The following is a 55,514-nucleotide window of genomic DNA, read 5'->3' on the forward strand; positions in this document are numbered from 1 at the left end:
CTTCGCGGCGGTGCCGATCATGGCGGTGATGATGATCATCGCTACCCGGCGCAGCGTGATGGGCGATTTCCGCATTCGCGGGCCGTTGCTGTTCTTCGGCTGGGCGGCGACGCTGGTGATGGGCGCGGCAGCGGTGGCGATGCTGGTCTGGCAATAAGGCCCCAAGCCGCTAAACTCGGCGGAAAATGGGGGGACGATGATGGCAGAGGGCGCGGGCGAGCCAACGGGCAAGGACATCCGGCTGGTGATCGGCGCATCGTCGCTGGGCACGATCTTCGAATGGTATGACTTCTTCATCTGGGGCACGCTGACCGCCACCGGCATCCTGCAGCATACTTTCTTCCCGGCGGGCAACGACGTGCTCGCCAGCCTGCTCGCCTGGGCCGCGTTCGCAGTGGGGTTCGGCTTCCGGCCACTGGGCGCGGTGCTGTTCGGGTATCTCGGCGACAAGATGGGGCGGAAATACACGTTCCTGGTCACGATCACGGTGATGGGCCTGGCCACCGCCGGCATCGGCCTGGTGCCGAGCTATGCCGCGATCGGCATCGCGGCGCCGGTGCTGATCCTGATCATGCGCGTCGCGCAGGGCCTGGCACTTGGCGGCGAATATGGCGGCGCGGCGATCTATGTCGCCGAGCATTCGCCGGGCGGGCGCGCCGGCTTCCACACCAGCTTCATCCAGGCGAGCGTGGTCGGCGGGTTCATCCTGAGCCTGGCGGTGGTGCTCGCGTTCAAGGCGCCGATGCCCGCCGCAACCTGGGAGGCCTGGGGCTGGCGGCTGCCCTTCCTCTTCTCGATCCTGCTGCTCGCAGTGTCGCTCTACATGCGCCTCAAGCTCTCCGAGAGCCCGGTGTTCCAGGCGATCAAGGAAGCGGGTGAGACCGCGCACAATCCGTTCGTCGAGAGCTTCACCTATCCGGGCAACCTCCCGCGCCTGTTCGTCGCGCTGTTCGGCATCGCCGCGGGGCTGACGGTGATCTGGTACACCTCGATGTTCTCGGTGCTGTCGTTCCTGACCGGGCCGATGCGGATGGAGCCGACCGTGGCGCAGCTGATCTGCGGCGGATCGGCGCTGGTCGGCTGCGGCTTCTTCGTGCTGTTCGGCCATCTGTCCGACCGGATCGGGCGCAAGAAGCCGATCGTGATCGGCTATGCGCTGACCCTGGTGCTGCTCTTTCCGTTGTTCTGGACGATCGGCAGCGCAGCCAATCCGGGGCTGGCGGAATCGGCGAAGCATGCGCCGGTCGTGGTGCGCGGCCCCAACTGCAAATATGATCCGTTCGCGGCGAAGCAGGCCGATGCCTGTGGCCTGATCCTCGACCAGCTTTCCAAGAAGGGCATCGCGTTCAAGACGCTCAAGGCCGATGCGGTGGTGGTGACGATCGGCGGCGTGCCGGTGGAGGATATCGCCCCGGCCGGGCTCGACGCGGCGCTGACCCAGGCGGGCTATAATATCGGCAAGGTCGTGCCCTCGCCGCGCAACATCGCAGTGATCGTGCTGGCGATGCTCGGGCTGATGGCGCTGGCGGGCGCGACCTATGGCCCGGTGGCGGCATTGCTCAGCGAGATGTTCCCGAGCCGGATCCGCTACTCGTCGATGTCGATCCCCTATCATCTGGGCACCGGCTATTTCGGCGGCTTCCTGCCCTTCATCAGCCAGTACATCGTCGCGCGCACCGGCAATCCCTATGCCGGGCTGTGGTATACGATGGCAGTGGTGGCGATGGCGCTGCTGGTGACGGCGTTCGGGCTGCAGGAGACGGTGAAGCCTCCGCGCAAGGTCCATCGCCATCTTTGAATGGGTCGGGGCCATTGCGGCGCACGGGCGCACCCCGTAACCGCAAGGCATGACTGCTCCCCTGCGCCTGCGGCTGGATAGCGCCGCGCTCGTCTCGAACTGGCGGCACCTGGCGAAGCTCAGCGGCACCGCTGCATGCGGCGCGGCGATCAAGGCGAACGGCTATGGGCTGGGTTCGCGCGCGGTGGCGCACCATCTCGCCAAGGCGGGATGCCGCGACTTCTTCGTCGCGAGCTGGGGCGAGGCGGGCGCGCTGGCGGACCTCGGCCTCAACGTCTCGGTGCTGCACGGCCTGCGCCCCGAAGACTCGATCGCCGCGGACTATGCCCGGCCAGTGCTGAGCACGGCGGAGCAGGTGGCACGCTGGAAACCGACCGGGAAGCCGTGCGACGTGATGGTCGATACCGGCATGAACCGGCTTGGCGTTTCGGTCGCAGAAGTCGGCGCGGGGCTGCTCGAGGGCCTCGTGATCGAGACGCTGATGAGCCATCTCGTCTCGGCCGACGAGGATGTGCCGCTCAATGCGCGCCAGCTTGCCGATTTCGGCGCGCTCAAGGGGCGGACGCAGGCGAAGCGGATGAGCCTGGCCAATTCGGCGGGCATCGCGCTCGGCGCCGATTACGCCTTCGACCTCACCCGTCCGGGCATCGCGCTCTATGGCGGGTGGCAGCGTGCCGGGCATGACGCGATCCGCCAGGTCGCGACGCCCGAGGCCGAGATCCTCCAGCGCCGGACGGTGCGCGCGGGTGACACGGTGGGCTATAACGCCAGCTGGACCGCGCCCGCCGATACCGAAGTGGCGATCCTCAATCTCGGCTATGCCGATGGCTATCTGCGCTGCTTCACCGGCAAGGGGCTGGCGATGGCGCAGGGTGTGAAGCTCCCGCTGATCGGCCGTGTCTCGATGGACCTGACCGCGATCGACGTGACTGCGTTGCCGGGCTTGCGCGAAGGCGATTGGGTGGCGATGTCCTATGCGCTGCCCGAGACGGCGGCGCTGAGCGGGCTCTCGCAATATGAGCTGCTGACCGGGCTCGGCCCGCGCTACGATCGGATCTGGAACTAGGCGGAAGCCGCCCGCGCTTCGGCGGAGAGTGCCCAGGCACTGGTCGGCTCGGCGCGGATCCAGCGCGTCGCGATCCATTTGGTGCCGCCGATGATCGGCAGGCCGGCATGGCGGCTCCTGGGCTCGGGTGCGCCGGCCGCATCGACATTGTCGAACACCAGAAGGTCGCCCATCCGCGGCGCGATCTTGAGCCCGAGCAGCGGGAACTCGGTCTCGCCGCCGGTGAAATTGTGATTGATATAGAGGATCGCGGTGCGGATGCGCTGGTTGCCCGGGCCGGGCAGCGTATCGAGATGCGGGCGATATTGCTGGCCGGGGCCGTAGCGCAGCACCGTTAGCGGCTCGCCCTGCGCGAACACAGTATCCGTCGCGGCGGCGATGCGGCGATTGATCGCCTGCACGACCAGCGTTTCCTGCGTGGGGCCGATCGGAGCATTGTCCGAGGCGCGGATCGGATGCGCGATCATCCGCCCGCTGGCGGGATCGAACACCGTGGCCGGCTGGAGCGCGGGCGCCGCCACCGAGGCGATATAGGCGCACTCGATCGGCGTGCAGAAATCGGGGAGGCGCTGGATGCGCGGGCTGGGATGCAGCGTGATGGGCACGGGCAGGCTGGCGGGGGCGCCGTCGGCGGTCAGCGCCATCTTGCCGAGCAACTCGAGATGCTGCGCAGCGAGCGGATCGTTCGCGGCGGCGCGGCGGAGCAGGGCGAGGGCGCCCGGCCAGTCGGGCGCGGCGCCGCTGCCATTGGCAGTGAGCGCGACTTCGATCAGCGCGGCATCGACATGGCCGATCGTGGCGGCGCGGCGGAGCAGCGCGCGGGCGGCCGCGAGGTCGCGCGGGATATGATTGCCGTTGAGGTGCCAGATCGCCAGCTCGGCAAGCGCTTCGGCATTGCCGGCATCGCCCGCGCCGGCGAGCAAAGCGACGGCTTCGTCGGTACGGCCCTGGGCCAGCTTCGCCTCTGCCGCCTGTATCGGGTCCAAAACCAGCCTCGCTCGGCGCCGGGGAAGGGCGCCCATAAAAAAGGGGACGAGGGTTTCCCCCCGTCCCCGGATTAGCAGCAAATTCGAAGGATCAGAACCGAGCCTTGAAGCCTGCATAGAAGGTGCGGCCACGGAACGAGTAGATCGAGCTACCCGCGCCGGTTGCAGTCGAACCGAGCGGCGGCTGGGTGTCGAGCAGATTGTCGACGCCGCCGTAGAAGTTGAACTGATGGCCACGGCCGTCCTTGCCGATGTCGAAATCGAAGCGGACGGCATGGTAGAACACTTCCGGGTACCGGAGGGTGTCGGCATAGTCGATATTCGCCGGGGCGATACCGTTGATCTGATAGAGATCGCTATACGCGGTCACCAGCATCGGCCCGATATAGTGCATGTTGTAGCCGAAGGTGAACGGACCGGTCTCGACGTTCAGATCCCAACGGAACTCATCCTTCGGATCGCCGAGCTGGCCGAGATTGTTGGTTTCGAAGTTCGGGTTGGTCGGATCCTGATAGTTGCTGTTCTTCAGGACGTGCACGTAGATGACGCTCGTTCCGAGCTTCACGTCCGGGCCGAGATTGGTCCGGTACTCGAAGTTCACGTCGATGCCGCGGCGTTCGCGGGCTGCGAAGTTCAGCGGCGCCGAGATCAGCGTGTTGAACAGGATGCGGCCCGGGACTTCGCCGTTCGGCCCGTTGGTCGTGCCGCGGTTACGCTGGAACTGCCCGCAGAAGATGTTGTTCAGCGATGCCGAGTCATAGCAGCTGTTCACGATCGTCTGCGCGCTGAGCGAGGTGATGATGCCGTTGACCTTGATCTGGTAGTAATCGGCGGTGAGGCTGAGGCCGCGAATGAAGCGCGGCTGCAGCACGGCACCGACGGTCAGCGAGTTCGAAGTCTCGGCCTTGAGGGACGGATTCGAGCCGCTGATGATGCCGAGCGACTGGTTGATGTCGGTCAGGTTCGCCAGCAGGGTCGGGCTGAGATCGGCCATGCAGTTCGTGTTGCGAATGCCGGTGCCGCGGCTGGAGGTCTGGCACGGATCGACGAAGCCCGGCGCGAAGTTCGGAACCAGCGGGAAGGCGGTTTCCGAAACGTTCGGCGCACGCACCGAGTGACCATAGTTGGCGCGGAAGCGGATATCGGGGATCGGAGCCCAGACAGCGCCTGCGTTATAGGCCCAGACGGTGCCGACATCGCCCTGATAGCTGGCGACGCGGCCTGCACCCGTGAGGGTCAGCTCGTCGAAGAACGGCATGTTCTTGAGGAGCGGCACGTTAAGCTCGCCATAGGCTTCCTTCACCTGGAAGGCGGGCGCGACGAACGACGGGATCGACACGCCATTGGTGAAGCCGTCGGTGACGAACGGATCCTGGGTGTAGAAGGCGCGCTCCTGGCGATATTCGCCGCCGACCGCGAAGCCCACCGGGCCGCCGGGAAGCTCGAACAACTGGCTGAAGTCACCCGCAACGAAGCCCGACACGACCAGCTGCTGGAGACCAGAGCTGTTGTTGGCCGGACGGCTGAAATAGGAGACTGCTGCGCTGTTATCGAGCTGGCCGAACGGGTTGTAGGGCTTGCAGGCGGCGATGTCGGCGGCCAGGCGAGCCTGGTTGCGCGCGGCGATCGCGAGCGAGACGGCGTCGGTACGCTGGATGGCCACGGCCGAGGCCGGGTCATATTGCGAACGGCACTTGATCGTGTTGGTCACCGGATCGAGGCCGGCGTCCATCGCGAGCATGAAGCGCTGGCGATCGATATAGCCTTCGGTGGTGATCTTTTCGCGGAACTTGCCGTAGTTCAGCGACAGTTCGTAGTTCCAGTCGCCGTTGAAGTTGCCGCGGATGCCGCCGACGACGCGCCAGGTATCGCGCGAGAAATGCTCGTCGCGCAGACCCACGTCGAGCAGGTTGCGGGCGACCACGAAGCGATAGCTGCCGTTGCCGATCGCAGTGATGTCCGCTGCGGTCAGGTTGCCGGCGGCCGGGCAGGTGGTGGACAGGTCGGTGCGGCAGCCCGAAGCCAGGATGGCATTGGACAGCGTCGTGCGGTCGGCCGGGTTGAGGAACGGATTGTCGAGGCGGGTGCGCTCGCGGAAGTCGAACTGCGTCTGGGTGCCCTGGATGAACGACGGACCGGCATTGTTGCCGACGGTGTTCACGCGGTTCCACTTGGCTTCGACGAACAGCTCGAGCTCGGGCGCCACTTCGTAGTGCGCGAGCAGGTTGCCGTTATAATGCTCGTTGAACGGCAGCACCGAGACGGTGTGGCCCTCGCGGCCGGTCTGGCCGTTGCCGCCGATGACCGAGCTGTTGATGCCGGTGCCGAAGCGGGTGCCGGTCTGCTGCACGAGACGGCCTGCATCGGTGAAGATGTAGGTGCAGCTGAAGGCCGCGCCCAGGCTGTTCGGGCCGCCATTGTTGGCGGTGGTGGCGTTGCCGCACGCGCCGCCGACGGCGTTGCGCTGGTTGACCGGGACGAGGCCGTTATAGTGGATCGTCGAGCCACGGAAATCGCGGAAGAAGGCGCGATCGGGATAGCCGTCGCCGCCGTTCACGATGCCGGTGCCGCCATCCGAATCGATGACGCCGAAGCCGTCGCTGCTGCGGAAGGCCGGGACGTCCGATGCGAAGACGCGGTCGGCACGCGAATAGTCGGCCTGAACGGTGATGTTGCCCTTACCGTCGGCGAAGTTCTTGCCGTACATGGCCGAGAGCAGCTGGTTGCCGCCATAGCCGTCCTGGACGACGCCGGCCTGGCCGCGGACCTGCAGGCCCTCGAAGTTCTGGCGCAGGATGAAGTTGACGACGCCGGCGATGGCGTCCGAACCGTAGATGGCCGAGTTGCCGCCGGTGACGATCTCGACGCGCTCGATCAGGTCGCTCGAGATCGAGCTGACGTCGGGCGAAACGGCGTTGTTCAAGATGTCCGCGGGAACGTGGCGGCGGCCGTTGACCAGCACCAGGGTGCGCTGCGTGCCGAGGCCGCGCAGATCGAGCAGGCTGAGGCCGGCGATGCCGATGCCCAGGCCCGGATTCTGCTGGGCGAAGGTGCTGCGCAGCTGCGGCAGATCGTTCAGCGTGTCGCCGATGCTGTTCTGGCCCTGCTGGAAGAACTGCTCACCGGCGATCGAAGTGACCGGCACGGGCGAGTCGATGTTCGGGCGACGGATGCGCGAGCCCGTGACGACGATCGATTCGTCCTTGGTGACGCATTCGGCGAGCCCTGCGTTCTGCGGATCGGTACAATCCGGAGCGGTGCTGGCGGTTTGCGCCCAGGCGGCGGGGGCCGCGAACAGCGACCCTGCGAGCGCCGTCGCGCTCAACAGACGAGAGATTTTCATTATTTGCCCCTCTCGGACGGGATGCCCGAAGAGTGCAATGAGCCGGACATATTTCCGTACTGCAAGATACAGAAATATTGCACCGCGCAATTAACCCGGCAGTGTTGCAGAAAAGCGACTGCGGGGACCGGTAAATTTCACACGTGCCGCGGTTAACGTAACATTCAGAATGTGGTTTACCGGCCTAAGACACTAGACACTTACGCGCCAGAAACATTTCGCAACAGATCGAGAGCGGTGAAACGCGCCATCGCGCGGCGAGTCTTGCGCCCGGGTGCCTAGGCTGGCCGCGCCCGGCAAGGCGCGGCCGCTGCGGGGTGAGGAGGCTAGCTCAGCGCTCCAGGCACATGGCGATGCCCATGCCGCCGCCGATGCAGAGCGTGGCGAGGCCCTTCTTCGCGTCGCGCTTGCCCATCTCGTAGATCAGCGTGGTCAGCACGCGGGCGCCCGAGGCGCCGATCGGGTGGCCGATGGCGATTGCGCCGCCGTTGACGTTGACCTTGCTCGCATCCCAGCCGAGCTCCTTGCCGACCGACAGCGCCTGGGCGGCGAAGGCCTCATTGGCTTCGATCAGGTCGAGATCGGCGATCGTCCAGCCGGCCTTTTCCAGCGCCTTCTTCGACGCCGGGACCGGGCCGATGCCCATGATCGACGGATCGACGCCGGCAGTGGCCCAGCTCCGAATCGTCGCGAGGATCGGGGCGCCGCGCTTCTCGGCCTCGGCGCGCGACATCACCACGAGCGCGGCGGCGCCGTCGTTGAGGCCCGATGCGTTGGCGGCGGTGACGGTGCCGTCCTTCTTGAAAGCCGGGCGCAGGCCCGCGACGCCCTCAACGGTGGCGCCGGCGCGGATATATTCGTCGTCCTCGACGATCGTATCGCCCTTGCGGCCCTTGATCGTGACCGGCGCGATCTCGTCCTTGAAGCGGCCCGAGGCGCGGGCGGCCTCGGCCTTGTTCTGGCTGGCGACGGCGAACTCGTCCTGCTCGGCGCGGGTGACCTGATATTGCTCGGCCAGATTCTCGGCGGTGATGCCCATGTGATAGCCGTTGAACACGTCGGTCAGGCCGTCCTTGATCATTGTGTCGACCAGAGTGACGTCGCCCATCTTCGCACCCGCACGCAGCGCCTGGGCGTGGTTGGCGAGCGACATGCTCTCCTGGCCGCCGGCGACGACGATCGTCGAATCGCCGGTCTGGATCGCCTGGGCGGCGAGGGCCACCGCACGAAGCCCCGAGCCGCAGACCTGCTGGACGCTCCACGCCGGCACTTCCTTGGGCACGCCGGCGGCCATCGAGGCCTGGCGGGCGGGGTTCTGCCCCTGCGCCGCGGTGAGCACCTGGCCGAGAATGACTTCGCTGACCTCTTCGCCCTTCACCCCGGCCTGCTCGAGCGCGGCCTCGATCGCGATGCGGCCCAGCTCATGCGCGGGCGTGCCGGCAAAGGCGCCGAGAAACGCGCCGACGGGGGTGCGCTTGGCGGCAGTGATGACGACGTCGGTCGGGTTAGCCATGGGAACGACTCCTGCGGGTGGTCTTGTTTGTTTGCGCGCTATCTAGTGTGCGCTGCGGCAAGAAACCAGTCGCGCAGTGGCTCCCAGACCATCGTTCGGGCGCGGCCGCCGACGATCATGCCGACATGGCCGAGCGCGAGGCTCTGGCGTTCGGGCAGGCCCGCGGCGGTGGCGGCGGGGACAATCCGGTCGGTGGTGGAGAGCAGCTCGGTCGCCGGGCAGGCAAGGCGGGAGGGGAGGATGCGCGTGCCGCCGACCCACCAGCGGCCCGAGCCCGGGCGATCGGCGCGGAAGAAACGCTCGAACATCTCCTCGCCCGCTGCATAGGTGAGCGGCGCGCCGGCATTGGCCCAGTCCTCGAGCGCGACAAAGGCGGCCGCCTGCGCGCTGCCCGGCTCGGCGCGCGCGAATCGCTCGAACTTCGCGATCGTCCGGGCGGGGTCGAGCTGCCAGAAGCCGGACTGGAGCACTTCCATCGGGACGAGTCCGAGCTGCTGGCAGGCCGGCTGGGCGGCTTCCCATTGCGCCGCAATGGCTGCGCGCGCGAGATCGCCATACAGGCGAAAGCGCCACGGCGCGGCGATCGTCACCAGTCCGCGGACCGGCCGCAACATCGCCGCGGCCATCGCCAGCGTGCCGCCCAGGCAATAGCCGGCGAGCAGGGGCGGCGCGTCCAATGCGTCGAGCAGCGGGAGCAGCAGCTCGGTGATATGGTGGTCGACGCCCTGGTCGCGATCCTCCGGTCCGGGCGTGCCCCAGTCGACGAGAAGCGGGCGAAGTCCTTGAGTCGCCAGCCATTCGAGCAGCGAATTGCCCGGCGCGAGATCGAGGATGAAGGGCGGGTTGATCAGCGACGGCACGAACACGACCGCCGGTCCGCTGCCGCCATAGTCGCGCAAACTGGCGCGGCCGGCGCTGGCGATGGCGGGCTTGGGCGCGCGTTCGAGCGGTCGCTGCGCCTCCTGATAGGCCTTTAGTCCGGCGAGCGCGGCGGCCCTGCGCTCCGGCGATGCTGCGGTTTCGCTGCGCAACAGCGAAAGGAACAGCGGCAGGGGGCGCGGTCCGTGTTGCGCCGCAGAATGAAACGATGATAGATATGTTTCACTCACTCGGGGGCCTTAAATGAAAAAGAGCGCTGCAGGCACTGGTCCGGTCATCATCAAGAAGTACGCGAACCGGCGTCTCTACAACACCGAAACCTCGTCCTACATCACGCTCGACCATCTGGCGGCGATGACGCGCGAGGGGCGCGATTTCAAGGTCGTCGATGCCAAGAGCGAGGAGGACATCACCCATAATGTCCTCACCCAGATCATCATGGAAGAAGAGCAGCGCGGCCAGACGATGCTGCCGGTCAACTTCCTGCGCCAGCTGATCGCGCTGTACGGCGACTCCATGCAGGCGATGGTGCCGGGCTATCTCGAAGCCTCGATGGAGAGCTTCCGCCGCAACCAGCAGCAGTTCAAGTCGGCGGTCGAAGGCGCATTCGCCAACTCGCCCTTCGCCGAGATGGCCAAGCGCAACATGGAAATCTTCGAGGCCGCGACCCAGGCGTTCAAGCAGGGCAATCCGGGCGCTCCCGGGGCTCCGGGCGCTGCGCCCGCGGCTCCGAGCGCCGCTCCGGCGGCGGAGGGCGACGATGTGTCGGCGCTGAAGGCCGAGCTGGCCCGGCTGCAGGACAAGATCGAGAAGCTGGCGAAGTGACGAAGCGGGCGCGCTAGCGCCGGTTCGTCATCCCGGCGAAAGCCGGGATCTCGTGCCGCAAGCGCGCGCTCAGTCGCCTGAGATCCCGGCTTTCGCCGGGATGACGGTTATGGCGAGGGATGACGGGCCGGGTCTAACCCCGCGCCCTGAGCACGCCCAGCGCCGCGCGGATTTCCTCCAGTGTCGGCATTTTCTGCTCGATCACGCAGCGCAGGCCCAGCCCGCCGAAACCGTGATAATCGGTGGCGCTGGCGAAGGCGATCGTGTTGTCGCCGCGCACTTCGGCGCCGCGCACCGCGTTGGGCGGCAGCGCGATATGCTCGCCATGGCGCTTGCCGGCAGAGCTGGCGATGATCCGGTCCTGCTCGTCAACGATCGAGATGCTGGTCCGCGCCCAGTCGCGCTCGCCGAACAGCGAGGCGTCCGAGATGATCGCGGGGATATGCCCCTCCCAGTCGAATTCGAGATAGAGCGCGCCGAGCGGACGGCCGTCCTGGCCGCGCGGGCGCACGCCGGTGACGAAGACGAGCACCGCCCTGTGGTCCGAATAGGGGTTGAGCCACACTTCGTCGGTGAACCACTCATCGCGGCGGTGGCTGCGCATCGCGTTCAGATATTGCGGCGCGCCCGACAGGTCGACGCCGCGCACGCGCGCATGCGGATGCGAAGCGGCGATCACCCGGCCCGCATCATTGGCGAGGAAGGCGTTGACGTAATAAGGCGAGGTCGCGGTCAGCAGCGCCAGCCGGGCATCGGCGGCGGCGATCGTCTCGGCGGTGGAGTCGGTGAGCGCGGCGATGATCTCGGCATCCGAGGCCATCAGGCGAAGATCGACGCTGCGGCCATAAAGATGGCGGGTAACGTTCTGGATCAGCGCCTGGGCGAGCTCGACCAGGCGGGTGCCCTCGATCTCGCTGACCATCTCGTCGGCAATGCCGGCGCCCATCGCCAGGCGCTCACGCACTTCGGAGCGGAATTCGATCGAGGCGCCGCGCGCCTGCTGGGCCAGCGCCTTCACTTCCTGTGCCACCACCGAGAAGCCGCGACCGGCTTCGCCCGACCTCGCGGCTTCGATCGCGGCGTTCAGCGCGAGCAAATTGGTGCGCGCAGCGATCTCCTCGCTGGTCGCGGCGTAGCTGTCTACTTCCTCGCGGAGGACCGACAATAGGGTTCGAATACGGCGTGGCACATGTCAGTGATAAGACTTGCGGGTTAATGCGCGGTTTAGCACGATAATTTCACGGCCGGCGGAATTTGAGCGTCATCCGGTCGCTCTCGCCGATCGCGGCATATTTGGCGCGGTCGACATCCTTGAGCCGGTAGGTCGGCGGCAGCGTCCACACGCCGTTCGGCCAATCGGCGGTATCGCGCGGATTGGCGTTGATCTCCGACGCGCCGACGAACTGGAAGCCGGCCTGTTCGGCGAGGCGGCGCACGGTCGAGACCTTCATATAGCCGCTGGTCTTTTCGCGCTCGGCGCTGGCGCTCTCGGGCAGGCGGTGATCCTCGATGCCGAGCGTGCCGCCCTTTTTGAGCATCGCGAACATCTGCTGGAAGGCTTCGAGCGAATAATCCTGGTTGTCGCGCTTATAGCCCATCCGCCAGTTATGGACGTTGCGGAAGGTGACGACGACGTCGGCGCTGCCGTCGGGCACCTTGGGCTGGCCGGCCTGGGCGGGGAAGGCGACGAGCTTGGCATGGCCGTAGAGCACGGCATCCTTGGCCTTCAGCGCTTCGACGGCCTTGCCGCCGTTCGGGAAATCGGGGCCGACCGCGGCATAGTAATGGCCCTTGGCGCGGGTGAGTGGCGCCAGGATCTCGGTGTACCAGCCCCCGCCCGGCCAGATCTCGACCACGGTGTTGCCGGGCTTCACCCCGAAGAAGTTGAGCGTATCGACCGGGTGGCGATATTGGTCGCGCTCGACATTGGCCGGGGTGCGGCTGGGCGAGGCGACGGCTTCGGCGAGGGCGGAGCGCTGCGTGCGCGGGGCGCCGGTGGCGACGCTGGCCACGGCGACGGCAGTGGTAAGCACGGCGATTATGGTCAGGGTCTGGCGCATGGGAATTCCCTCCCTAGATGTCGTCCGCGCATTTGGGGGGTTTTTGTGACGATGCAACTACAATTATGGCTCGGCGCGGCGGGCGCTGCGGTGCTCGCGGTGGTCAGCGGGCTGGGGCAGCATCGCCGCAGCAAGCGCAAGCGGATCGACGATGTCGGCTTCGTGCCGTGGCAGCTGATCCAGGTGCTGGCGATGATCGGCGCGGCGATCCTGGTGAGCCTGGCGCTGAATATGCGCTAAAGTGGCTGCCCGGGAATCGGAGGAGCGCGCGATGATCACCTTATGGGGCGAAGGCAGGGGCTTCCGGGTCGCCTGGCTGCTCGAGGAACTGGGGCTGCCTTATCGGCTGCGGCCGGTGGACATGCTGGCGGGCGTGGAGAACGACTCCGAATTCCTGGCGATAAACCCGGGAGGCTTCATCCCCGCGCTGCAGGACGGCGAGGTGGTGATGGTCGAATCGATCGCGATCCTCGAATATCTGCTCGGCCGCTACGGGCCTTCGCCGCTGGCGCCACAGCCGGCGGATCCGGCATTCCCGCTCTACCAGCAGTTCCTCCACCTCGGTGAAGCCGGGATGGCGACCTTCATGTTCGTTTTCGTCGCCACCAACATCCTCGCTCCGGAGGGGGAAAAGGACAATTGGAGCGCCCGCGCGAGCCTGGACTGGTTCGAGAGCCGGCGCGGGATCGTGGCGCGGCAGCTGGCGCGCGCACCGTATATGGCGGGCGAGAATTTCACCGCGGCCGACATTTCGATCACTTATGCGCTGCAATTTGCGGAGCGGACCAGGGGCGCGGTGCTGAACGCGGCCGAACACGCCTATCTGGCGCGCACGACGGCACGCGACGGCTACAAGCGGGCGATGGACGCCTGTGCGGATACGAAGGCCTGGGTCGAAGGGCTGGCGGAGGCCGACGCCTAGTAGAATTTCCGCAGCGTCAGGCGGCGTTCGGCGCCGTCGCACAGGGTGAGCGTTACGACGCGGCCGGGGGCACCCGCGCTCCATTCGATCGGGCGGCCCGCGACGGGCAGGCCATCGGCGGTGCAGATCGTCTCGCCTTCGCGCCAGCCGCCCTCGGCAGCAGGGGAGCCGCGCATGACGTGGAGGACGCGCAGGTGCGTGCCTTCGGCGCCCAGCAGCAGCCCGCTGGTCGAGCGCAGCACCGGCGGGATCGACGCGGCGGGCTGGAGGACCATGCGCCCGGCGCGCGGATCGAGCAGGACGCGGTAGCCGAGCAGCAGCCCGGTGCCGATCCGCCCGGCGGCGCCGGCGGCGGCAGAATAGCCGCCTTCGCCTTCGATGCGCAGCTCGGTCTCGGGCAGCGCGGTGCCGGCGAGAGTGAAGCCGTTCAGCACCGCCGCCTCGCTGACCAGCGCGCCGCCGATTCCCCAGCCGAGCGTGGTGGTGAGCGTGGCGCCGCGATAATTGGCCGAATTCCAGGCGGCGCGGCTGAGGGTGACCGAGGCGCCGTCGCCGGTATCTACGATCATCGGGCGCAGGCGCGCGCCGCCCAGGCGGATCTCGGTGACCGGCACCTCTGAATCGCGTTGCAACGCGAGCGGCGCAGTATGGCCGGTGAAGGGCATGCGCCCGCTCGGCAGGATACGGAAGCGGCGCACGGCATAGTCGATGTCGAGCGCGCAGCAGCTCAGCACATCGCTGCCGATCAGCAGGTCGGCGCCGAACCGCTCCTGGCCCGGGGCGTCGGGGATCGCGATCCGCCCGCCCCGCCGCGTGAGTCCGCCGATGACCAAAGTGCCGCCCGGCGCCCAGGCGACCTCGACGCCGCCGCCGATCGCCAGCGCCTGCTGGCGCTTGCCCGCGGCGAGACGCGCGCGCGTGGCGAATTCGGTAGTGGCGAGGGTGTTGGTCAGGCCGGTATCGAGCACGGCGCGCACGGGGCGCCCGTTGAGCACCGCTTCGAAGCGGATCTGGTTCGAGGGCGTCAGGTCAAAGGCGATCCAGCGCGCCTCGGTATCGGGCGCGAGCGTGATGCCGTCCGCCGGCGGATCGCCCGCGGCACCAGCAGCCAGGATGAGAGTCAGGAGAAAGGACAGCACGGCGACAGTCTAGCCGGTCAGGCGATCAGAGGCACGCCTCGAGCATCGCCTGGTCGAAGCCATACTGCCGCGCCTTGTCGAGCGTGTAGGGGCGCAGGCCCATCGAGCGATATTCGCCGATGATCTTGCCGTCGGCGCTCTCGTCGAGATATTCGAACTTGAACAGCTCCTGGGTGACGATCACCGGGCCTTCCATGCCGATCACCTCGGTGACGTTGGTCACGCGGCGCGAACCGTCGCGCAGGCGCTTCACCTGGACGATCAGGTCGATCGAATCGGCGATCTGGCGGCTGATCGCCTCCTTGGGCATCTTGATGTCGCCCATCATCACCATGTTCTCCATACGCGCCAGGCACTCACGCGGCGAGTTGGAGTGGAGCGTACACATCGAGCCGTCATGGCCGGTGTTCATTGCCGAGAGCAGATCGAAACACTCGGAGCCACGGATTTCGCCCAGGATGATCCGGTCCGGGCGCATACGCAGCGAGTTCTTCACGAGATCGCGGATGGTGATCTCGCCCTGGCCTTCAAGGTTCGGCGGGCGGGTTTCGAGCGGCAGCCAGTGCGGCTGCTGCAGGCGAAGTTCGGCCGCGTCCTCGATCGTCAGCACGCGCTCGCCCGGGTCGATCATCTTCGACAGGGCGTTGAGCATCGTCGTCTTGCCCGAGCCGGTGCCGCCCGAGATGACGATGTTGAAGCGGCTGGCGCCGGCGATCTTGAGTGCGGTCGCCATCTTCTGCGACATCGAGCCACCCTGGGCCATCATGTCGAGCGTGATCGGCTTGGCGGAGAATTTACGAATCGAGATCGCAGTGCCGCGCAAGCTCAGCGGCGGCACGATCACGTTGACGCGGCTGCCGTCCTTGAGGCGGGCGTCGGCCAGCGGCGTGGTCTGGTCGACGCGGCGGCCGACCGAGTTGCAGATGCGCTGCGCGATCTGGAACAGATGCTCCTCGTCGCGGAACTGGATGTTCGCGAGCTCCAGCTTGCCCTTGCGTTCGATGAAGGTCTGCTCGGGGCCGTTGACCATGATGTCCGAGATGGCCGGATCGGAAAGCAGCTCTTCGAGCGGCCCGAGGCCGAGCAGCTCGTCGACGAGCACCTTCTCGAGCGCGAACTGCTCGCGGCGGTTGAGCGTCAGCTTCAGCTCGGCGAGCACTTCGCCGATGATCGGGCGGAATTCCTCGGCCAGCTCGTCCTTGCTCAGCGTTGCGGCGGCCTCGGGGTCGACGCGCTCGAGCAGGCGGGGGAGGACCTGTTCCTTGATGCGGTGGATCGAAGCTTCAAAGCCTTCCATCCGCGAATTGCCGGCATCGCCCGAGGCGGCCTGGCGATCGGCGAGGCGCTGGAGCGCATCCCCGGTGGCGGCGCTGGCCCCATTGGGGTCGCGCTCGGCCATGGTGTCGGTGCCGGCGCTCTGGCCGGGCAGCGGAACCGAATTGATCGGCGGGAACTGGTCACCGCCCAGCGGGGCGGGATCGGTCGGGCGGGGCAGCGGCCCGCCGCCCTGCATCGGGCGTGCAACGCCGAACGCCGGCCTGCCGGCCTGGCCCCCACTCATCCCGCTGCGTCGTCCGAAAGCGCTCATCAGAACTCAATGTCCCCTCGAAAGGAGAGCCTTAATTGTGAAGGCTTGATATTTACCTAACCGGAGCGGCGATCGGGACAGGCCCGACGCGAGCGCAGCTGCTGTATATCGCCATGCGCTTCTCGCCATCGTGATCGTAAACGCCCAGGCGGCGCACCTGGCTGCATTGGCGGAGATAGTCGGCGAGCTGGGCGATATTGGCTTCGTTGCGCGGCGCGGCAGGGATTGGCTCCTGTACGACCACTGTCTCGGGCCCGGCGCGCAGCACGCGGGCCAGCTCGGCGACCTCGTCGATCCCGCTCGCGCCCGATTCGGCGCCTTCGTAGAAATGCGCCGGGAAGGCGAGGATGCTGGGCGGGCGGGCACCGATCTCGGCGTAGAGCCAGCTCGGCATGCCGAAGACCAGCAGGTGGCGGCCCGGTGTGACGGCGCGAACCTGTGCGACCAGCGCGGCGGCGGCCGGGCGTGCCTTGGCGCGGACCGGGAGCGCGAAAATATCGGAGGTCGTGAGGTTGAGCGCGATGAGCGCGATAAAGGCGATCGCGCCGATCCGGGGGCGGGCGAAGAGCGGGGCGGCGAGGATCATCAGCGGGCCGAGCAGCGGCAGCGCGTAATGGAGGTAGAGGCCGGGGAAGATCGCGACTCCGGCGATTGCGGCCAGCGCCCAACAGGCGAGGAAGTCGAGCGGGGCGGGGCGTGCGCTCCGCGCCTGCCAATATCCGGCGGCGGCGAGCGCGAACGGCAGCAGCAGCAACCCGGCGAGTGCGAGGCCGCGGGCGATGCGGCCGGGATCATAGGCGCGGCCGAAATTGGAAAGCACCAGCGCCTGCCAGAGCGCGGGGAAATGCCCCATCACGGCATAGGCGATGCCGATTATGACCATCGGCGCCGCGCCGATCGCCGCGAGCGCCAGCGCGCGCCAGCCCAAAGCTGCGCGGCCGAGCAGGATCAGCACGGCGATGCCGAAGAACACCGCCTCGAACGCCGCCGATTGCTTGAAGCCGATCGCGAGCCCGGCGCTGAGCATGCCGAGCAGCACGCGACGGGGGAGTTCGCCCGCCCGCAGTCGGTCGATGCTTGTGGCGATCGACCAGGCAGTGAACAGCATCAGCGGATTGTAGAAGACCGCGGCTTCGCCATTGCCGCCACCGAAGCGGGTCATCAGTGCGAGATAGGCGATTCCGGCCATCAAGGCGGCAGCGAAGGGCGCGATCAGCCGGGCGATCCGCGCGGTGCCCCAGGCGCCGAGCGCGGCAAAGCCGGTGGCGACGAGCTGATATGCCAGCGTCGAAGGGTTCAGCCAGGCGATCGCCGCGTAAGTGAGATAGAGCAGCGGCGGCTTGCGGTCCCAGATGTCGACATAGAGCAGGTCGCCGGCGAGGAGTCTGCGCCCGACCAGCGCGAAATACTGGTCGTCGACGGCGTAGTTCCACTCGCCGAATGCGGGCCAGCGCATGGCGAGCGCGGCGAGCAGGAACAGCGCGAACACCGCTCCGCGCCTGCGCTCCATGCCCTCCCCGATCGTCATCGCGTGAAATTCCCCTCGGTCCCGGTGCCGGCATAGAGCCGCAAAGTGCAGAGCCGGTAAATGGCGCTAGAGGAACGGTCCCCGCGCCCGGGCGCGGGCGCCGCTGGGCGGCACGCCGGCAAGGCTGCGGAAGTCGCGCGCCATATGCGCCTGATCGGCATAGCCGCGCGCGGCGGCGGTATCGGCCAGGCTGTCTGCGCTCGCCTGCACATCCTGCATTGCCGCGCGGAAGCGGAGCAGGCGCAGATAGGCGCGCGGCGCCAGCCCCAGCTCGCGCGCGAAGATGCGCTGGAGCCGGCGATGCGGCAGGCCGGTGCGCTGGGAAAGCTCGGCAACACTGGCCGAGGCGAGGATCGCGCAGCCGAGCGGTGGCGGGGTGATGCCGGCCAGGGCGCGCGTGAGATTGGCGACGGGCTCGCCGTGCATCAGCGCAGTCAGCGGCGCGTCGGGCGAGACCGGGATCCAGTCATCGGCGAAGCTTGGGCAAGGCGCGCCGCCCAGCGCGTGCCAGGCCCAGGGCCAGAGCTTGATCGCCGTGAAGCGCGCATCGCCGCTGAAGCCGAAGCGGATCGGGCGCTCTGACAGGCCGGTGACGAAATATTCGGGCTGGTCGCGCCGCCATGTCGAGCGGCCCGCGCTGCGGTGGATCAGCTCGATGCAGCCGTCGGGCGTCGCTTCATGCTCGACCCAGCCGGGCTGGTCGCCGGCCAGTGTCCACACGGCGGCGACAAGGCCGTCGAGCGCAGGCGGCAAGGGCAGCTCGGCATAGTCCATGCGCGCAGCCTCGCATGTCGTGTGGGTTCAAGCCAATATGCACGCCGCCGCATAGTCGGGACCGGCAACAGGGAGGTTGGGACAATGATCGCGAACATCATGCTGCTCGCCGGGCTGGGCCTTTCGCCGGAACCGCTCGACTGGCTGGTCGGCAAATGGTGCACCGAACCCAAGGACGGTCGGACGGTGTGCGAGACCTGGGAGCCACGGGGCGTGGACAAGGTGATGCGCGGCACCACGGTCACCATTTCAGCCAGGGGCGAACAGCGCGAACCGATGCGGATCAGCGGCGAGGGCGCGGCTCTGGTCTTCCACGCCGAGCCGATCGGGCAGGCGGCTGCCGATTTCCCGGTCAAGCCGGGCGGCCTTGGCGCGCAAAGCGTGGAGTTCGTCGATACCGCGCATGATTATCCGCAGCGCATCCGCTATTGGCGCGAGGGCACATTGCTGATGGCGGAGATTTCGCTGGCCGATGGCAGCAAGCCGATGCGCTGGGCCTATCGGCGGACCGGCAACTGATCGGTGAAAGCCGGGAACCGGGCCGCGAAAGCGGGACGAGAGCTTCCCGGAAGGATCCCGGCTTTCACCGGGATGACGGAGCCGGCGGGGCGAACCCGCCGGTCCTTTTTGGCGTTTTAGCCTTCGGCCTTTTCGGCCAGAACCGTCAGGCCCTTCTCGTTCACTTCGGCGAAACCGCCTTCGATGCGGATCGTCTCGGGGGTGGTGGCACCCGCCTTGTAGATTTCGAGATTGCCGTCGCGGATGGTCGACATCAGCGGGGCATGGCCTTCGAGCACGCCGAAATCGCCCTCGGTGCCGGGGACGACAACCATGTGCACTTCCTCCGAGCGGAGGAGCTTTTCGGGCGTGACGAGTTCGAAGTGCAGGGACATTTTCTTCTTCTTCCTGAGCCCCTCCCCCGAAGGAGAGGGGCTAGTAGTATTTACGCCTCGTCGGCGAGCTTCTTGGCCTTGGCGATCACGCCGTCGATGCCGCCGACCATGTAGAAGGCTGCTTCCGGCAGGTGATCATATTCGCCGTTCACGACTGCCTTGAACGACTTGATCGTGTCTTCGATCTGCACGAACTCGCCCGAGATGCCGGTGAAGACTTCGGCGACGTGGAACGGCTGCGAGAGGAAGCGCTGGATCTTGCGCGCGCGCGAGACGGTCAGCTTATCTTCTTCCGAAAGCTCGTCCATGCCGAGGATCGCGATGATGTCCTGCAGCGACTTGTACTTCTGGAGGATCGACTGGACCGCACGGGCGGTCTCATAGTGATCCTGGCCGACGACGCGCGGCTCGAGAACGCGGCTGGTCGAGTCCAGCGGATCCACCGCCGGGTAGATGCCGAGCTCGGAGATCGCGCGGTTGAGCACGGTCGTCGCGTCCAGGTGGGCGAACGAGGTTGCCGGCGCCGGATCGGTAAGATCGTCGGCGGGCACGTACACGGCCTGCACCGAGGTGATCGAGCCCTTGTTGGTCGAGGTGATGCGCTCCTGCAGCGCGCCCATGTCGGTCGACAGGGTCGGCTGGTAGCCCACGGCCGAAGGAATACGGCCGAGCAGTGCCGACACTTCGGCGCCCGCCTGGGTGAAGCGGAAGATGTTGTCGACGAAGAACAGCACGTCCTGGCCTTCGACGTCGCGGAAATATTCGGCGATCGTCAGGCCCGACAGCGCGACGCGGGCGCGGGCGCCCGGCGGCTCGTTCATCTGGCCATAAACCAGCGCGACCTTCGAACCCTCGGACTGGGCGTTGCCGTCCTTGTCCTTGGCGATGACGCCTGCGTCGAGGAACTCGTGATAGAGATCGTTGCCCTCACGGGTACGCTCGCCGACGCCGGCAAACACCGAGGTGCCGCCATGGCCCTTGGCGATGTTGTTGATCAGTTCCTGGATGAGCACGGTCTTGCCCACGCCGGCGCCGCCGAACAGGCCGATCTTGCCGCCCTTTGCATAGGGCGCGAGCAGATCGATGACCTTGATGCCGGTGACGAGGATCGCGCTCTCGGTCGACTGGTCGACGAACAGCGGGGCCTCGGCGTGGATCGGAGCGGTCTGCTCGGCATTGACCGGGCCACGCTCGTCGATCGGCTCGCCGATGACGTTGAGAATGCGGCCGAGCGTCTTCGGGCCGACGGGGACGCGGATCTGCGAACCGGTGTCGGTGACCGACTGGCCGCGGGTCAGGCCCTCGGTCGCGTCCATCGCGATCGTGCGGACGGTGTTCTCGCCGAGGTGCTGGGCAACCTCGAGGACGAGGCGGTTGCCGTTATTGTCGGTCTCGAGCGCCGAGAGAATGGCCGGCAGCACGCCGCCATCGAAGGCGACGTCGACGACGGCGCCGATGACCTGGCTGATGCGGCCGACATTGTTGGTCGTGGCCGGAACGGCGCCCGGGGCATCAGCCTTGGGCTTCGCGACGCGCGGCTTGCGCGCGGGCTTCTCTGCGGTCGGGGCTGCGGTGGCCATCTTACTTTCCTTGGGTCTGATTGGCGGGGGCACTAGCCCCGGTGCGGGTGAAAGTCACGGTGATGTGGCGATCCTTGGCGTCGCCGCCGGCGATCGGCTGGGCATCGACGACGATCGCGGTGCCGTGGAGCTCGGCCTTGGCCGATTCGCGGCGCCGCAACGCGCTGTTGATGATGTCCCCGGGGCCGACCTGGAAGCGGCCGAGGAAGCCGTTCACCAGCCGGATCGGATAGCGATAGATTTCGGCGGCAGCACGATCGACCGAGCCCTTGTGGAGCACGTCGAACGTGTAGCGCACCGTCTCGACCTTGTCGGCAGTAGCGCCGGTCGCGTCGAAGCTTGCCTTGATCGTGACGGCGCCCGGCTTTTCCGGGTAGGTGGCGGTGCCGCGCGCGGCGAAGCCGTTCTTCTCTGCCTTGTAGCCGTCGATCTTGAAGGGCGGGAAGTCGTTCGCCGCCGCGACGACTGCCGCGGGGTGGTCGAACAGCTGCGCCCAGCGGTCGGCCATCACCTTTTCGGGATCCGGCGCGCGCTGGTCGGCAGCGGCGGCCTGTTCCTCGTTGAGCGTGGCATCATGCGCACGCCCACAGCCCGCGAGCGGGGCCGCGGCCACGACCAGCAGGAGGGGCAGCGCAGCCTTCATCAGAGCGCCTCGGCACCCGAGATGATCTCGACCAGCTCGGTGGTGATCGCCGCCTGGCGCTGGCGGTTGTAGATCGTGTTGAGCCGCTTGATCAGGTCGCCCGCATTGCGCGTGGCATTGTCCATCGCGGTCATCTTCGAGCCCTGCTCCGACGCGGCGTTCTCGCGGATCGCGCGGTAGAGCTGGATCGCGACGTTGCGCGGCAGCAGGTCGGCGAGGATCGATTCCTCGTCGGGCTCATAGGTTACGGCAGCCGGCGCGGCCTGGCTCGGCTGGGTGTCTGCGGGAACCGAGGCCGGCGAGATCGGGACGATCTGCTGCGCGGTCGGCTCCTGGCTGAGGACCGACTTGAAGTGCGCGTAGAACAAGGTCGCGACGTCATATTCGCCGGCCTCGTAGCGCGCGATCAGGTCGTCGGCATAGCCGCGTGCATCGGCGAAGGTCAGCTTGCCGAGGTCGCCCGGCTCGATCCCGTGCACCATGTTCTTGGGGAACAGGCGGTTGAGCGGAGCGCGGCCCTTGCGGCCGATCGTGTAGATCTTCACCGTCTTGCCCTGCGCGATCAGCGCCTCCGCGTGGCGGCGGGCGAGGCGGGCGATATTGGTGTTGAACGCGCCGGCCAGGCCCTTGTCCGACGTGGCGACGACGAGCAGGTGCACGTCATCCTTGCCGGTGCCGGCGAGCAGCTTGGGCGAGCTCTCGCTCAGCGTCACCTTCGAGGCGAGGCTGGCGACGACGCTCTCGAGGCGCTGCGCATAGGGGCGCCCGGCCTCGGCCGCTTCCTGCGCACGGCGCAGCTTCGCGGCGGCGACCATCTTCATCGCCTTGGTGATCTTCTGCGTCGACTTCACCGAGCCGATGCGGATCTTGAGTGCCTTGAGGCTAGCCATTCTATTCCCTTATTCGTCACCCCGGCCTTGAGCCGGGGTCCCGCTACCCTGTCCCGCCGCAAGAAGCGGGACCCCGGCGCGAGGCCGGGGTGACGAGGTAGTTACGCGAAGGTCTTGGCGAACGCGGTGAGCGCGGCCTTGAGCTTGTCGCGCACGTCGTCCTTGAGATCCTTGCTGTCGCGGATCGCCTTCAGGATGTCGGCCTGGTTGGCGCGCATGTCGGCGAGCATCGCCGCCTCGTAGCGCACCACGTCCTGCACCGGCACGGTGTCCAGGAAGCCCTGGGTACCCGCGAAGATCGACACGGTCTGCTCTTCGAACGGCAGCGGCGAGAACTGCGGCTGCTTGAGCAGCTCGGTCAGGCGCGCGCCGCGGTTGAGCAGCTTCTGGGTCGAGGCGTCGAGATCCGAACCGAACTGCGCGAAGGCAGCCATTTCGCGATACTGGGCCAGCTCGAGCTTGATCGAGCCCGACACCTTCTTCATCGCCTTGGTCTGCGCTGCGGAACCCACGCGCGACACCGACAGACCCACGTTAATGGCGGGGCGGATGCCCGCGAAGAACAGGTCGGTCTCGAGGAAGATCTGGCCGTCGGTGATCGAGATCACGTTGGTCGGGATGTAGGCCGAAACGTCGCCCGCCTGCGTCTCGATGATCGGCAGTGCGGTCAGCGAGCCACCGCCGTTCGCGTCCGACATCTTGGCGGCGCGCTCGAGCAGGCGGCTGTGGAGATAGAAGACGTCGCCCGGATAGGCTTCGCGGCCCGGCGGACGGCGCAGCAGCAGCGACATCTGACGATAGGCGACGGCCTGCTTCGAAAGATCGTCGAACACGATCAGCGCGTGCATGCCGTTGTCACGGAAATACTCGCCCATCGCGGTGCCGGTATAGGGCGCGAGGAACTGCAGCGGGGCCGGCTCCGAAGCGGTCGCGGCGATGACGATGGAATATTCCATCGCGCCATTCTCTTCGAGCGTGCGGACGAGCTGCGCCACGGTCGAGCGCTTCTGGCCGACGGCGACATAGACGCAGTAGAGCTTCTTGCTCTCGTCGGTGCCGGCGTTGACCGTCTTCTGGTTGATGAAGGTGTCGATCGCGACGGCCGACTTGCCGGTCTGGCGATCGCCGATGATCAGCTCGCGCTGGCCACGGCCGACGGGAACGAGCGCGTCGATCGCCTTGAGGCCCGACTGCATCGGCTCCGAAACCGACTGGCGCGGGATGATGCCCGGTGCCTTGACTTCGACGCGGCTGCGCTTCTCGGCAACGATCGGGCCCTTGCCGTCGATCGGGTTGCCGAGGCCGTCCACGACGCGGCCGAGCAGGCCCTTGCCGACGGGAACGTCGACGATGGTGCCGGTACGCTTGACGACGTCGCCTTCCTTGATCTCGGCGTCCGAGCCGAAGATCACGACGCCGACATTGTCGGCCTCGAGGTTGAGCGCCATGCCCTGGATGCCGTTGGCGAACTCGACCATCTCGCCGGCCTGGACGTTATCCAGACCGTGGATGCGCGCGATGCCGTCACCGACGCTGAGCACCTGGCCGGTCTCGGAGACCTGGGCCTCGGAGCCGAAATTGGCGATCTGGTCCTTGATGACCTTCGAGATTTCTGCGGCGCGGATATCCATTGTCTTAGCCTTCAGCCTTTCATCGCGTGCGCGAGGGTGTTCAGTCGGGTCTTGATCGACGAATCGATCATCTGGCTGCCGATCTTCACGACCAGCCCGCCAAGGAGCGAGGGATCGACCGAAAGGTCGATGGCAACGTCACGGCCGATACGAGTGCGCAGCTGCTGCTTGAGCGCATCGACCTGTGCGGTGGAAAGCGGGTGCGCCGAGGTGACTTCGGCCGTCGTCTCGCCGCGGTGCGCGGCTGCGAGCTGGCGGAAGGCCTTGATGACCGCGGGAAGCTGGCTCAGCCGGCGGTTCTGGGCGAGCACGCCGAGGAAATTCGCGGTGGTGCCGTCGAGCTTGAGGCTCTTGGCGACCGAGGCGACGGCATTGGCGGCAGCGCCGCGTGCCACGAGCGGGCTGACGGTCAGCGCCTTGAAGTCGGCCGATTCGGCGAGTGCCTGGGCCACGGTGGCGAGGCTGGCCTCGACCTTGGCCAGGTCCTTCGAATCACGTGCGAGCTCGAACAGGGCGGTAGCGTAGCGTCCGCTTAGGCTTGCCTGGATACCGGCGGAATTCTCCACGCGTTTCGGTTCCTCTCGGAGGTTCGGGTTACGGCCCCATATGAATTGGGGGCCGAACTGCGCGGCCCCCTATGGGTTGGCGCGCGACTAGCATCGGTGTCACGGGGATGCAACCCGAGTCCCGTTTCCCCTCACGCGCGCGCTACACGCGCGTACGCGTTGCAAGGGTGTTGCGGCACTGTTGCGGGGGCATGTACCGAATCGTTTCATATGGTAAACGACCCGCCGTCATTTCTAATTGGGGGGAATGGGGGCATGAGGAAGCATATTCTCGGGGCGATCGCGATCGCCGCGCTGGCGGCGGGCATCGCCAATGCCGAAGTATTGGAGATCACCGGCGAGTTCGCCGCGCCGAACCGCGAGGCGAGCCTGCTCCGCTCGATCTCGATCGACCGGATCGACGGGCAGGACGGCGCCGCGCTCGAGCGCGCGATCGAACAGGGCCTGTCGGGCACGCATTTCGATCTGATGGGCGGGCGCACCGGGCGGAGCAACGCCGAGGGCTCGTTGAGCGGCGGCATCACCACCGGCGTCGATGAGCAGCCGTTCAAGCGGAAGGAGAAGCGCTGCGTCGAGAAGGACAGCGCCGACCAGAAGAAGTGCGTGCGCGAGGAATATGTCGAGCTGCGCTGCCGCCGCCGGACGATCAACGTGAAGGCTGACCTCCGGCTGGTGCGCAACCGCGACGGCCGCATCGTCTATTCGACGACCAAGCCGTTCACCCAGGACAATAGCTGGTGCGAGGGGCAGAGCGCGCCCGGTCCAGTCGAGGAAGTGATCGCCGGCGCCGTGCGCAGCCTGGGCTATTCGGTGCGCGCCGACATCGCGCCGACCATCTCGACCTACTCGATCCGCGTGCGCGAGAGCGACAAGGGCATGAGCAAGGACCAGTCGAAGCGCTTCAAGGATCTGGTCAAGCTGACCAAGCGCGACGAACGCGGTGCGTGCACCGGCTGGGCGGCGCTGAACGGCGAGCTGCCGAACAATCCGTCGCTCACCTTCAACCTCGGCCTCTGCGCCGAACAGTCGGGCGACTATGCCGGCGCGCTGCAATATTATCATGCGGCGCAGCGCGCGGGCGCGTCCGAAGGCGGGCAGGGCGCCGACCGCGCGATCCGGCTGATCGCCGGGCGCGAGGACGCGGCGATCCGGGCTCGGCGGCGCTGAACGCAATTCGGGCCGCCCCCAAGGGAGCGGCCCGAAGCTTGTTTCAGTCTGTCAGGACTTAGCGGCCGCGGCCGCCGCCCTGACCCTGTCCGCCCTGGCGCTGACCGCCGCCATTGGTCGGGCGGGGCTGCCACTTGCGCTTGGGGCGCGCATAGTTGCGGGGCTGTTCGCCCTGCGGCTGCGCGTCGAAGCGGCGCGGACGCGGCTCGCCGGCGGCGGCGCCCGCAGCCTCGGGACGCGGGGCCTGGCCGTCGCGGCGCGGCTGGTCGCCACGCGGGCGATCCTCACGACGCGGACCACCGGGGCGCTGGCGCTGCGGCTGGCCCGGACGGCGGCCGTCGCGCTGCATCTCGCGGCCGCGCTGGCCGTTCTGCTCGTCGCGGCTCGCGGGCACGTTGACGCGCGAACGCGACAGCGCTGCCGCCGTGGCGATAAAGCCCTCGGGCAGCGGCACGACGGTGAGCTTCTGGCGGATCAGCCGCTCGATGTCGCGCAGATAGGGGCGCTCGTCCTCGGCGCAGAAGCTGATCGCGATGCCTTCCTTGCCGTTGCGCGCGGTGCGGCCGATGCGGTGGACATACTGGTCCGCCACGTTCGGCAGCTCGAAGTTGAACACATGGCTGACGCCCGACACGTCGATGCCGCGCGCGGCGATGTCGGTCGCGACCAGGATCTTGACCTTGCCCGCGCGGAACTCGCCGAGCGCGCGCTCGCGCTGCGGCTGGCTCTTGTTGCCATGGATCGCGTTCGACGCGATGCCGTTGCCCGCGAGCAGGCGGACGATGCGGTCGGCGCCGTGCTTGGTGCGGCTGAACACCAGCGCGCGATCGATCTCGGTCTCCTTGAGCAGGATCGTGAGCAGCGCCTGCTTCTCGGACTGCTGGACGAAGGTGACGCTCTGCTCGACGCGCTCGGCAGTGGTCGCCTCGGGGGTGACCTTCACTTCGACCGGATCCTTGATGAACTGGCCGGCCAGCTCGCGGATCGTCTTCGGCATCGTCGCCGAGAAGAACAGGGTCTGGCGCTTCGACGGCAGCTCGCGGACGATCCGCTTGAGCGCGTGGATGAAGCCGAGGTCCATCATCTGGTCGGCTTCGTCGAGCACCAGGATCTCGAGACCCATCAGGATCGCGTAGCACTGGTCCATCAGGTCGACGAGACGGCCCGGGGTAGCGACGACGATGTCCACGCCCTTGGCGAGGTCGGTCTTGTTCTTGTGGATCGAGGTGCCGCCGAACACGGTGGCGACGCTCAGCTTGGTGCCCTTGGCATAATGGCGGGCATTGTCGGCGATCTGGCTGGCGAGCTCACGCGTCGGCGCGAGCACCAGCATGCGGCAGCCGCGCGGCTGGGCGCGCTTGCCGGATGCGACCAGGCGGTCGATCGAGGGGAGCATGAAAGCGGCGGTCTTGCCGGTGCCGGTCTGGGCGATGCCGAGCAGGTCGCGTCCTTCGAGGAGCGCCGGGATCGACTTGGCCTGGATCGGCGTCGCCTCGCTATAGCCCTTGACGGCAAGCGCGGCGAGAACGGTCTCCGAGAGACCGAGTTCTTTGAACTGCATTGAATATCCTGTGCATACGGCCGGGCGCACCGGACGGAATCCAGGCGCAAGGCGGGGTCAAAAATGACGACCCGCGTGACTAGGGAAGCCGGAAAAATAACCGAGGCGGAGCCTGGGCCCTTGGGGATTAACCCGCATGCCCGATCACGCTGCATTACGCCTCGATGGTGGCCATATGGCGATGAAATCGGTTTCCGTCAAGGAAGGGGCTTTCTCCCCTAGGGGTTTCCCTGCCGCCATCTCGGTTTTTTCGCTGCGAGGACAAGGCGATGCATGGCGAACCGGTGGTATGCTTGGCCGATCCGTGGCATGATTGCGTGCAGAGGTGTCGGGCCCGGAGCCGGCCATTGCGCACATGAAATTAATGCCAGCCGACTCCCACACAAAGCACTCGTTAACGAGTGGCTCGCTAGGCTCGGGGCGCCTTTACTGGAGCCTGTAACTTGCTCGTCGCCAAGCTTGAGATTCTCGGAGATATCGACCGCCGCGGCGCGATCCGTTTCGATGCGGATTCGCCGTCTACGGTGCGTGCGCCGGATGGCGCGCCGATCGATGTGCAGGTCGAGGATTTCTCGCGCACGGGCTTCCGCTTCGCCTCGGATCTCGACCTGCCGGTGGGTACTTTGGTCTCGCTCGGCCTGTCGGGTGCCGGATCGCGCGCCGCCAAGGTCGTGCGTCGCAACGGCAGCACCTATGGCTGTGCCTTTATGAAGGCGCTGACCGAGGAAGAGATCGCGCATGCCTTTAAGGGGCAGGAGCATATCCTGGCCGATCTCTCCGCCGCGCTCGCCGCGCGCTTCGGCACCGGCAAGCCCGGCCCCAAGCCGACGATCCCACCGCTGCGCCGGCTTATCCGGCGTCCGACGCGCGAGGACTGAAGTCCCGCTCGCGATAGTCGAACCAGTCGAAATCGGCGTGGAGCCCCGCGCCGGACAGGTCCTGGCACGCCATGCCGATGAACGCGCCGGTGAAATTGGGCAGGCCGGGCGCGCTGGCTTCGTCCGAGAGGATCGAGGCGTCGAACTGCTCCGCAAGCCATTGCCAGTCGCCGCCGGGCACGCGCCAGGCGAAGCGCAGCCGCTCGTAATCCACTTCGGCGCGTAGCTCGACCACGCCTTCGGGGATCGCGATCGGCGCAGTGAACGCATCGGCCTGGGGCGAATCGGGCAGCGCCGACATCACGCGGATATGGCGGCCGGTTTCCTCGTCATGGCTGACGTGGAGGTAATGGAACTTGGCGGCGTTATAATAAGAGACCAGTCCGGCGACCTGCTGGAAGTGGCGTGGGTCAAAATCCAGCGCACAGCTCGCGGAATAACAGAACGCCTGTTGCCGCCGGGCGACCAGCGCCTGGGTGAACAGGCTGCCGATTGTCTCGCGGCCATATAGACGCAGATGGCCGCGGCGCGCAGTGAGGCTGAAGATCGCCTCTGGCTCGGGCGTGCGTAGCCATTGGAAATCGATCGGTAGCGCCGGGTCGTCGAACTCGTCGCGGCTATGAACCGGCGCGCGGCCCTCGGGACCGGGCACCTCGAGCATCGGCATGCCGCGCTCGCCGGTCGTGTAGAGCCAGCCATCTTCCCAGCGCATCGGCTGGATCGCGGTCTCGCGCCCCAGCACGCAGCGCCCGCGATTGGGGAGGGGGCGGCCGCACAGATAGACCAGCCACGGCTCGCCCTCGGGCGTCTCGACCAGATCGGCATGGCCGGCACGCTGGAGCGGCGCGTCGGGGCGGGTACGGCTCGAGAGGATATAAGTGTCGGGGTGGAGCTCGTAGGGGCCGGTCAGGCTGCGCGATCGCGCCATCGTCACCGCGTGGTTCCAGCCGGTGCCGCCTTCGGCGGTGAGCAGATAGTACCAGCCGTCGCGCCGATAGAGATGCGGCGCCTCGGTGAGGCCGAGCGGGGTGCCGGGGAAGATGTTGACCCGCTCGCCGATCAGCCTTTGCTCCTCCGGCGAATATTCCTGCAGCACGATCCCGGCAAAGCGGTTGCGGCCCGGGCGATGGTCCCACAGCATGTTGAGCAGGTATTTCCGCCCGTCCTCGTCATGGAAGAGCGAGGGATCGAAGCCGCTCGAATTGAGGTGGATCGGATCGGACCAGTCGCCGTCGATCGTGTCGCAGCTCACCAGGTAGTTGTGGAAGTCGCGGAGACTCGCGCCCGATGCGCCGCCGGTGGTGGTGCGGCCATAGCGCTTCACATCGGTGTAGATCAGGTGGAAGCGTTCGCCGTCGTGGCTGAGGCACGGCGCCCACACCCCGCAACTGTCCGGATCGCCGCGCATGTCGAGCTGGCTCGCGCGGTTTAGCGGGCGCGCAATCAGCGCCCAGTTCGCAAGATCCCGGCTGTGGTGGATCTGCACGCCGGGGAACCACTCGAAGGTCGAGGTGGCGATATAATAATCGTCGCCCACGCGGGCGATCGACGGGTCGGGATTGAAGCCGGGCAGGATGGGATTGCGAGTCATGCGGGTTTGCGCACCAGGGTCCAGAGCACGGCCGCCGCGACCAGGTCGAGCAGTCCGAGGGCGATGAAGAAGGGGTTATAGCCGATCGAGGCGACCAGGCTGCCCATCAGCAGCGAGAAGATCAGGATCGAGGCATTGGCGCAGGTGCCCGCCAGCCCGGCGACGGTGCCGAGCTCGTCGCGGCGGAACAGGTCGCTGGCCATGGTGATGCAGGTGACCGACAGCGTCTGGTGCGCGAAGCCGCCGAGCGAGAGCAGCGCCACCGCCGCCCAGGCGCTCTCGACCGAACCGACGAACAGCATCCCGGTCATCAGCACCGCGCCCAGCGTGAAGGTCCAGCGGCGCGCATCGATCAGGTCGACGCCGCGGCGCTGCAGCCAGAGCACCACGGTCGGGCCGAACAGGCAGCCGAGATCGGCGGCGACGAAGGGGAGGAAGGCCGAGATGGCGATCTCGCCCAGGTCGAAATGGCGGACCTTCACCAGATAGAGCGGCAGCCAGAAGGTCAGCGTCCCCCAGGTCGGGTCGGCGAGGAAGCGCGGGATCGCGATGCCCCAGAAATTGCGCTGCCGGAGGATCGAGAGGACCGAGGGGCGTGCACCCGCCGCGAGCGTATGCGCCTCCTGCCCGGCGAGGATATAAGCGCGCTCCTCCTCGCTGATGTCGGGATGCTCGGCGGGCGAGCGATAGAAGCGCAGCCAGAGCAGCACCCAGAACAGCGCGAGGGCACCGGCGATCACGAACGCCGCGCGCCAGTTCCACATCCAGATCGACCAGGCTACCAAAGGCGCGGCGAGCGCCGATCCGGCGGAGGCGCCAAGATTGTAGATGCCGCCGGCCAGCCCGCGCTCCTTCGCCGGAAACCATTCCGAGACGACTTTCAGCCCGCCGGTGTGCGATGTCCCCTCGGCAAATCCCAGCGCCCCGCGCAGGCCGAACAGCATCTGCCAGCTGAAGGCGAGGCCATGTCCCATGGTCAGCACGCCCCAGCAGGTCGCGAAGATGGCGAGCCCCGTGCGCAGCCCGATCGTGTCGAGGATATACCCCACGATCGGCTGGAGCATCACACCGGCCTGAAAGGCAGCGGTGATCCAGCTATATTGGTGCTCGTCGATATGCAGGTCGGCCATGAAGGTCGGCGCCGCGACGGCCAGCGTCGAGCGGGTGAGATAGTTCACGATCGTGCCCAGCATCACGATCCCGATGATCCACCAGCGCAGGGCGCGCGTGCGTCGCCAGAAGGACATGGCCTCTCCATGGGCGTCGAAGTGCGCCCGTTAGCGCTAACAGTGGCGGTTTTGGGGGGGCGGGGCAAGGCCCTGCCTCCGTCATCCCGGCCTTGTGCCGGGATCCACTGCGCCGCACTTGCTTCCTTTGAGCCTCTCGCTTCGCCCTTGCCTCCCGGTGGACCCCGGCACGAGGCCGGGGTGACGATTTTGGTTTCCGGATGAGGCTTTGACCGCAATCGCCGGGATGTGGCCCGCGCGCGACACGCCTATATCCACCCCATGACGCACGAACTCTCTCTCCCCGAAGACGCGGCCTGGGCTGCCTTCGAGGCGCGCGACCGCGCCTTTGACGGGCGCCTGATCGTCGCGGTGACCACCACGCGCATCTATTGCAAGCCGACCTGCCCGGCGCGGCGGCCCAAGCGCGAGCATGTCGAATTCTACGATGACGCCGAAGCGGCGCGCGCCGCCGGCTATCGCGCATGTCTGCGCTGCAAGCCCGACGAAGTGGGGCGCGACCGGATCGCGGTGGCCAAAGCGGTAGCGCTGATCGAGGCGGCCGAGGAATCGGTCTCGCTCGACGAAGTCGCCGCCGCGGTCGGCTATGCGCCGCACCATTTCCACCGGCTGTTCAAGCGCGCCACCGGCGTGACCCCGGCCGCCTATGCCCGCAGCCTCAAGGCGAAGCGTGCCGCCGAGGCGCTGGGCGAGGGCAGCGTGACCGAGGCGATCTACGAGGCCGGCTATTCCGCGCCGAGCCGCTTCTACGAAACCGCCAATGCCCGGCTCGGCATGAGCCCCAGCGTGTGGAAGCGCGGCGGGGCAGGGGTGACGATCCGCTGGACGATCGCCGAGACCAGCCTTGGTCCGCTGCTGATCGCGGCGACCGACAAGGGGCTGTGTCGCGTCGCGTTCGACGAGAATGCGCTCGGCCTCGCCACGCGCTTCCCGGCGGCGGAGATCGTCCAGGGCGGCGCGGCGCTGTCGGCGCTCGCTGCGCGGGTGGTCGCCGAGGTCGAGAGCCCCGGGCGCGACACCGATCTGCCGCTCGACGTGCAGGGCACTGCTTTCCAGGAAGCGGTGTGGCAGGCACTGCGCGCAATTCCGCCGGGCGAGACGCGCAGCTATGCGCAGATCGCGACTGCGGCGGGCAGTCCCGGCGCGGTGCGCGCGGCGGGCACGGCCTGCGGGGCGAACCATGTGCCGGTGATCATCCCATGCCACCGTGCGCTGCGCTCGGACGGCAGCATGGGCGGCTACGCCTATGGCGTTGATCGCAAACAGGCGCTGCTCAAGCGCGAGGGCGCCGAGTAATGGCCTATGTAATCCAGGGAATCGACCCCGCGCCCTTCCGCCGTCTCTACGGTCTGTCCAACGCTGCGCTCGCCGCCGAGCAGGTGGTGCGCATGACGGTGGAGCGGAAGCCCGATGCGCCGTGCCGGGTCGAGCTGGCCGATGTCGAACCGGGCGAGCAGGTGCTGCTGATCAATTACGCGCATCTGCCCGTCGCCTCGCCCTATCGCAGTGCCCATGCGATCTTCGTGCGCGAAGGCGCCGAGGTGCCGGCGCGGTTCGAGGACAGGGTGCCCGAACCGCTGGCGATCCGCCTGCTCTCGGTCCGTGCGTTCGACGGCGCTGGCATGATGACCGATGCCGAAGTGGTCGAAGGCCGCGACCTCGAGCCGTTGATCACGCGGATGTTCGCGGATCCGGCGGTTGACTATCTTCATGTCCACAATGCCCGACGCGGCTGCTTCGCCGCGCGCGTGGATCGGGCGTAGCTACTTCGCCGCAGCCGCATCCGAAGCCGCGCAGCGATACACCAGCTTCTCGTTATATACCGACGGCAGCGCGGTGCGGATCGATTGCTGCTGCGTCGCCAGCTCGGCGCGCTTGGCCTGGTCGGTGCTGCATTCCTTGAGCGGCACCCCCTTTCGCAGCGCCCGCGCCTGCTTCATCTGCTCGGACGAGAGCAGATAGCGGGTGTTGGTGTAGGTGCCCGTCGCGGGGTCGAAATCGAGCACCGAGACGCTGGCTTCCTGGTCGGGGACGAGGATGCGCTGCCAATGCTTGCCGTTCTCGGCCTCGGCATATTGCGTGCGGCCGTTGATGCAGCCGTCATTGCCGACATCGAGGTCGACCTTGTCGGTGGCCGAGACGATCACGCGGCTGCGCTCGGGCACCAGCGTGCAGACCAGCTTGCCCTGCGCTTCGACCGGCGCCGCGCCGTCCGCCGCTACGGCCTTGGGCACCGCCAGCACCGAGGCTTCGTTGAAGCTCGGCCGGGTGAGGAACATCACGATCGCGGCGATCATCAGCAGCGCGCCGCCGGCCGCCACCCAGATCGCCTCGCGCTTGCGTTCGCGCGACAGCAGCAGCCCGCCGCCGCCCACGGTGAGCGCGCCGAGCACCAGCAGCAGCACTGCGCCGGCCATATAATTCTCGCGCGATGCCGCCGCCCGGCTGCGCGCCTGGGCGACCGCGTCCTCGCGCTCGGTCGCGGCCTTGGCGGCGCTGGCGCGCGAAAGCTCGTCGGCCTCCAGCCGCGCCTTTTCGTCGGCGTTGCGCTCCTGCGCCATCTGGTCCTCGACCGAGGTGCAGGGCATGTCGACCTTGGTGAAGGGCTGTTTCGCCTCGGTCAGGAAGGCGGCGAGCTCGCCCTCGGCAATCGCGAAGGCAAAGGTCGAATCGCCCTCGTCGTTATGCGTGATCGCCGAATTGACGCCGAGCACCCGGCCGCAGCGATCGAGCAGCGGGCCGCCCGAATTGCCGCGTGCGATGCTGGCGTTGTGGACCAGCACGCTCACGCCGCTCAACTGGCGGAAACCGGCAAAGCCGCCCTGCGAGCGAACCGGCGACTGCGGCTTGATGAAGTCCGCCGCCGAGCGCACCGTCGCGACATCGACATTGCCCGGATAACCAAGCGCGACGAGCGAATCGCCATCGGCGATCTTGCCGCCGAACAGCGTGAGCGGCGGCAGCCGCACGCCGGTGAACTCGATCAGCGCCAGGTCGCGCGCCTGGTCGATCTTGATGACCTTGCCCTGGTAGGACTTGTCGCCTTCCGAGGGCACGACGCCGATCACGACATTGTCGGGATAGCGCCCGGCAAGCTCGACGACATGCGCGTTGGTGACGACGCGGTTGGGGCCCACCGCGAAGCCGCTGCCATGGCCGAAGCCGACAACCTCGTCATCGACCACGGCGATGGTGACGATGCGCACCACGCCGCGGGCAGAGGCGGAGATGTCGTCGGCATAGGCCGGCCCCGCCCATGCAAAGAGCAGCGCCACTACCAACAGCAACCGACGCATCATCGAACCCGAACCCTTTGAAGCTGGCCGCCAGCTTTCGGGCAAAAGCGGCGCGGGTTCAAGCGGCTGGCGGTGGCGCGGGGCCTCAGCCGGCCTTCTTCTTGTTCTTCGCGTCCTCGGCGGCCTTTTTCGACTTGGCCTTTGCGTCGGCGATCACCTTGAGCGCGGCATCCTTGCCGCCCTCGTCCATAGCCTTGAGCACGTTGAGCGCGACATTGTTGCTGGCATCGGGGTGCGGGCCATAGGCGATCGTCTCGAATGCGATCCGCGCGCCGTTCAGATTGCCCTGCTCGAGCAGCACTTCGCCCACCTGCGCGCGCAGCCCGCTGTCGAACGGGGCATAGGTATAGGCGCCGACCAGCCCGTCCTGCGCCACCTTGGGCGCCGGCACGCCGGCTTCCTCGAAGCTCTGATAATAGAGGATCAGCGGCTGCGGATAGGTGGGGTCGAGCTTGTTCGCCTTGACGAACCAGCTGCGCGCCGCCTTCCAGCGGCCGACGTCGCTCGCCTTGTCGGCCTTGGCGAGCTCCTGCTGCGCCATGCCCTTGTAAAGCAGCGCGTGGATCGAGGTGGGATCGGCGGCGAGCGCGCGGTCGGCCGCGGCTTCGGAAGCGGCATAGTTCTTGCTGTCGAACTCGGCCTCGGCCAGCTCGTTCTGCGCGCCGGCGTCGTTCGGATAGGCGGCGGCGCCCTGGCGCGCCCATTCGACCACCATCTTGGCGCGCTCCTCGTCGACGCCGTTGGTCGACCAGATCCGCGCCTTCATCGTCGAAGCCTCGCCGGCGCTGAGCTTGCGCAGCGTGACTTCGCCCACCTGCACCTTGCCCGACGGCACGACGATCGTCGGCAGCGAAGCGCGTGCGCCATAGGCGTTGAGCTTGGCATCCAGCTGGCCGAGATTGCCGAACGCCTTGTTGGCCTCGTCGACCGACTTGCCCTCGTTGAGCGCCTGGATATAGCCGGCCAGCTCCTTAGAATGGCCGCCCAGGATCGCATAATGGGTGAGCAGCCAGCCGCGCCCGTAGAGCGTCTGGGTGTCGATCTCCTTGTCCTTGGGATCGAGCTGGAGCATCCGCTCCGCCGGCATCTGCGCGACACGGTCGATGCCGTAAGCGCGATATTCGGGCGCCTTGCCGATCACCAGCGTATCGTCGCCGCTGCGGTAAAAGGCCGTGCCGACGAACTCGGCGAACCCTTCGGCGAACCATTTGGGGAAGACGACGCCCGGCCAGCTCGAGAACATGAAGCTATGGGCATATTCATGCTGCAGGATGGTCTGCGCATTGAGCGAGCCGCTGCCGTCGTCCTTGGGCACGAATGCCACCGGTCCGACGGCGCGCCGCTGATAATAGCCGGCCACGCTGCTGTTGCCGGCAAGGCGCTGGACCTCCTTCACATTGGCGAGGACATAGACGTGCACCCGCATCATCGGGCTCAGCGGCTTGTCTGCCGTACCGGTGAGGAAGCGCAGCGTCTGGTCGAAGCGCTCGAGCCGGCTGGTATAGGCCTTGAGCTTCTCCGGATTGTCGTCCGAATAGACGACGAAATGCTTGGAGCTCGCCTCATACCAGTCGGCATGGGCGAGCGACGGCGCCAGCAGCATCGATGCGGCAAGCAGGAAGTGGCGAACCATATGTTTTCCCCCGAGAACGTGGGGGAAGTCTAGGAATTGCGCGCGAGTCGTCAATCGCCTGCGGCTGCGGGCTTTTCGGGCTTCCTCGACAGCATCGCGAGCGCGCCGGGAATGTCGCCCGCATCGATCTTTTCGATCATCGCCGCCGCCAGCGGACCGTGCGCGCCGCTGTGCGGATCGTTGACGAACGGGCGCAGCACCGTGCGCGCACCGGTCCCGTTGCGCTCGCCAAGATACATGGCGGCGGTGGTCATGCGCAGATTATAGTCATAGGGCGCGAGCAGGAAGGCGCTGTTCAGCCCGTCCTTGGCGATCTCGGGGGCGGCGACGCCCTGCTCACCATAGGTTCGATAATAGAGCCACAGCGGCAGCGGATCGCGCGGATCGAGCCGGTTGGCGTTGGAAAGGATTGCGCGCACCGCGTTCCAGGTTTCGGGGCGCATGTCCTTCGCCTTGCGCGCCTCGAGCATCCGCGCGGTCGCGTCGAAGGTGAGCGCGCGCACCAGCTTGGGATCGGTGGCGAGCGCCCGGTCGACTGCGGCCTCGGCCTCGGCATAATCGCCCGCGTCGATCGCCGCGCCGGCGAGCACCATCTGCGCGTCGACATCGTTCGGATAGGGCGCCGCCGCGCGCCTGGCATCGGCATAGATCGGCTGCACGGTCTCGGGGCTCACCGCGACCTTCGAGCGGATACGCACTTCCATCGTCGCCGCGGCGGCGGGGCTGAGCTTGCGCACGTTCACCGGCCCGATCGCCAGCTGCGCGCCGGTCAGCGTCGAGATCGACAGATGGCGCTTCTTGTAGACTTCCAGCTCGCCATCGAGTTTCTTCAGGTCGCCGAACACCTGCGCCGCCTCGCGCAGCGACTTGCCGGCCTTGAGCGCCGCGACATAGGCGGAGAGCTGGGTGCTGCGCTGCGGCGCGCCGAGCCGCAGATAATGAGTGAGCAGCCAGGAGCGCCCGTAAAACGCCTCCATCTGGCTGTCGTCGAGCGTCTTGGAATCGACCGTCAGCAGCTTGTCCATCGGCAGATAGACGTCGCCCATGATGCTGACCCCGCGATAGAGCGGGGGTTCGCCCAGCGTCACCGACCCGTCCTTGCCGAAGCGCGCGGTCGCGTTGAACTCGGCGAAGCCCTCGACCAGCCAGCTCGGATAGCCGGTATTGGGATCGAGGCTCCACATCAGGTGGTGCGCATATTCGTGGAGCAGGATCTGCAGCGGCTTGAGCGCAAGGTCGCCGCCGCCGCTCCCCTGCTCGGGCACGATCGCGACCGATCCGGAGGCGCGGGGAATGAAGAACCCCTCGACGCCCTGACGCCCGATGAGCCGCGCCACGGTCGGCACGTCATCGACCGTGAACACGGTGACGCGGCTCGCATTGCTCATCTCGGCACTGGCGCCGCCCACCATCAGGCGGATCGCCCGGTCCAGCCGCTCGAGATTGGTCGCGAACGCCTTCAGCTTGTCGGGATCGCGATCGGCATAGACGACGAAATGGGGCGTGCTTGCCTCATACCAGTCGGCATGTGCCGCCACCGGCATGACGAGCAGCAGCAACGCGAAAAGCCTGTACAACATCCTGTTTTCCCCGATTTCCCGAAAAGCCGTCGTGGCCGGATCAGCTATCGTCCCCGTCATCGACCTTACGGTCGGTATCCAGCGCGGCGATGGCGCCGTCGATGTCACCCGCGTCGATCTTGGCGACCAGCAACTGGGCGAACTCGGCAAGCCCCTTGCCGTGCGGCTGATAGGCAAGCGGCGCGAGCAGGCTGCGTGCCCGGGCGTCGCGGTCCTTGAGCAGCATCATCGCGGTGTTGAGCCGCAGCCCGCTGTCCTGCGGCGCGTAGATGAACGCATCATAGAGCGCGTCCTTCGCCATGTCGGGCACCGCTACGCCCTGCTCGATATAGCTGCGATAATAAAGGATCAGCGGTTCGGGATCCTGCGGATCGATGCGGTTGCCCGCGGCGATCAGCTTGCGGATGGGGTTCCATGTCTCCTTGCTGAAGTCCTTCGCCTTCTCGGCAAGCGCCATCCGGCACATCGCCTTGTAGACATAGCCGTCCACCGCCTTGGCATTGGCCGCGATCGCGCGGTCGGCAGCGGCTTCCGACACCGCATAGTCCTTCGCGTCATAGGCCGCTTCGGCGAGCACCAGCTGCGCGCCGGCATCGTTCGGATAGGGTGCGGCCGCCTTCTTGGCATCGGCATAGACGCCGGGCGCGGTCTTGGCGTTCACGCCGTTCTTCGAGCGGATGCGCACGTCCATCGTCGCCGCCTCGCCGGGGGTAAGCTGGCGGATCGCCACCTCGCCGACCTGCGTGATCTCCGCGCCGGCGCGGCGCGCGGTGAAGGAGCCGGTCTTGTACCGTTCGAGCTCACGATCGAGCTGCTTCAGGTCGCCGAACGCCGTCGCCGCTTCCTTGGCTGACTTGCCGTTGTTGAGCGCCTGCAGATAGGCCATGAGCTGGCCCTTCCGCTTGTCGCCGAACACCAGATAATGGTTGAGCAGCCAGCCGCGCCCATAAAGACCTTCGGTCTGGGTATCGTTGAGCTTGAGCGTGTCGGCGATCATCATCTTGTCGGCGGGCAGCCAGTTGCCGTCGAGCAGGCTGTAGCCGCGATATTGCGGAGGCAGGCCGATCACCATCGTCCCGTCCTTGTCGTAGCGGGTGGTGGCGAGCAGTTCCGCCGATCCCTCGATATACCAGGAGGGGAAAACCGTGCTGGGATACAGGCTCCACATCAGGTGATGGGCATATTCGTGGAGCAGGATCTGCTGCGGGCTCAGGTCATTGGCATCGCCATTGCCCGAACTGCGCGGCACGATGGCGAGCGAGCCGCCGGCGCGGGGCCGATAGAAGCCCGCGACCGAATCGGAGCCCGCCAGGCGCGCGACCTGGCTGGTAGTGTCGACGACATAGACGGTCAGGCGATTGGCCGGCCCGATCGGCTGGTCCTTCGCCGAATTGATGAAGCGCGCGAGCTTGTCGAACCGCTCCAGCTCGGTGGCGAACTTCTTGAGCTTTTCGGGCTTCTGCTCCGAATAGATCACGAAATGCCCGGTACTGGCTTCGTACCAGTCGGCCCGCGCCGCCGCCGGAACGGCGAGCAGCACTGCGGCAAGCAGCGTGCGCAACATCATGAGAATCCCCCTCTTTGTCGGGGATGCTATCGCGGGCGCGGCGGCCGGTACAGGCCCTGATTCCGCCGCTTCGGTTCAGACGAAGCTGTACGGATCGACGTCCACCGCCACGCGTACCTTCTGGCTCCAGCTCAGCCCGCCCAGCCAGTCGCGCAGCACCTGCTGGACGTCGAAGCTGCGCCGGGCATGGACGAGCAGCCGGTAGCGGTGGCGCCCGCGCAGCATCGCCAGCGGGGCGGGGGCGGGGCCGTAGACATGCATGTCCTCGCCGATCTCGGGCTTGGTGCGGCCGATCATCCGCGCGGTTTCCTCGGCGGCGGCGCGGTCCTCGCTGGAGACGATGATCGCTGCATAGCGGCCATAGGGCGGGGCGTCGGCGTCGCGGCGCGCCTCGGTCTCGGCAGCGTAGAAGCTTTCGGCATCGCCCGAGACCAAAGCCTGCATCACCGGGGCGTCGGGCGCATGCGTCTGGATATAGACGGTGCCCGGCTTCTCGCCGCGCCCGGCGCGCCCGGCGACCTGCATGATCTGCTGGAAGGTGCGTTCCGACGCGCGCAGGTCGCCGCCGTCGAGGCCGAGGTCCGCGTCGATCACGCCCACCAAAGTGAGGTTGGGAAAGTGATAGCCCTTGGTGACCAGCTGGGTGCCGACGACGATGTCGATCGCGCCATGTTCCATGCGGCTGACGAACTCGGCCGCCTTGGCCGGCGACCACAACGTGTCGGAGGTGACGATCGCGGTGCGCGCATCGGGCCACAAGGCCGCGACTTCGTCGGCGATACGCTCGACGCCCGGCCCGCAGGCGACGAGCGTGTCCTCGCTCTTGCACTCGGGGCACATGGTCGGCGCCGGCACGGTGTGCCCGCAATGATGGCAGGACAGGCGCTTGAGCAACCGGTGCTCGACCATCCACGCCGTGCAGTTCGGGCATTGGAAGCGGTGGCCGCAATGCCGGCACAGCGTCAGCGGCGCATAGCCGCGCCGGTTGAGGAACAGCAGCGACTGCTCGCCCCGCGCCAGCGTCTCCTCGATCGCCTTTACCAAAGGCGGCGCCAGCCAGCGGCCGCGCTCGGGCGGCGCCTGGATCAGGTCGATCGGAATGATCTCGGGCATCTCAGCCAGACCATAGCGACCGGGCAGCTTCAATTCCTCATAGCGGCCCAGCTCGACCTGATGCCGCGTCTCGATCGCCGGCGTGGCGGAGGCGAGGATCACCGGGCATTCCTCGAACCGCCCGCGCATCACCGCGACGTCGCGCGCGTGGTAGTGGACGCCGTCTTCCTGCTTGAAACTGGTCTCGTGCGCCTCGTCGACCACGATCAGGCCGAGATTGGGATAGGGCAGGAACAGCGCCGAGCGCGCGCCCACCGTCACCATCGCCTCGCCGCTGGCGATCGCGCGCCAGGCGCGGCGGCGCTGCGAGGCGCGCAGCCCCGAATGCCAGGCGATCGGCTCGCAGCCGAATCGCTTCTCGAAGCGGGTGAGGAACGGCTCGGTCAGCGCGATCTCGGGGAGCAGCACCAGCGTCTGCTTGCCCGATGCGATCGCCGCGGCGACCGCCTCGAAATAGACTTCGGTCTTGCCCGATCCGGTGACGCCGTCGAGCAGGAAGGGCTGGAAGCTCTCCGCGCCCACCGCCTGGCGCAGGATCGATGCGGCATCGGCCTGCAGCGCGTTGAGGTCGGGCGGCCCGAAATTGGGGTCGGGCATCGGATAGGGGCTGTCGGTATCGACCACCACCGCCTCGATCGCGCCGACCTTCACTAAGCCTCGGATCACCGCGTCGGAGACATCGGCGACCAGCGCCAGTTCCTTGACCAGCCCCTGACGCTCGCCGATCCGCTCGAGCGCCTGGGCGCGCTGCGGCGTGAGCCGCTCAGGCACCACGCCGGTCGCGCGATATTCGGTGATCGTCGGCGAACTCTCGAACGCCGCGGACGTACGCAGCGCCATCGCCAGCACGGCCGAGGGCGGGCTCAGATAATAGTCCGCGGTCCACTCGACGAGGCGGCGCACCGCTGCCGGGATCGGCGGCGCGTCGGCGACGGCCAGGATGTTGCGCAACCGGTTGTCGCCGATCTCCTCGGTCGGCAGCCGCTCGGGCTCCCAGACCACGCCGGCATATTGGCGCGGCCCGATCGGCACGACGACGATCGACCCCGGCGCGACCTCCATGCCGGCGGGCACGCGATAGTCGAGAGGGCCGAGCGCGGGATGCAGGACGAGAATACGGGCGCGGGACATGGGCGCCCCTCATATGGGCTTTTGCGCGCGAAACGGAATCCCCGTATTGGCGCGGGCGACATCAGGAGACCCGAAGATGCTGTTCGCCGCCGCCCTGCTCCTCCTCCAGACCGCGCCCGCCGCGCAGACCACTGCGTGCAAGGCAACCGACGCCAGCCTGCCCACCAGCCTGATCGGCTGGGTCAAGCCGGGTGACGAGTTCGTCCCCGGAAAGGCAGTCGAGCTCGACACGATCGACGGCGCGGCGCTCAAGGGGCTGCCGGCGGGCAGCAAGCCGGGCAAGGCGGCGATGATCGGCTTCAAGATCGAGCGCGCCGGCATTTACGGCGTCGCGCTCGATCAGGGCGGCTGGATCGATCTGCTGCCGGGCACCGAAGGCGGCGCGGCGCTCACCTCGGTCAAGCATGGCCATGGCCCGGACTGCTCGACGATCCGCAAGATCGTCCGCTTCGACCTCAAGCCCGGCCTCTACCGGCTCTATGTCTCGGGGCTCAGCACGCCGAAGGTGAAGGCGATGCTGGTCAGCGGCGACTAGGGCCGCAGCAGCAGCGTGAAGCTGGCGATGTGATCCATCTGGTCGCGCGCGCCGGCGCGGCCGAAGCGATATTGGTTCATATAGCCCAGCTCGCCACGCAGCTGCCGCGCGAACGGGATCGCCAGCCCCAGGCTGTTGCGCATCCGCTCGATCCCGCTCGCCTGGCCCCAGCCGGTGTCGTTCAGGTTGAGGAACGTCTCGTGCGCCGCGAACAGGCCGAGCCCGCCTTTGGTCAGCGCATGCGTGTAGCGCAGCTGTCCGCGCAGCCGGTGCCCGATCTCCGGTCCCGCGCTGTAGAAGCGCTGCTCGAGCCGGATCCGCGTGGTGAAACCGGCGCCGAGCGGGATGATCACATGCTGGCGGAGCCGCTCCTCATTGGGCAGCTCGCGGCCGTCGTTGAAATCCTCGACATGCCGGTAGCCCAGCGCGATCTCGATCTTGCCGATCTTCCAGGTGTAGAGCCCGCCGATCTCGGTGTGCGACAGCCCCTTGGCCCGGTCGCCGAAGCGGACGATGCTCTCCACCGTCGCTTCGCTGTGCGCGCCGGTCGGAACGGTGCCGTTGGCCTGCAGCCAGAGCTGGTCGTCGGTGCGCTGGGCAAAGGCCGGCGACGCGATCAGGAACAGGGGAAGCAATAGGCGCAGGCGCATCGCGGCCTAAAGACATCCTCTTCATTTCGGTGCAAGCTTTACTTGTAACAATGAGAACATTGACGGAACATTGTTCGCATCAACCAGGGGGACGGCGATGATTCTAACGGCGCTTGCTTTGACGATGGCGGTGCAGGGCCGCTGCACCGCGCTCGATACGCGGCTGCCGCGTCCGCTCTATGGCTGGACGCGCGACGGCAAGGGCCTCGATACCGGTCATGCCGTGACGCTGCCGGCGCGCAAGGGCGCGATCGAGACGCGCATCACCATCCGCAAGCCGGGCAAGGTCGGCATCGCGATCGACCAGGACGGCTGGATCGACGCATTTCCGCTCAAGGGCAGCAAGGCGCTCGACATGACGTCGGAGAGCAAGGGGCCGCGCTGTTCGACGATCCACAAGATCTTGTATTACCGGATGCGCCCCGGCACCTATCGCGTCACGGTGAATCGGCTTAAGGGCGCCCGTGCAAAGCTGATGCTCACGCACGACTGACAAGGATTCCCGATGAAGTTCTTCGCCGACACCGCCGACACCGCCGACATTCGCGACCTGGCCGCCACCGGCCTGCTCGACGGCGTGACCACCAACCCGTCGCTGATCCACAAGGCCGGCCGCGACTTCCTCGAAGTGGTCAAGGAGATCTGCGAGATCGTGCCGGGCATGCCGGTCTCGGCCGAAGTCGTCGCGCTCGATTTCGAGGGCATGATGCGCGAGGCGGAGATCGTCCGTAAGGTTGCCGACAATGTCGCGGTCAAGGTGCCGCTGACGATCGACGGCCTCAAGGCGTGCAAGGCGCTGACCAGCGACGGCACGATGGTCAACGTGACCCTGTGCTTCTCGGCCAACCAGGCGCTGCTCGCCGCTAAGGCCGGCGCGACCTTCATCTCGCCGTTCGTCGGCCGCCACGACGATATCGGCTATCCGGGCATGGACCTGATCGCCGACATCCGCACGATCTACGACAATTACGACTTCGACACCGAGATCCTGGTCGCCAGCGTGCGCAACCCGATCCATGTGCTCGAGGCCGCCAAGATCGGCGCCGACGTGATGACTGCGCCGCCGTCGGTCATCCGCCAGCTGGTCAAGCACCCGCTGACCGATTCGGGCATCGCCGCGTTCATGGCCGACTGGGCCAAGACCGGGCAGAAGATCGGGTAACTTCTCTCCCTCTCCCCGCCGGGGAGAGGGTGGCCGAGCGAAGCGAGGTCGGGAGAGGGGCAGGACGAGAGGCGCGCGCGCTGCTCGCCGCATTGCCCCTCTCCCTTCCGCGCCTTCGGCGCTCCTTCCCTCTCCCCAGAGGGGAGAGGGAGATATACACTCCCCCCATGACCGAACCCGCCCTCCCGCTCCTCTACGCGCAGCATCTCGCCCGCGACCGGCGGCGCTCGGCGCATACGGTGCGGGCCTATGGCGCCACCGCCGAGCGGCTGGTCGCCTTCCTCCAGCGCCATTGGGGCGGCCCCGTCACTCGCGACGCGCTCGCCGCCATCACCGCCGCCGACCTGCGCGCCTATCTCGCGCATCGCCGCGACGACGGCCTGGCCAACACCTCCGCCGCCCGCGAGCTCTCCGCCGTCCGCGGCTTCCTCAAATTCGCGGTCGGCGACGAAGCCGAGCTCCCTCGCCTCAAGGGCCCGCGCGTCAAGAAGGGCGTCCCCCGCCCGATCGCCCCGCACGAAGCCGTGGCACTCGCCGAAACCGTGTCGGAGGACGCCCGCGAACCCTGGCTCGCCGCGCGCGACTGGGCGGTGCTCCTCCTGCTCTACGGCGCGGGGCTGCGCATCGGCGAAGCGGTCGCGCTGACCGGCGCGGTGCTGCCGCTCGGCGAGGCGATGCGCGTCACCGGCAAGCGCGCCAAGACCCGGCTCGTGCCGTTGCTCCCCCAGGTCCGCGCCGCGATCGAGGCCTATGCCAGGCTCTGCCCCTATGGCACCGCCCGCGACCTGCCGCTGTTCCGCGGCGCCAAGGGCGGCCCGATGCCTGCGGGGGTGATCCGCAAGTCGGTCCAGGCGGCGCGGACCGCGCTCGGCCTGTCCGACCGCACTACGCCGCATGCGCTGCGCCACAGCTTCGCCACGCATCTGCTCGGCCGCGGCGCCGATCTGCGCGCGCTCCAGGAACTGCTCGGCCATGCCAGCCTCAGCTCGACCCAGATCTACACCGCGGTCGATGCCGCGCATCTGCTCGACGTCTACCGCAACGCGCATCCCCGCGCCTGATACCGATCAATTGCAACGGCTTAGCGATCGGCTAGGATAGCGCCATGAGCTATGCCGAAGACATCGTCGCCGTGCAGCGCATCCCCGAGGTCGAGGCGATCCTCGCCGATGTCTGCGCGCTCACCGGCATGGGCTTTGCCGCCGTCGCGCGGGTCACCGCCGATCGCTGGATCGCCTGCCAGCTGCTCGACAAGATCGAGTTCGGGCTGCACCCCGGCGACGAGCTCCAGATCAAGACAACGATCTGCGACGAGATTCGTGCGAGCGGCCACGGCGTCTATATCGACGATGTCGATGCCGACCCCGCCTGGCGCACGCACCACACGCCCGCGCTCTACGGCTTCAAAAGCTATATCTCGTTCCCGATCATCCGCGGCGACGGCAGCTTCTTCGGCACGCTCTGCGCGATCGATCCCGCCTCGCGCACCGGCCTCGCCCGCATCGTCCCGCAGATCGAGGCATACGCGCAGACCATTGCCGACGCGCTCGACCGGCTCAGCCTTTCGGCTTCCAGGTGATCACCCGCCACAGATAGACCAGCACGATGCCCGCGACCGTCACATAGATCGCCGGCGCCACCCAATGCTCGATGTCCTTGATCGTCGCGCCCAGCGCATAGCCGGCGCTGACCAGGAGCAGGTTCCAGATCCCGCTGCCCACTGCGGTATAGCCCACGAAGCGCCAGAACTTCATGTGCATCAGCCCGGCGGGGACCGAGATGATCGTGCGGCCCACCGGCATGAAACGGAACACCAGCACGGTCGGCCCGCCCCATTTGTCGAAATAGGCCTTGAGCCGCTCGATCTCGTGCCAGTCGACGGTCAGCCAGCGGCCCCAGCGATCGACGATTGGTTTCAGCCGCTCATAGCCGAGCCGCCGGCCGATCTCCCACCAGAAGAGATTGCCGACGACCGTGCCCGTCGTGCCGGCGAGCACCACCAGCACGAACTCCATCTGCCCGCGCGCCACGGCGATGCCGGCCACGCTCATAATCGCTTCGGAAGGGATGGGCGGGACCACATTCTCCAGCACCATCAGCCAGAAAATGCCCCAATATCCCCAGGAGACGGCGTCCCACATCGGCTCGAACCTGTGCGCTTATGCTGCGGCCCGGCTGCTCCCCGGCGAAGGCCGGGGCCCAGTCTCGGGCAGGCTGGTGAGGCGCGAGAACCTCTCGAACGACATTGCAACTGGGCCCCGGCCTTCGCCGGGGAGCCGAAAAGAGAAAACCATCAGACCTGGCCCCGCTCGGCGACGCGGCGTTCGATCGCCGCCCAGATCAGCGCGCCGGTATCGGTGCCGTTGAACCGGTCGATCGCGACGATGCCGGTGGGGGAGGTGACGTTGATCTCGGTCAGCCACTCGCCGCCGATCACGTCGATGCCGACGAACAGCAGCCCGCGCTTCTTGAGCTCGGGCCCGAGCACGTCGCAAATCTCCTGCTCGCGCGCCGTCAGCTCGGTCTTCGCCGCGCTGCCGCCCACCGCCAGGTTCGATCGGATCTCGCCCTCGCCCGGGATACGGTTGATCGCGCCGGCCACCTCGCCATCGACCAGCACGATGCGCTTGTCGCCCGCCGCGACCGAGGGAAGGAAGGCCTGCACCATGTGCGGCTCGCGCCAGGCGGTGTTGAACACTTCGATCAGCGCCGAGAGGTTGGCGCCGTCGCTTTCCACCTTGAAGATCGCCTTGCCGCCATTGCCGTGGAGCGGCTTGATCACGATCGCGCCATGCTCGGCAAGGAAGGCGCGCGCCTCCTCCAGGCTGCGCGTCACCAACGTCGGCGGCATGAACTGCGGATAGTCGAGCACGAACACCTTCTCGGGCGCGTTGCGCACCGAAGCGGGATCGTTGACCACCAAAGTCCTGTCCGCGATCCGCTCGAGCAGATGGGTAGCGGTGATATAGCCGAGGTCGAACGGCGGATCCTGGCGCATCAGCACGACATCGGCTTCTTCGCCGAGGTCGAGCGCGACCGGCTCGCCGAACTTGAAATGGTCGCCGACGACGCGCTGCACCGTCACCGGATGCGCCTTGGTCCACACCCGGCCATCGCGATAGTTCAGGTCCTCGGCAGCATAGTGGAACAGCTTGTGCCCGCGCGCCTGCGCCGAGAGCATCAGCGCAAAGGTCGAATCGCCGGCGATGTTGATCGCGTCCAACGGGTCCATCTGCACGGCGACGGTGAGCGACATGAAAACTCCTTGCTGCAAATGCTGTAGGTGACTTATTCGACTAAGTCACCCCATCCAGGCGTTTTCGATATGGCGAGGGAGCGTGCGGGGGGCAATGAGGATTACGTCGACGCGGATGTCGTCGTTCGGCCCGGCATAGCGCGGCATCAGATATTCCGCCGCGGCCGCCACCCGGGCGAGCCGGCGCTCGTCGATCGCCCAGTCGAGATCGGCGGCCGCGGCACGGGTTTTGACTTCGACGAACGCCACCAGATTGCCGCGGCGCACAACCAGATCGACTTCGCCGGCGGGGGTGCGAACGCGGCGATCGAGGATTTTCCAGCCCCTCAGCCACAGCCACCAGGCCGCCCGGCGCTCGCCTTCGCGGCCACGCGTTTCCGCAGCGCGGCGATCCGTTGGTCGTCTTGCCCTCACGACTCGCACCTGTGGATAACTTTGGTTACCATGGCCAGACCGAGTCGCACCGGACCGGGTTTATCGGTGCAGCCGGGGGGTCGCAAAAATGGAATCGAACGAACGCTATTATCGGCGTCGCGCCGCACAGGAACTGGCAGCCGCGAAACGGGCGCTGACCGAGGCCGCTGCGCTCCGCCGTCGCCAGCTGGCCGAATCCTATCTCAAGCGCCTTGCCGAGCTGACCGGCGCGGACGAGATGGGCGTGCTCGAGCGCGAATACGCCTGAGGGCTCTCGGCATTTAGCACTTCCCCGGCGAAGGCCGGGGCCCAGTTGCAATGCCGTTCGCGAGTCTCCTGCGCCATCGATGATATGTCGAGACTGGGCCCCGGCCTTCGCCGGGGAGCAGCTCCATCACCACGCCATCCTTGCAATGTAGGATTTCGCCTGCTTGCCTCCACAGGTCATGCGCAGCGCTTCACCCCGCAGGAAAAATAGGATCGCCCTCGCGCAAGCAATTTGCGCGATGCGGCGCCTGCCCGGGAAAGCGAAGAAATCAGGCACTCCTCGCGCGCCCGCGCGTGAGTGTCGTGACTTTCGTGACTTTCCGTGCCGCGACTCGGCGCGCGCTATGGGGTCAGCCCTTCATTTCCATCGCCCGCGCATAGAGCGCCTTGCGATCGAGCCCGAGCTTCTTCGCCACTTCGCCGGCCGCCTTGCTCGCCGGCAGCCGGGTCAGCGCTTCGGCGAGCGCGGCATCGGCATCGTCGGCGCTGGCCGGCTCGGGGGCGCCCGGCGGGGCGACGACCACGACGATCTCGCCTTTCGGCGGCGCCTCGGCATAGCGTTCGGCCAGCTGGCTGAGCGAGCCGGTCACGCATTCCTCGAACTTCTTGCTGATCTCGCGCGCCACCGCCGCCTCGCGGTCGCCCAGCCCCTCGGCGAGCGCGGTCAGGCACGCCGAGAGCCGCGGGCCCGATTCGTAGAGCACCAAGGTGGCGCGCACGGCCGCGATCTCGGCGATCGATTCGGCGCGGGCGTGCAGCTTGGAGGGCAGGAAGCCCAGGAACAGGAAGCGGTCGGTCGGCAGGCCGGCGAGCGTCAGCGCCGCGATTGCCGCGCAGGGGCCGGGGATCGTCGTTACCGTGTGGCCGGCGGCGCGGGCGTCACGCACCAGCTTGAAGCCGGGATCGGAGATCAAAGGCGTGCCCGCATCGGAGACGAGCGCGATCGCCTCGGTGCCCATCCGCGCCACCAGCCCGGGGCGGACTGCATCGGCGTTATGATCGTGATAGGGCATCATCTTGCCCTTGGCGCCGAGGTGGCGAAACAGATTCGCTGTCACACGGCTGTCTTCAACGGCAACCAGATCGGCGCCCAGGAGTATTTCGCTGGCGCGCGGCGACAGGTCACCGAGATTGCCGATCGGGGTGGCGACGATATAGAGGCCGGGCGTAAGAACAGAGTGCATCGGGGAGAGTAAATGGCAGACGCGACCGTCACACCGCAACGGGGCATTCTCCGCTGGGCCGCTTTGGGCCTTGCTGCCCTGCTCGCCGCCTGCGCGAGCGGACCCCGTGTAATCCCCGAAACCCGGCCCGCGCCCACCGTGGAAGCACCGCGCGAGCGGCCGACGACGCGCCCGATCGCGCCGGGCCTGCCCCAGGATCTCGAGCGGCACCGCATCGCTTTGCTCGTGCCGCTCACCGGCCCGAACGCCGGCGTCGGCAAGTCGCTGTCGAACGCGACTCAGCTCGCGGTGCTCGATACGCGCTCGGATGTGCTGCGCATCACCACTTATGATACCGGCGGCGCCGGCGGTGCCGGGGCTGCGGCCCGCCAGGCGATTGCCGACGGCAACAAGCTGATCCTCGGCCCGCTGCTTTCGGAAGAAGCGCGCGAAGTGGCGCCGATCGCCCGCTCGGCACGCGTGCCGGTGCTCAGCTTCTCGAACGACACTGCGGTGGCCGGCAACGGCACTTATCTGCTCGGTTATTCGCCCGCCCAGTCGATCGAGCGCGTGGTCGAATATGCCAAGACGCAGGGCGTATCCAACTTCGCCGGGCTGATGGTCTCGGGCGTCTATGGCGAGCGTGCCTCCACCGTGTTCCTGCGCGCCGTCGAGGACCAAGGCGGCAAGGTGCTCGCGATGGAGACCTATGACGGTCGTCCCGGCTCGATGACCAATGCGATCACCAAGCTGTCGCGCACGCCCTATCAGGCGATCCTGATCGCCGGTTCGGGATCGAGCGGCGTGACCGCGGCGCCGATCATCCGCAAGTCGGCCGGCGGCAAGACCGCGCGGATCCTCGGCACCGAGCTGTGGAACACCGATTCGGCGATCGGCGGCAACGCAGTGCTCAACGGCGCCTGGTTCGCCAGCGTGCCCGACAATTACTACCGCACTTATGCCACCAAATACCGCGCCCGCTTCGGCGCGGCGCCGTACCGGATGTCGACGCTCGGCTATGACGCGGTGCTGCTCACCGTGCGCATCGCGCGCGAATGGCGGGCGGGCGACGCCTTCCCCGAATCGCGGCTGACCGCGCCGGACGGCTTTGGCGGCCTCGACGGTGCCTTCCGCTTCCGCCGCGACGGCATCGCCGAGCGTGCGCTCGAGGTGCAGGAAGTGAAGGCAGGGACGACGGCAACGGTCTCGCCGGCGCCGACGGGCTTTGGCAATTAGGTAACGACAAGCTCGCGCAGGATCGCTTCCAGCACGGGCATGCCGGCATCGGTCACGGTGAGGCGGGTGCCCTCCCGCTTCACCAGGCCCTGCGTCTCCATCACCGCCACCGCCTTCAAGTCGAGCGGGGCGTCGGGGATGCGGACCAGGTCGACGCCCTCGGCCAGGCGCAGGCCCATCACCAGCGCCTCGACGCCGCGGTCGTGCGGGGCGAGGGGGTCTTCGATCTGCATGCCGTGGCCGTTGCGCTCGATGGCGGCGAGCCAGTTCTCGGGCTTCTTGTGGCGGACGGTGGCCATGCCCCCGCGCCGGCCATGCGCGCCGGGCCCGATCCCGGCATAGTCGCTGTAGCGCCAATAGGTCAGGTTGTGCCGGCTCTCCGCACCCGGCCGGGCATGGTTGGAGATTTCATAGGCCGGCAGCCCGGCGGCGGCGGTGATCGCCCGGGTCGCCTCGAACAGGTCGGCGGCGGCATCGGGATCGAAGGCGGCCAGCTCGCCCTTCTCGAACAGCGTGGCGAAGCGCGTGCCGGGTTCGATGGTCAGCTGGTAGAGCGAGAGATGCTCGGTGCCGAAGGAGAGGGCGCGGCGCAGCTCGGCTTCCCAGTCGCTCAGGCCCTGTTCGGGCCGGGCATAGATCAGGTCGAAGCTGACGCGGCTGAAGGCACGCTGCGCGGTATCGAGCGCGGCCAGCCCTTCGTCGACGCCGTGCGCCCGGCCGAGGAAGCGAAGCGCCTCGTCGTCGAGCGCCTGCAGACCGAGCGAGACGCGGTTGACGCCCGCCGCGGCGATGTCGGCGAAGCGCGCGGCCTCGACCGAGGAGGGGTTGGCCTCGAGCGTGATCTCGATGCCGGGCTCGAAGCCCCAATGCCGCTCGGCCGCCTCGATCACCGCGGCGACCGTTTCGGGCGGCATCAGCGACGGGGTGCCGCCGCCGAAGAAGATCGAGCCGAGCCTGCGGCCGGGCAGTTCGCCGGCCTCATGTGCCAGATCGGCAAGCATCGCGACGCGCCACGCGGCCTGATCGACGCTCTCGCGGACATGGCTGTTGAAGTCGCAATAGGGGCATTTCGACACGCAGAACGGCCAGTGCACATAGAGTGCGAGCGGGAGAGTTTTGGTGGTCATGCGCTTAGGGGGCTTGGAGCGGGTAACGGGAATCGAACCCGTGTATTCAGCTTGGAAGGCTGCTGTACTACCATTGTACTATACCCGCGAGCCGCCGGCCGAGTGCCACAGCCACCCCGGTGCGGTCAACCTCAGTGCGTGAACGAAACCTGCACGGTGGTCGAAAGACCGGGCCGCAGCCGCGCCAGCGCCGCCTGGCCGGGGTCGAGAACGATGCGCACCGGCACGCGCTGGACGATCTTGGTGAAGTTGCCCGAGCCCGGCTCGAAGGGGAGCAGCGAGAATTCCGAGCCCGATGCCGGGGCGAAGCTCTCGACATGGCCCTTCAGCGAATCGCCGCCGAGCGCATCGACCCACACCAGGGCCGGCTGGCCGGCGAGCATCTTGCGGGTCTGCGTCTCCTTGAAATTGGCGACGACATAGAGCTGGCGCACCGGCACGAGGGTGAGCAGCCGCGAGCCCGGCTGGACATAGTCCCCCGGCTGGGCCTGGCGATTGCCGACCACGCCGTCCACTGCCGCGCGGACCAGCGTATAGCCCTGGTCCTGCTCGGCGAGGCGCAGCGCGGCGCGGGCGCGCTCGGCACCGGCTATCGCGCTGGCGAGGCCGGCATCGAGGCTGGCACGCCGGGCGCCGGTAACCGCCGCGCGGTCGCGGGTGGCGTTGAGGCTGGCGCCGCTCTGATCGAGCTTGGCGCGCGCGTCGATCGCAGTGGCGCGCATCCGCTCGGCATCGCGTTTCGTGGCGAAGCCGCGGTCGAGCAATTCGTCGAAGCGCACCCGGTCGGCTTCGGCGCGGACGACTTCGGCGTTCGACGAGGCGATCGCAGTGCGCGCCACCGCAACATCGGCGCCGGCGGCGACCGTCTCGGCGGCCTGCGAGACGAGCGCTGCCCGGGCCGCCGCGACGGCTGCGTCGGCATCGCGCACCGCTGCCTGAGCGGCGGCGAGCTTGGCGGCGAACTCGCGGTCGTCGATGCGGACGAGCGGGTCGCCGGCGCGGACCTGCTGGTTGTCGCGGACCAGCACCTCGGCGATCTGGCCACCGATCCTGGCCGAGACCTGGGTCGAATCGGCACGCAGATAGGCGTTGTCGGTGGTCTCGCTCGATGCGGGCAGGGCGATCCATACCGTGCCGGCCAGGCCGAGCAGGACTGCCGCGCCGCCGGCGAGCGCCGCGCGGGGGAAGCGGCGGCGGGCGGGGGCTTCCGCCGCGATCTCGGCATGCGCGTTCATTGGGCGGACTCCAGCTGGTAGCGGGTGCGGATCGCGGCCGCCGAATCGGCGAGGATCGCGTCGGATTCGGCGGGGTCGGCGACCGTGCGGGAGAGGAGGAGCGCGCCCACCAGCTCGGCCAGCATCGACCGGCCGGCCGCCTGGGAATGCGCCACGCCGTGGCGCTCCAGCGCTTCGGCGAGCCAGCCGGCGAGAGTGGAGATGCCCTGGGCGAAGCGGGTGCGGGCCTCGGGCTCGAGGCGGGCCATGTCGCCCGACAGCGCCGCTACCGGGCAGCCGCGGGTGCGGGCATCGCGGTGGCCGGGAGAGAGGTAGAAGGCCACGTAGTTGGAGAGGGCGGCGCGCGGGTCGGCACCGGCCAGGGTGCGGTCGAAGCGATCCCGGGCCTCCTCGAACATCACCCCGATCGCCTGCGCCACCAGATCGTCCTTGGAGGCGAAATGGGCGTAGAAGCCGCCATGGGTGAGGCCGGCCTGCTTCATCAAGGCGGCGACGCCCACGCCCTCGGGCCCCTTGGCCCGGATCGCGCTCGCCGCCTCCTTCAGAATCTTCGTACGGGTAAGTTCGCTATGTTCACGCGGATAGCGCATTTTCGGGGCGCTCCTTGTTTTATATGACGTGCATCATATAAAGAGTGCCGGGCAGTTCGCAAGAGGCAGGCATGGCGCAGAATATCGACCCCCAGGCGCTGCCGGACCGGCGGAAATTCCTGATCTTCGGCGTGATGGCGTTCGGCCAGTTCATGGCGCTGATCGACATCCAGATCGTCGCCGCCTCGCTGAACGAGGTCCGCGCCGGCCTGTCGGCCAGCTCGGACGAGATCAGTTGGGTGCAGACGGCGTATCTGATGGCCGAGCTGGTGATGATCCCCTTCTCGGCCTTTCTGGCGCAGGCGATGTCGACGCGCTGGTTGTTCGCGCTTTCGGCCGGTCTGTTCACGATCGCGAGCGCATTGTGCGGCCTGGCGTGGAGCATCGAGTCGATGATCGCTTTCCGCGCGCTCCAGGGATTTGTCGGCGGGGCGATGGTGCCGACGGTGTTCGCCACCGGCTTTGCGATGTTCACCGGCAAGCAGCGCGCGATGATCCCGGCGATCCTTGGGATGGTCTCCGTACTGGCGCCAACGTTGGGCCCCACTCTGGGCGGATGGATCACCGATGCGGCCGGCTGGCGCTGGATCTTCTACATCAACATCCTGCCCGGCGCCGTCGTGGCGACGCTCGCCTTCACGATGATCCGCGTCGACCTGCCCAATCTGTCGATGCTCAAGCGGATCGACTGGACGCATCTGGTCGCGATGGCCGTGTTCCTCGGCGGGCTCGAATATGTGCTGGAGGAGGGGCCGAAGAACGACTGGCTGCAGGACCACGCGATCGCCACCGCCGCCTGGCTGAGCTTCGTCGCGCTGCTGCTGTTCCTCGAACGCTCGTTCCGGTCGGAGAACCCGATCGTCAACCTGTCGCCCTTCCGCAAGCCGACCTTCGTCTTCGCCTGCGTGTTCAACCTGGTGATCGGCTTCGGCATTTATTCCGCGACCTATCTGGTGCCGGTCTTCCTCGGCACGGTGCGCGGCTACAATGCCTCGGAGATCGGCTCGACCGTGTTCATCGCCGGTATCGTCCAGATGCTCGGCGTGCCGATCGCGGCATCGCTGTCGCAGCGGATCGACCCGCGGATCATGATCACCTTCGGGCTGAGCCTGTTCGCCGCCGGGCTGTGGCTGTTCAGCTTCATGACCCCCGATTGGGGCTTTCACGCCTTGCTCTGGCCGCAGGCGGTGCGCAGCTTCGCGATCATGCTGTGCATCGTGCCGAGCGTAAACCTGGCGCTGGCCGGGTTCGCGGGGCCGGAGCTGCGTTATGCGTCCGGACTGTTCAATCTGATGCGGAACCTGGGCGGGGCGATCGGCATCGCGCTGGTCAATACCTGGCTGCAAGACAATGCCCGGCTGCACATGCTGCGGCTCGGCGAGGCGCTGGGCGCAGCGGGACGATCGGGCAGCGAACTGATCGCGGGACTGGCGCAGCATATCGGCGCGCTCACTCCCGATTCGGCGCACGCGCTGCAGATGGCGCAGGGGCTCGCGGGGCAGCTCGCCCAGCGCGAGGCGCTGACGCTGGCGTTCAACGACGTGTTCCGGATCATGGCAATGCTGTTCCTCGCCGCGCTGGTCCTCGTGCCGTTCTGCCGTCCGCCGGCGCGAGGCTGACTACTTGCCGGTGAAGTTGGGCTGGCGCTTCTGGAGGAAGGCCATGCCGCCCTCCATCGAGTCCGCGGCGCCGCGTGCGGTGCGCTGGTTGTCAGCTTCCATCGCCATGGTCTGCTCCAGGCTCATTTCGAGCGCCTGGCCCAGCCCCTGGCGAATCATGCCGAGCGCCAGCGTAGGCCCGGCGGCGAGGCGCGTGGCCAGCGCCAGCGCTTCATGCTCGAGCTGCTCGTCGGAGATGACGCTGTGGACCAGGCCCCAATCATGCGCCTTCGCCGCGGGGAGCTTCTCGCCGAGCATCATCATCTCGGTGGCGCGGGCGCGGCCGACCAGGCGGGGGAGCAGCCAGGTCGCGCCGCCATCGGGGACCAGGCCGATATTGACGAAGGCCTGGAGGAAATAGGCGGTATTGCTCGCCACGCAGAAATCGGCGGCGAGCGCCAGGCTGCAGCCGATGCCGGCGGCGGGGCCGCGCACTGCGGTGACCACCGGCACGCTTGCGCGCGCCACGGCGAGGATGCCGGGATTATAATGGTCGCTAAGTGCGGCATGCGTCGCAGCGCCCGGATCGGCCGAGGCAAGCGCGCCGCTCGCGACATCGGCGCCCGAGCAAAAGGCGCGGCCGGCGCCCTGGATCAGCACCGCGCGGGCACCGTCGAGATTGTCCAGCGCGTCCCGGATCTCGTCGAACATCGCCGGCGGCGCGGCATTGAGGCGATCGGGCCGGTTGAGCGTGATCACCAGCACATCGCCGGTGCGCTCGGTCAGGATCGTCTCGTAAGCCATCATCAACTCCCGTTTCGCTTCGCAACCGATAGCGGCGCGGGTGGAGAGGGGGAAGGGTGGCCTGAATTCCCCTAGGGCATCGGCGCTCG

52 protein-coding genes and 1 tRNA gene (1 of these 53 running past the window's edge) are annotated in these 55,514 nt (G+C 67.5%); 19 read left to right on the forward strand and 34 right to left on the reverse strand.

Annotated elements, in window-relative coordinates; translation table 11 throughout:
* The 3 genes in view from HZY97_RS18280 to HZY97_RS18290 are tightly spaced (at most 49 nt apart) and all read left to right on the forward strand, a layout consistent with a single transcriptional unit that may run on beyond the window.
* Positions 1–157, forward strand: the 3' end of a protein-coding gene (locus tag HZY97_RS18280; protein ID WP_180147270.1) for an NRAMP family divalent metal transporter. 1,106 nt of this gene lie to the left of the window's left edge; only the last 157 of its 1,263 coding nucleotides appear in the window; its start codon lies beyond the left edge, outside the window; it ends in the stop codon at positions 155–157.
* Positions 158–199: 42 nt separating this feature from the next.
* On the forward strand, positions 200–1,798 hold the full coding sequence (locus HZY97_RS18285) for an MFS transporter (protein WP_180147543.1): 1,599 nt from the start codon (positions 200–202) through the stop codon (positions 1,796–1,798).
* Positions 1,799–1,847: 49 nt separating this feature from the next.
* Positions 1,848–2,864, forward strand: coding sequence for an alanine racemase (locus HZY97_RS18290; protein ID WP_180147273.1), 1,017 nt, complete (start codon positions 1,848–1,850; stop codon positions 2,862–2,864).
* Here the strand turns inward: HZY97_RS18290 and HZY97_RS18295 are convergent.
* The 4 genes from HZY97_RS18295 to HZY97_RS18310 all read right to left on the reverse strand — a co-directional run bounded on the left by HZY97_RS18295 (position 2,861) and on the right by HZY97_RS18310 (position 9,740).
* Positions 2,861–3,850: a 2OG-Fe(II) oxygenase gene (locus HZY97_RS18295; RefSeq protein ID WP_257215150.1), complete on the reverse strand. Its 990-nt coding sequence runs from the start codon at positions 3,848–3,850 to the stop codon at positions 2,861–2,863. The genes HZY97_RS18290 and HZY97_RS18295 overlap by 4 nt on opposite strands.
* A 91-nt stretch (positions 3,851–3,941) precedes the next feature.
* Positions 3,942–7,193: a TonB-dependent receptor domain-containing protein gene (locus HZY97_RS18300; RefSeq protein WP_180147278.1), complete on the reverse strand. Its 3,252-nt coding sequence runs from the start codon at positions 7,191–7,193 to the stop codon at positions 3,942–3,944.
* 331 nt (positions 7,194–7,524) lie between these two features.
* Positions 7,525–8,706 carry an acetyl-CoA C-acetyltransferase gene (locus HZY97_RS18305; protein WP_180147281.1) on the reverse strand — a complete coding sequence of 394 codons (1,182 nt, stop codon included), beginning with the start codon at positions 8,704–8,706 and terminating at the stop codon, positions 7,525–7,527.
* A gap of 38 nt (positions 8,707–8,744) precedes the next feature.
* Positions 8,745–9,740: an alpha/beta fold hydrolase gene (locus HZY97_RS18310; RefSeq protein ID WP_373684432.1), complete on the reverse strand. Its 996-nt coding sequence runs from the start codon at positions 9,738–9,740 to the stop codon at positions 8,745–8,747.
* An 88-nt stretch (positions 9,741–9,828) separates the two neighbouring features.
* On the opposite strand from HZY97_RS18310, the gene phaR reads away from it, so the two are divergent.
* Positions 9,829–10,410, forward strand: coding sequence for a polyhydroxyalkanoate synthesis repressor PhaR (gene phaR / locus HZY97_RS18315; protein ID WP_180147284.1), 582 nt, complete (start codon positions 9,829–9,831; stop codon positions 10,408–10,410).
* A 133-nt stretch (positions 10,411–10,543) separates the two neighbouring features.
* On the opposite strand, the gene HZY97_RS18320 is transcribed toward phaR, so the two are convergent.
* Both HZY97_RS18320 and HZY97_RS18325 read right to left on the reverse strand, forming a co-directional pair.
* The gene (locus HZY97_RS18320) at positions 10,544–11,575 is read right to left on the reverse strand and encodes a methyl-accepting chemotaxis protein (protein ID WP_218943136.1); all 1,032 of its coding nucleotides are present in this window, start codon (positions 11,573–11,575) and stop codon (positions 10,544–10,546) included.
* Positions 11,576–11,648: 73 nt separating this feature from the next.
* Positions 11,649–12,470, reverse strand: coding sequence for a class I SAM-dependent methyltransferase (locus tag HZY97_RS18325; protein ID WP_180147290.1), 822 nt, complete (start codon positions 12,468–12,470; stop codon positions 11,649–11,651).
* A gap of 45 nt (positions 12,471–12,515) precedes the next feature.
* On the opposite strand from HZY97_RS18325, the gene HZY97_RS18330 reads away from it, so the two are divergent.
* Both HZY97_RS18330 and HZY97_RS18335 read left to right on the forward strand, forming a co-directional pair.
* Complete coding sequence (locus HZY97_RS18330) at positions 12,516–12,710, forward strand: hypothetical protein (RefSeq protein ID WP_373684425.1); 195 nt, start codon at positions 12,516–12,518, stop codon at positions 12,708–12,710.
* A gap of 31 nt (positions 12,711–12,741) precedes the next feature.
* Entirely contained in the window at positions 12,742–13,392 is a 651-nt protein-coding gene (locus HZY97_RS18335; protein ID WP_180147293.1) for a glutathione S-transferase family protein, read from the forward strand.
* Here the strand turns inward: HZY97_RS18335 and HZY97_RS18340 are convergent.
* From HZY97_RS18340 to HZY97_RS18355, 4 genes are all read right to left on the reverse strand, one after another.
* Entirely contained in the window at positions 13,389–14,531 is a 1,143-nt protein-coding gene (locus tag HZY97_RS18340; protein WP_373684426.1) for an aspartyl protease family protein, read from the reverse strand. The two genes, HZY97_RS18335 and HZY97_RS18340, sit on opposite strands and share 4 nt — an antisense overlap.
* 25 nt (positions 14,532–14,556) lie before the next feature.
* Positions 14,557–16,119: a CpaF family protein gene (locus HZY97_RS18345; protein ID WP_180147296.1), complete on the reverse strand. Its 1,563-nt coding sequence runs from the start codon at positions 16,117–16,119 to the stop codon at positions 14,557–14,559.
* A 52-nt stretch (positions 16,120–16,171) separates the two neighbouring features.
* Positions 16,172–17,647, reverse strand: a complete 1,476-nt coding sequence (locus tag HZY97_RS18350; protein WP_180147299.1) for a hypothetical protein — start codon at positions 17,645–17,647, stop codon at positions 16,172–16,174.
* 66 nt (positions 17,648–17,713) lie between these two features.
* Positions 17,714–18,421 (reverse strand): helix-turn-helix domain-containing protein, encoded by a 708-nt coding sequence (locus HZY97_RS18355; RefSeq protein ID WP_180147302.1) that lies wholly within the window; start codon positions 18,419–18,421, stop codon positions 17,714–17,716.
* A gap of 84 nt (positions 18,422–18,505) precedes the next feature.
* Here HZY97_RS18355 and HZY97_RS18360 point away from each other — a divergent pair, with 84 nt between their 5' ends.
* Positions 18,506–18,940 (forward strand): DUF6265 family protein, encoded by a 435-nt coding sequence (locus HZY97_RS18360; RefSeq protein ID WP_180147305.1) that lies wholly within the window; start codon positions 18,506–18,508, stop codon positions 18,938–18,940.
* Between the two features lie 116 nt (positions 18,941–19,056).
* Here the strand turns inward: HZY97_RS18360 and HZY97_RS18365 are convergent, their stop codons facing one another.
* The 6 genes from HZY97_RS18365 to HZY97_RS18390 all read right to left on the reverse strand — a co-directional run bounded on the left by HZY97_RS18365 (position 19,057) and on the right by HZY97_RS18390 (position 24,624).
* Entirely contained in the window at positions 19,057–19,314 is a 258-nt protein-coding gene (locus tag HZY97_RS18365) for an ATP synthase F1 subunit epsilon (protein WP_086130635.1), read from the reverse strand.
* A gap of 50 nt (positions 19,315–19,364) precedes the next feature.
* On the reverse strand, positions 19,365–20,894 hold the full coding sequence (gene atpD, locus HZY97_RS18370) for a F0F1 ATP synthase subunit beta (protein ID WP_218943137.1): 1,530 nt from the start codon (positions 20,892–20,894) through the stop codon (positions 19,365–19,367).
* 1 nt (position 20,895) lies between these two features.
* Positions 20,896–21,537, reverse strand: coding sequence for a hypothetical protein (locus HZY97_RS18375; protein WP_180147308.1), 642 nt, complete (start codon positions 21,535–21,537; stop codon positions 20,896–20,898).
* The gene (locus tag HZY97_RS18380; RefSeq protein ID WP_180147310.1) at positions 21,537–22,427 is read right to left on the reverse strand and encodes a F0F1 ATP synthase subunit gamma; all 891 of its coding nucleotides are present in this window, start codon (positions 22,425–22,427) and stop codon (positions 21,537–21,539) included. The genes HZY97_RS18375 and HZY97_RS18380 overlap by 1 nt, the downstream gene beginning before the upstream one ends.
* Positions 22,428–22,528: 101 nt before the next feature.
* Entirely contained in the window at positions 22,529–24,058 is a 1,530-nt protein-coding gene (atpA, locus tag HZY97_RS18385; RefSeq protein WP_180147313.1) for a F0F1 ATP synthase subunit alpha, read from the reverse strand.
* An 11-nt stretch (positions 24,059–24,069) separates the two neighbouring features.
* Positions 24,070–24,624 carry a F0F1 ATP synthase subunit delta gene (locus HZY97_RS18390; protein WP_180147315.1) on the reverse strand — a complete coding sequence of 185 codons (555 nt, stop codon included), beginning with the start codon at positions 24,622–24,624 and terminating at the stop codon, positions 24,070–24,072.
* 255 nt (positions 24,625–24,879) lie between these two features.
* On the opposite strand from HZY97_RS18390, the gene HZY97_RS18395 reads away from it, so the two are divergent.
* Entirely contained in the window at positions 24,880–25,791 is a 912-nt protein-coding gene (locus tag HZY97_RS18395; RefSeq protein WP_180147319.1) for a tetratricopeptide repeat protein, read from the forward strand.
* Positions 25,792–25,849: 58 nt separating this feature from the next.
* On the opposite strand, the gene HZY97_RS18400 is transcribed toward HZY97_RS18395, so the two are convergent.
* A complete protein-coding gene (locus HZY97_RS18400) occupies positions 25,850–27,352 on the reverse strand; it encodes a DEAD/DEAH box helicase (RefSeq protein WP_180147321.1) in 1,503 nt (500 codons plus the stop codon).
* 443 nt (positions 27,353–27,795) lie between these two features.
* Here HZY97_RS18400 and HZY97_RS18405 point away from each other — a divergent pair, with 443 nt between their 5' ends.
* Positions 27,796–28,230, forward strand: a complete 435-nt coding sequence (locus HZY97_RS18405) for a PilZ domain-containing protein (RefSeq protein ID WP_180147324.1) — start codon at positions 27,796–27,798, stop codon at positions 28,228–28,230.
* Here HZY97_RS18405 and HZY97_RS18410 read toward each other — a convergent pair.
* Together HZY97_RS18410 and HZY97_RS18415 are read right to left on the reverse strand one after the other, a co-directional pair.
* Positions 28,202–29,821, reverse strand: coding sequence for a glycoside hydrolase family 43 protein (locus tag HZY97_RS18410; RefSeq protein ID WP_180147327.1), 1,620 nt, complete (start codon positions 29,819–29,821; stop codon positions 28,202–28,204). The genes HZY97_RS18405 and HZY97_RS18410 overlap by 29 nt on opposite strands.
* Entirely contained in the window at positions 29,818–31,068 is a 1,251-nt protein-coding gene (locus tag HZY97_RS18415; RefSeq protein ID WP_180147330.1) for an MFS transporter, read from the reverse strand. Before HZY97_RS18415 ends, HZY97_RS18410 begins: the two co-directional genes overlap by 4 nt.
* 261 nt (positions 31,069–31,329) lie before the next feature.
* Here HZY97_RS18415 and ada point away from each other — a divergent pair, with 261 nt between their 5' ends.
* Together ada and HZY97_RS18425 are read left to right on the forward strand one after the other, a co-directional pair.
* Positions 31,330–32,364, forward strand: coding sequence for a bifunctional DNA-binding transcriptional regulator/O6-methylguanine-DNA methyltransferase Ada (gene ada / locus HZY97_RS18420; protein WP_180147333.1), 1,035 nt, complete (start codon positions 31,330–31,332; stop codon positions 32,362–32,364).
* On the forward strand, positions 32,364–32,831 hold the full coding sequence (locus tag HZY97_RS18425; RefSeq protein ID WP_180147336.1) for a DUF1203 domain-containing protein: 468 nt from the start codon (positions 32,364–32,366) through the stop codon (positions 32,829–32,831). Before ada ends, HZY97_RS18425 begins: the two co-directional genes overlap by 1 nt.
* Here HZY97_RS18425 and HZY97_RS18430 read toward each other — a convergent pair whose 3' ends face one another.
* From HZY97_RS18430 to HZY97_RS18450, 5 genes are all read right to left on the reverse strand, one after another.
* A complete protein-coding gene (locus HZY97_RS18430; RefSeq protein ID WP_306670080.1) occupies positions 32,832–34,367 on the reverse strand; it encodes a S1C family serine protease in 1,536 nt (511 codons plus the stop codon).
* Positions 34,368–34,449: 82 nt separating this feature from the next.
* Positions 34,450–35,997 carry a hypothetical protein gene (locus HZY97_RS18435; protein ID WP_180147339.1) on the reverse strand — a complete coding sequence of 516 codons (1,548 nt, stop codon included), beginning with the start codon at positions 35,995–35,997 and terminating at the stop codon, positions 34,450–34,452.
* A 50-nt stretch (positions 35,998–36,047) separates the two neighbouring features.
* Positions 36,048–37,577, reverse strand: coding sequence for a hypothetical protein (locus HZY97_RS18440; protein ID WP_180147342.1), 1,530 nt, complete (start codon positions 37,575–37,577; stop codon positions 36,048–36,050).
* 40 nt (positions 37,578–37,617) lie between these two features.
* Positions 37,618–39,144, reverse strand: coding sequence for a hypothetical protein (locus HZY97_RS18445; RefSeq protein WP_180147345.1), 1,527 nt, complete (start codon positions 39,142–39,144; stop codon positions 37,618–37,620).
* A 75-nt stretch (positions 39,145–39,219) separates the two neighbouring features.
* Positions 39,220–41,388 (reverse strand): primosomal protein N', encoded by a 2,169-nt coding sequence (locus tag HZY97_RS18450; RefSeq protein WP_180147348.1) that lies wholly within the window; start codon positions 41,386–41,388, stop codon positions 39,220–39,222.
* A 76-nt stretch (positions 41,389–41,464) separates the two neighbouring features.
* Here HZY97_RS18450 and HZY97_RS18455 point away from each other — a divergent pair, with 76 nt between their 5' ends.
* Entirely contained in the window at positions 41,465–41,923 is a 459-nt protein-coding gene (locus HZY97_RS18455; protein ID WP_180147351.1) for a hypothetical protein, read from the forward strand.
* Here HZY97_RS18455 and HZY97_RS18460 read toward each other — a convergent pair.
* On the reverse strand, positions 41,920–42,573 hold the full coding sequence (locus HZY97_RS18460) for a DUF2490 domain-containing protein (protein WP_180147354.1): 654 nt from the start codon (positions 42,571–42,573) through the stop codon (positions 41,920–41,922). The genes HZY97_RS18455 and HZY97_RS18460 overlap by 4 nt on opposite strands.
* 124 nt (positions 42,574–42,697) lie before the next feature.
* Between HZY97_RS18460 and HZY97_RS18465 the strand changes: the two genes are divergently transcribed.
* From HZY97_RS18465 to HZY97_RS18480, 4 genes are all read left to right on the forward strand, one after another.
* Positions 42,698–43,066, forward strand: coding sequence for a hypothetical protein (locus HZY97_RS18465; protein ID WP_180147357.1), 369 nt, complete (start codon positions 42,698–42,700; stop codon positions 43,064–43,066).
* Between the two features lie 12 nt (positions 43,067–43,078).
* Complete coding sequence (fsa, locus tag HZY97_RS18470) at positions 43,079–43,735, forward strand: fructose-6-phosphate aldolase (RefSeq protein ID WP_180147360.1); 657 nt, start codon at positions 43,079–43,081, stop codon at positions 43,733–43,735.
* A gap of 167 nt (positions 43,736–43,902) precedes the next feature.
* Positions 43,903–44,796: a tyrosine recombinase XerC gene (locus HZY97_RS18475; RefSeq protein ID WP_180147363.1), complete on the forward strand. Its 894-nt coding sequence runs from the start codon at positions 43,903–43,905 to the stop codon at positions 44,794–44,796.
* A gap of 44 nt (positions 44,797–44,840) precedes the next feature.
* Positions 44,841–45,314 carry a GAF domain-containing protein gene (locus HZY97_RS18480; protein ID WP_180147365.1) on the forward strand — a complete coding sequence of 158 codons (474 nt, stop codon included), beginning with the start codon at positions 44,841–44,843 and terminating at the stop codon, positions 45,312–45,314.
* Here HZY97_RS18480 and HZY97_RS18485 read toward each other — a convergent pair.
* From HZY97_RS18485 to HZY97_RS18495, 3 genes are all read right to left on the reverse strand, one after another.
* Positions 45,292–45,876 carry a DedA family protein gene (locus HZY97_RS18485; RefSeq protein WP_180147369.1) on the reverse strand — a complete coding sequence of 195 codons (585 nt, stop codon included), beginning with the start codon at positions 45,874–45,876 and terminating at the stop codon, positions 45,292–45,294. The genes HZY97_RS18480 and HZY97_RS18485 overlap by 23 nt on opposite strands.
* Before the next feature lie 152 nt (positions 45,877–46,028).
* Entirely contained in the window at positions 46,029–46,991 is a 963-nt protein-coding gene (gshB, locus tag HZY97_RS18490; RefSeq protein ID WP_180147372.1) for a glutathione synthase, read from the reverse strand.
* Positions 46,992–47,036: 45 nt separating this feature from the next.
* Entirely contained in the window at positions 47,037–47,405 is a 369-nt protein-coding gene (locus tag HZY97_RS18495; RefSeq protein WP_180147375.1) for a YraN family protein, read from the reverse strand.
* Positions 47,406–47,493: 88 nt separating this feature from the next.
* Here HZY97_RS18495 and HZY97_RS18500 point away from each other — a divergent pair, with 88 nt between their 5' ends.
* The gene (locus HZY97_RS18500) at positions 47,494–47,673 is read left to right on the forward strand and encodes a hypothetical protein (protein ID WP_180147378.1); all 180 of its coding nucleotides are present in this window, start codon (positions 47,494–47,496) and stop codon (positions 47,671–47,673) included.
* 349 nt (positions 47,674–48,022) lie between these two features.
* Here the strand turns inward: HZY97_RS18500 and rsmI are convergent, their stop codons facing one another.
* A complete protein-coding gene (rsmI, locus tag HZY97_RS18505; RefSeq protein WP_180147380.1) occupies positions 48,023–48,856 on the reverse strand; it encodes a 16S rRNA (cytidine(1402)-2'-O)-methyltransferase in 834 nt (277 codons plus the stop codon).
* A gap of 12 nt (positions 48,857–48,868) precedes the next feature.
* Here rsmI and HZY97_RS18510 point away from each other — a divergent pair, with 12 nt between their 5' ends.
* Positions 48,869–50,071: a penicillin-binding protein activator gene (locus tag HZY97_RS18510; RefSeq protein ID WP_180147383.1), complete on the forward strand. Its 1,203-nt coding sequence runs from the start codon at positions 48,869–48,871 to the stop codon at positions 50,069–50,071.
* On the opposite strand, the gene hemW is transcribed toward HZY97_RS18510, so the two are convergent.
* The 4 genes from hemW to HZY97_RS18530 form a co-directional block, all read right to left on the reverse strand.
* The gene (gene hemW, locus HZY97_RS18515; RefSeq protein WP_180147386.1) at positions 50,068–51,198 is read right to left on the reverse strand and encodes a radical SAM family heme chaperone HemW; all 1,131 of its coding nucleotides are present in this window, start codon (positions 51,196–51,198) and stop codon (positions 50,068–50,070) included. The genes HZY97_RS18510 and hemW overlap by 4 nt on opposite strands.
* 14 nt (positions 51,199–51,212) lie before the next feature.
* A tRNA-Gly gene (locus tag HZY97_RS18520) sits at positions 51,213–51,286 on the reverse strand.
* Between the two features lie 43 nt (positions 51,287–51,329).
* Positions 51,330–52,433 carry an HlyD family secretion protein gene (locus HZY97_RS18525; protein ID WP_180147389.1) on the reverse strand — a complete coding sequence of 368 codons (1,104 nt, stop codon included), beginning with the start codon at positions 52,431–52,433 and terminating at the stop codon, positions 51,330–51,332.
* Positions 52,430–53,023 carry a TetR/AcrR family transcriptional regulator gene (locus tag HZY97_RS18530; RefSeq protein ID WP_180147393.1) on the reverse strand — a complete coding sequence of 198 codons (594 nt, stop codon included), beginning with the start codon at positions 53,021–53,023 and terminating at the stop codon, positions 52,430–52,432. The genes HZY97_RS18525 and HZY97_RS18530 overlap by 4 nt, the downstream gene beginning before the upstream one ends.
* A gap of 71 nt (positions 53,024–53,094) precedes the next feature.
* Here HZY97_RS18530 and HZY97_RS18535 point away from each other — a divergent pair, with 71 nt between their 5' ends.
* Positions 53,095–54,642: a DHA2 family efflux MFS transporter permease subunit gene (locus tag HZY97_RS18535; RefSeq protein ID WP_180147396.1), complete on the forward strand. Its 1,548-nt coding sequence runs from the start codon at positions 53,095–53,097 to the stop codon at positions 54,640–54,642.
* Here HZY97_RS18535 and HZY97_RS18540 read toward each other — a convergent pair whose 3' ends face one another.
* The gene (locus HZY97_RS18540; RefSeq protein ID WP_180147399.1) at positions 54,643–55,425 is read right to left on the reverse strand and encodes an enoyl-CoA hydratase-related protein; all 783 of its coding nucleotides are present in this window, start codon (positions 55,423–55,425) and stop codon (positions 54,643–54,645) included.
* Positions 55,426–55,514: the final 89 nt, after the last annotated feature.

It is taken from the genome of Sphingomonas sp. R-74633, from assembly GCF_013416555.1.
Classification (GTDB): domain Bacteria; phylum Pseudomonadota; class Alphaproteobacteria; order Sphingomonadales; family Sphingomonadaceae; genus Sphingomonas.

What these genes read in the sequence shown, in the direction of transcription:
- HZY97_RS18455 (WP_180147351.1), top strand. Translation starts at nt 41,465, where the DNA reads ATGCTGTTCGCCGCCGCCCTGCTCCTCCTCCAGACCGCGCCCGCCGCG.
- HZY97_RS18450 (WP_180147348.1), bottom strand. Translation starts at nt 41,388, where the DNA reads ATGTCCCGCGCCCGTATTCTCGTCCTGCATCCCGCGCTCGGCCCTCTC.
- HZY97_RS18485 (WP_180147369.1), bottom strand. Translation starts at nt 45,876, where the DNA reads ATGTGGGACGCCGTCTCCTGGGGATATTGGGGCATTTTCTGGCTGATG.
- HZY97_RS18350 (WP_180147299.1), bottom strand. Translation starts at nt 17,647, where the DNA reads ATGACGATCGGGGAGGGCATGGAGCGCAGGCGCGGAGCGGTGTTCGCG.
- HZY97_RS18465 (WP_180147357.1), top strand. Translation starts at nt 42,698, where the DNA reads ATGGCGGTGCAGGGCCGCTGCACCGCGCTCGATACGCGGCTGCCGCGT.
- HZY97_RS18355 (WP_180147302.1), bottom strand. Translation starts at nt 18,421, where the DNA reads ATGGACTATGCCGAGCTGCCCTTGCCGCCTGCGCTCGACGGCCTTGTC.
- gshB (WP_180147372.1), bottom strand. Translation starts at nt 46,991, where the DNA reads ATGTCGCTCACCGTCGCCGTGCAGATGGACCCGTTGGACGCGATCAAC.
- ada (WP_180147333.1), top strand. Translation starts at nt 31,330, where the DNA reads ATGACGCACGAACTCTCTCTCCCCGAAGACGCGGCCTGGGCTGCCTTC.
- HZY97_RS18525 (WP_180147389.1), bottom strand. Translation starts at nt 52,433, where the DNA reads ATGAACGCGCATGCCGAGATCGCGGCGGAAGCCCCCGCCCGCCGCCGC.
- HZY97_RS18435 (WP_180147339.1), bottom strand. Translation starts at nt 35,997, where the DNA reads ATGGTTCGCCACTTCCTGCTTGCCGCATCGATGCTGCTGGCGCCGTCG.
- HZY97_RS18530 (WP_180147393.1), bottom strand. Translation starts at nt 53,023, where the DNA reads ATGCGCTATCCGCGTGAACATAGCGAACTTACCCGTACGAAGATTCTG.
- HZY97_RS18395 (WP_180147319.1), top strand. Translation starts at nt 24,880, where the DNA reads ATGAGGAAGCATATTCTCGGGGCGATCGCGATCGCCGCGCTGGCGGCG.
- fsa (WP_180147360.1), top strand. Translation starts at nt 43,079, where the DNA reads ATGAAGTTCTTCGCCGACACCGCCGACACCGCCGACATTCGCGACCTG.
- HZY97_RS18510 (WP_180147383.1), top strand. Translation starts at nt 48,869, where the DNA reads ATGGCAGACGCGACCGTCACACCGCAACGGGGCATTCTCCGCTGGGCC.
- HZY97_RS18360 (WP_180147305.1), top strand. Translation starts at nt 18,506, where the DNA reads ATGATCGCGAACATCATGCTGCTCGCCGGGCTGGGCCTTTCGCCGGAA.
- HZY97_RS18335 (WP_180147293.1), top strand. Translation starts at nt 12,742, where the DNA reads ATGATCACCTTATGGGGCGAAGGCAGGGGCTTCCGGGTCGCCTGGCTG.
- HZY97_RS18540 (WP_180147399.1), bottom strand. Translation starts at nt 55,425, where the DNA reads ATGGCTTACGAGACGATCCTGACCGAGCGCACCGGCGATGTGCTGGTG.
- HZY97_RS18305 (WP_180147281.1), bottom strand. Translation starts at nt 8,706, where the DNA reads ATGGCTAACCCGACCGACGTCGTCATCACTGCCGCCAAGCGCACCCCC.
- HZY97_RS18425 (WP_180147336.1), top strand. Translation starts at nt 32,364, where the DNA reads ATGGCCTATGTAATCCAGGGAATCGACCCCGCGCCCTTCCGCCGTCTC.
- HZY97_RS18430 (WP_306670080.1), bottom strand. Translation starts at nt 34,367, where the DNA reads ATGATGCGTCGGTTGCTGTTGGTAGTGGCGCTGCTCTTTGCATGGGCG.
- atpD (WP_218943137.1), bottom strand. Translation starts at nt 20,894, where the DNA reads ATGGCCACCGCAGCCCCGACCGCAGAGAAGCCCGCGCGCAAGCCGCGC.
- HZY97_RS18460 (WP_180147354.1), bottom strand. Translation starts at nt 42,573, where the DNA reads ATGCGCCTGCGCCTATTGCTTCCCCTGTTCCTGATCGCGTCGCCGGCC.
- HZY97_RS18440 (WP_180147342.1), bottom strand. Translation starts at nt 37,577, where the DNA reads ATGTTGTACAGGCTTTTCGCGTTGCTGCTGCTCGTCATGCCGGTGGCG.
- HZY97_RS18400 (WP_180147321.1), bottom strand. Translation starts at nt 27,352, where the DNA reads ATGCAGTTCAAAGAACTCGGTCTCTCGGAGACCGTTCTCGCCGCGCTT.
- HZY97_RS18480 (WP_180147365.1), top strand. Translation starts at nt 44,841, where the DNA reads ATGAGCTATGCCGAAGACATCGTCGCCGTGCAGCGCATCCCCGAGGTC.
- HZY97_RS18345 (WP_180147296.1), bottom strand. Translation starts at nt 16,119, where the DNA reads ATGAGCGCTTTCGGACGACGCAGCGGGATGAGTGGGGGCCAGGCCGGC.
- HZY97_RS18325 (WP_180147290.1), bottom strand. Translation starts at nt 12,470, where the DNA reads ATGCGCCAGACCCTGACCATAATCGCCGTGCTTACCACTGCCGTCGCC.
- atpA (WP_180147313.1), bottom strand. Translation starts at nt 24,058, where the DNA reads ATGGATATCCGCGCCGCAGAAATCTCGAAGGTCATCAAGGACCAGATC.
- phaR (WP_180147284.1), top strand. Translation starts at nt 9,829, where the DNA reads ATGAAAAAGAGCGCTGCAGGCACTGGTCCGGTCATCATCAAGAAGTAC.
- HZY97_RS18285 (WP_180147543.1), top strand. Translation starts at nt 200, where the DNA reads ATGGCAGAGGGCGCGGGCGAGCCAACGGGCAAGGACATCCGGCTGGTG.
- HZY97_RS18375 (WP_180147308.1), bottom strand. Translation starts at nt 21,537, where the DNA reads ATGAAGGCTGCGCTGCCCCTCCTGCTGGTCGTGGCCGCGGCCCCGCTC.
- HZY97_RS18500 (WP_180147378.1), top strand. Translation starts at nt 47,494, where the DNA reads ATGGAATCGAACGAACGCTATTATCGGCGTCGCGCCGCACAGGAACTG.
- hemW (WP_180147386.1), bottom strand. Translation starts at nt 51,198, where the DNA reads ATGACCACCAAAACTCTCCCGCTCGCACTCTATGTGCACTGGCCGTTC.
- HZY97_RS18290 (WP_180147273.1), top strand. Translation starts at nt 1,848, where the DNA reads ATGACTGCTCCCCTGCGCCTGCGGCTGGATAGCGCCGCGCTCGTCTCG.
- HZY97_RS18535 (WP_180147396.1), top strand. Translation starts at nt 53,095, where the DNA reads ATGGCGCAGAATATCGACCCCCAGGCGCTGCCGGACCGGCGGAAATTC.
- HZY97_RS18415 (WP_180147330.1), bottom strand. Translation starts at nt 31,068, where the DNA reads ATGTCCTTCTGGCGACGCACGCGCGCCCTGCGCTGGTGGATCATCGGG.
- HZY97_RS18365 (WP_086130635.1), bottom strand. Translation starts at nt 19,314, where the DNA reads ATGTCCCTGCACTTCGAACTCGTCACGCCCGAAAAGCTCCTCCGCTCG.
- HZY97_RS18475 (WP_180147363.1), top strand. Translation starts at nt 43,903, where the DNA reads ATGACCGAACCCGCCCTCCCGCTCCTCTACGCGCAGCATCTCGCCCGC.
- rsmI (WP_180147380.1), bottom strand. Translation starts at nt 48,856, where the DNA reads ATGCACTCTGTTCTTACGCCCGGCCTCTATATCGTCGCCACCCCGATC.
- HZY97_RS18380 (WP_180147310.1), bottom strand. Translation starts at nt 22,427, where the DNA reads ATGGCTAGCCTCAAGGCACTCAAGATCCGCATCGGCTCGGTGAAGTCG.
- HZY97_RS18300 (WP_180147278.1), bottom strand. Translation starts at nt 7,193, where the DNA reads ATGAAAATCTCTCGTCTGTTGAGCGCGACGGCGCTCGCAGGGTCGCTG.
- HZY97_RS18445 (WP_180147345.1), bottom strand. Translation starts at nt 39,144, where the DNA reads ATGATGTTGCGCACGCTGCTTGCCGCAGTGCTGCTCGCCGTTCCGGCG.
- HZY97_RS18410 (WP_180147327.1), bottom strand. Translation starts at nt 29,821, where the DNA reads ATGACTCGCAATCCCATCCTGCCCGGCTTCAATCCCGACCCGTCGATC.